The sequence below is a fragment of the Bacteroidota bacterium genome (assembly GCA_037133915.1).
In the GTDB taxonomy this organism is placed as follows: Bacteria; Bacteroidota; Bacteroidia; order Bacteroidales; family CAIWKO01; genus JBAXND01.
Genome location: JBAXND010000003.1, coordinates 1 through 57,671 on the forward strand (window position 1 = coordinate 1; position 57,671 = coordinate 57,671).

Genomic DNA, 57,671 nt, shown 5'->3' on the forward strand with positions numbered 1-57,671 from the left:
TCCACAACTCCACAATTCATTAATTTTCTTTGCGCCTTTGCGTCTTCGCGTGAAATTTAGTTTTATAATTATCAAACCTTCCGAGGAATAAATTGCGCCATCAATTGATTAATTCTAAAATTTCAGTTATAAATAATCAATTATTATTAATCGCAACTTCCATAAAATCAGCAATCAAAAAAATATTTTAAAAAATTCTTGCTTGATTCATTTTATTATTTGTACATTTGCGTATTCAAATACCGAAATGCTGTAATAGAAATGACAAAAGGATTCAACATATCAGAAGCAGCATCAATAGCCATCCATAGTATGGTGTTGATTGCTTCGGCCGATGAGCGGTTGAATTCAGAGCTTATAGCCGAAAAATTGCATTCTTCAAAAAACCATGTGGCCAAAGTGCTGCAGATTTTGGTAAAGAATTACTTTCTGTCATCGGTGCGCGGTCCCGGAGGTGGATTTGTGCTCGGCAGACCCTCAGAAAGCATCACGCTGATGGCGGTGTACGAGCTGTTCGACGGGAAATACACTGATAATACCTGTGGTATTGAATCGGGCGTTTGTCCTTTTGAAACCTGCATTTACGGAGGTTTGAACGACACCATCAACCGTGAGTTCAGAAATTATTTCGAGAATAAAAAAATATCTGACCTGGTGAAACAACGGTCAATAGTATAACAACCCAATCAAAAAAACGATAGAGCAATGAAACGTACCGTAATTAAAATTGATGAAGAAAAATGCACCGGATGTGGTCAATGCGTTACCGGATGCCACGAAGGTGCACTGCAAATGATTGATGGTAAAGCCCGTCTTATCAGCGAACTTTTTTGTGATGGACTCGGTGCCTGTATTGGTGAATGTCCCGAAGGCGCCATTGTACTGGAAGAACGCGATGCGGAACCTTACGATGAAAAGATGGTGATGGAGCGCATTTCAAAAAATGGTGAGAACACCATCGTGGCACACCTGAAACATTTGAACGAGCAGGGGCAGGGCGAATTCCTTACTCAGGGACTGGAGTATTTGAAAATGCATAACATCAGCATAAACCTCGATTTTCTTAATTCAAAAAATCAGAAAATGGAAAAATCACATCAGCACCAGCACCATGCAGGCTGCCCCGGCTCCATGGCAATGGATTTACGCGAAACAACAGCCGTTGATAAAAACAGCGCATCGGGTTCTGTCGCTTCTGAATTGCGTCAATGGCCGGTTCAGTTATTCCTGGTCAGCCCGTCGGCGTCCTATTTTCAAAATGCCGATGTAGTGCTTGCCGCCGACTGTGTGGCATTTACCCTGGGAAATTTTCATCAGGATTATCTCAAAGGAAAAAGCCTTGCCATTGCTTGCCCCAAGCTTGATTCGTATGGTGATGTTTATATCGAGAAGCTCACGGCACTCATGGATAACGCAAAAATCAATACCCTTACGGTGATGATTATGGAAGTACCATGCTGCGGCGGTTTGCTGCAAATGGCGCGCGCGGCCTCTGCAAAAGCTACACGCAAAGTCCCTGTTAAAGTTATTGTGGTGAGCATCCGGGGCACCATCCTTGAAGAAACCTGGATGTAATCAGAGCGACACTATGCATCCTTAGCCTGTCGAAGGGTGCATCCATAAAACAAGAGTAATATCAAATCAGAAATGAAATATTTCAATTTTATAAAACAAAACAGTTTTAATAACCCGAAAAACCATTAAAAGGAGATTTACTTATGAGTATGTTCTGTTATCAGTGCCAGGAAACGGCCAAAGGAAGCGGTTGCACAATTAAAGGAGTATGCGGAAAATCAGATGAGGTTGCCAATATGATGGACCTTATGATGTTCACATTGAAAGGAATTTCAATTGTTGCCAATCTGGCACGCAAACAGGGAATTGAAGACAATGAAGCCGACAGGCATGTGACGGATTGTCTTTTTATGACCATTACGAATGCCAATTTCGACAAAAGCCGCTTTGTTGAAAAAGTAGAAAAAGGAATCGTTTTAAGAGATTCTTTATTAAAGAAATTAGAACTCAAAGGAGTTCGCCCCGATGTTTCCACCATGCATGAGTCGGTGCGCTGGACTGGAACACCTGCTGAATTTGAAGCAAAAGCAGCCACTGTTGGCGTTCTTGCAACTGAAAATGAAGACGTGCGCTCATTGCGCGAATTGCTTATTTACGGGATTAAAGGCGTTGCCGCTTACGCGGAACATGCTCGCAATCTGGGCTACGAAGATTCCGGCATTTATGAATTCATGATGCGCGGCATGGCTGCAACTGCAGACGATACACTGTCTGCCGATGCTCTGGTCGCGCTTGTAATGGAATGCGGAAAAATTGGTGTGGATGTAATGGCCCTGCTCGACAAAGCAAACACAACTACTTACGGAAATCCTGAAATTACGAAGGTAAATATCGGCGTTCGTAAAAACCCAGCAATCCTCATCAGCGGTCACGACCTGCGCGATATGGAAGACCTGCTCAAACAAACCGATGGTACAGGTGTTGATGTTTATACACACAGCGAAATGCTTCCTGCAAATTATTATCCTGCATTCAAAAAATACACTCATTTTGTAGGAAACTACGGCAATGCATGGTGGAAACAAAAAGAAGAATTTGAATCATTCAACGGACCCATTCTGTTCACTTCAAACTGCCTTGTTCCGCCCCCTGTAAATGCTACTTATAAAGAGCGCGTATACACAACAGGCATCGTTGGTTTTGATAATTTCAAACATGTCCCCGACAGAACAAGTGGTCATGCAAAAGATTTTTCTGCCATTATTGAACAGGCTAAAACCTGCGCTGCACCTGTTGAAATTGAAACAGGTGAGATTATTGGCGGTTTTGCACATGCACAGGTTTTTGCGCTTGCCGACAAAGTAGTGGATGCCGTGAAAACGGGTGCCATCAGGAAGTTTATCGTAATGGCAGGTTGCGATGGTCGTATGAAAGACCGTAATTATTATACCGAATTTGCCGAAAAACTTCCTAAAGACACGGTAATTCTCACGGCAGGTTGTGCAAAGTATCGTTACAACAAACTGCCATTGGGCGATATCAACGGTATTCCGCGCGTGCTCGATGCCGGTCAGTGCAACGATTCCTATTCACTTGCCCTTATTGCACTTAAACTCAAAGAAGTTTTTCAGCTCAATGATATCAATGACCTGCCAATAGTATACAACGTGGCTTGGTATGAGCAGAAAGCCGTTCTCGTTCTGCTGGCACTGCTGCATCTGGGTGTGAAGAATATTCATCTTGGACCGACACTCCCGGGGTTCCTTTCACCCAATATTGCAAAGGTTCTGATTGATACCTTCGGACTTGGCAAGATTAGTACTGCCGACGAAGATCTGGTGAAGTTCATGAACTAATTAATTATTAAGTTTGAAGTGCCTGAAGTTTGGAGTTTCAATTCAGCAATTTGAAAATAGGCACTTCAAACTTTAGTCACTTTTTTTAAACTGTAGGCATTTTAGTCACTTTTTTAATCAAACACAGCATGGAAAATATTTTTGAAAAGGGTCATGTTCTTGCTTTCGCAGAACTGGCTGATTATTCGGAAAATGGTATCGTAAGCAAACGCGTCATTGATAAAAAAACCGGAAATATTACACTGTTTGCTTTTGACCGTGAGCAGCGCCTCAGCGAACACACGGCACCCTTTGATGCAATGGTACAAGTAATCGAGGGCGAAGCAGAAATTATTATTGATGGAAAATCAAACATGGTGAAAGCGGGCGAAGCCATCATCATGCCCGCCGGAATTCGGCATGCCGTTAATGCACCGGTGCGATTTAAAATGCTCCTTACGATGATTAAGGAATAAGGCGTTTCAGCATTCGGATGCATTGACTCTTGCAGTGACAAGCCAATTCCTTATCTTTATTCCCTATTTTTACAGGCATTTGCGTTCTTGCCTGCCACTGCCGGATACGCACCCATAATCTGTGGTTCAAAACGGATATCTCATAGCTCAGTTCCCCATCTTTGTATATATTTGTACTGAACCTCGGTTTTGTACAAATTCAAGTCTATGAAAAGAATCGCTGTTTTCCCCGGCTCTTTCGACCCCGTTACACGCGGGCACGAAGACATTATTCTGCGTGCATTACCGCTCTTTGACCATATCTATGTGGCCATCGGCAACAATGCGGAAAAAAAATACACTTTCACCATTAGTCAGCGCTTACAATGGATTGAAGAAGTTTTTGCAGGAATCAGCGCCATTGAGCCTGCCATTTATAATGGTCTTACGGTTGATTTCTGCCGAAGAGTAGATGCAAATTATATCATTCGCGGCTTGCGTACTTCGGCCGATTTTGAATTCGAGCGTGCCATAGGGCAGGTGAACAAGCAATTATACAACCACATCGAAACCGTTTTTATGCTTACCACACCTGAACTTTCAGCCATCAGCTCTTCAATAGTCAGAGACATCTGGAGAAATAAGGGAGATGTTACCACCTTTGTCCCCGATAAGATACGCATTCCCCATACGAAATAATATGACGATGCTTTCGTTACTTATAAAACACACCGGATGTCCGCGATAAAAATAAAAAACCTATCACTGCTGCTGTTGTTGCTGATGCCTTGCTTGGTATACTCGCAAAATGTCACCGTTAAAGGTATCGCGAAAGGCGGCGAAGGCAAGGTAGTGAGGCTGAAGACCTACTCCGACCTTATATCTATGCGCGAGCAGCTTGTTGCAACTGCGGTTATTGACAGCAACGGCTTATTTGAACTTCATGCAAAAATTTCAAATACGGTTATTGCTACGCTCTACATTGACTATTACGCAGGTGAACTCTATCTGGAACCCGGAAAAACACTGGAACTAAAAATCAATAATCTGGTCTTCAATGATAAAACCGATATGGTAAATCATAACCTGGATCCATTGAATTTTACTCCTGAAATACTGAATGCCGGCAGTAGTGAGCTAAATAATTCAATTCATAAATTGAATATTCAGTACAATCTTTTTCTGCGTAAAAACATGACGATTCTTAATTCTCGGGCAGTACAGACCAAAGTAGATAGTTTCGCGGTAAGCATGAAAGATACTTTTGCACTTGTTAAAAATGAATATTTTTCCGATTATCTTACATACCGACTGGCAACATTGGAACTGCTCACACACCGCACTGACAATGAAACACTGATGATGCGGTACGTTTTCGGAAAACCGGTACAGTACGATAACATTGAATACATGACATTTTTTAATCAGTATTTTGAAAGCTATTTCGCCGATCTCACACGTCCTGTTAACTATGCAACTTTCGATCGTCCGCTCAATCGGCAGAAAAGTTTCGCTGCCGTTCTCGATTCAATGGGAAAGGATACGCTTTTAAGAAATGAAATTCTTCGGGAAGCCGTGCTGTTACGAAGTCTGTCTTCATTTATGGGAATGTCGCAGTTTAACCGGTCTGCAATTCTGGAAGTGCTGAAACAAATTTCGGTTCAAAGTAAATTTGAACGTCATCGTAATGCGGCAGCGAATCTTTTATGGACATTTACGCATCTGGCGCAGGGAAGCCCAGCACCCTCATTCAACCTGAAAAGCAATGAGGATAAAATGATTCAGTTGGCAGATTTTAGAGGCAGAATTGTGCTGCTGAATTTTTTTACTACATGGAATACGTCTGCCCTCGAAGAACTGGAGGTAATGCGAAGTATTTATCCTAAATTCAGTGATAAGGTTGTATTCGTGAGCATTTGCTGCGACAGGGAATTCATGAAATTATTTTATTTTGTGAAGGATAACAAATACGAATGGAATATGGTGCACCTCAACAACGATTATGATTTGCTTGAGAGTTATGGTGTGCAAACGCTTCCTTACTTTGCCATTATAAATAAAGACGGAACCTTTTACAAATGCCCGGCACCAATGCCGAGCGAAAATCTTGAGATGGTTCTCAACGCTGCACTGAATAAAAAATAGTTCTGAAAGACTTTCTTCTATATGGCTGTCTTCCTTAAAATAGGAAACGGCATTTCTTGAGGCATTGTCTGCCGCCAACAGGTCAATACAACATTTACACATTATTTTTATACCTTCGCACGTAAAATGGCGTTTATGAAACAATACAAACTGCTAAATAACACATTCGGTTGGCTCATTTTTATTATTGCCTCGGCCGTTTATATCATCACTTCTGAGCCTACGGCCAGTTACTGGGATTGCGGCGAGTATATCGCTACTGCCTATAAATTGCAGGTTGGACATCCTCCCGGGGCACCTTTTTTCCAACTTCTGGGCAGGTTTTTCTCATTATTTGCCGGCGATAATGTAATGCTCGTCGGGCGAATGGTCAATACCATGTCTGCATTGGCCAGCGGCGCCACCATTTTGTTTCTTTTCTGGACCATCACCGCCCTTGCAAAAAAGATTATTATCAAAGCCGATGAGTTGAGTCTGGGTCAGAGCCTTGCGATTATCGGCAGCGGAATTGTGGGTGCACTTGCTTACACTTTTTCTGATTCATTCTGGTTCTCCGCAGTTGAGGGTGAAGTGTATGCAACCTCATCTTTTTTCACTGCGATAGTACTTTGGGCAATGCTCAAATGGGACGAAGATGCTGATGATCCGTACTCATACCGTTGGATTGTATTTATTGCCTTCCTGATGGGCCTTTCTGTGGGCGTTCACCTGCTTAATCTGCTTGCTATTCCTGCCATTTGCTTTGTATATTATTTTCGGAAATCTGAACCCTCTGCCAAAGGCATTTTATTCACTTTTGTTGTTTCCGTTGTGCTGCTGGCGGCGGTTATGTATGGTATCATTCCACAGGTAGTATCGCTGTTTGCAAAAGCCGAATTGGTTGCTGTAAATGGTGTCGGTCTGCCTTTCAATTCGGGAACACTGCTGTTTACTGTTCTTGTGGTTGTATTGTTGGTCTCCGGGTTGATGTACACCTACAAAAATAGCCGTGCTTATGCTGTTACCTCACTCGCATCAACCGGCATTTTACTTTTATTGGTTCTGTTTTCAAGTTCATCAATCGGCGATTTTTTTGTTCGCTTGTTGGTAAGTGGAGGCATTGTAGCTGTTGTGATTTTGGCGCGTTCAAAATACATTTTGCTTCGCACCGGAATCCTGAGCCTGATGTTTATTCTCATTGGCTATTCGTCTTTCCTGATGTTGGTGATTCGCTCCAATGCCGATACACCCATCAATGAGAACACACCCAAAGATGCCATCAGCTTGCTTTCTTACCTTAATCGTGAGCAATACGGCGACTGGCCTCTGTTTTACGGTCAGTATTTTAATGCGCCCCTCGACAGCAAGCAACCGTATCTCGACGGAAATCCGGTTTACAGCAAAGATCTGAAATCCGGGAAATATGTCATAATCGACGACCGTAAAAATACCATTGCCAATTATGATTCGCGCTTCTGCACCATTTTCCCGCGTATGTGGAGTAATTCGCAAACCCTTCACCCGCGAGGCTACCAGAGCTGGGGGCAGATTGAAGGAACGCCTATTACTGTTACAGGCGCCAACGGAAAAACTCAGACTATTTACAAACCTACATTTATTGAAAATCTCCGTTACTTTTTTGCCTACCAGCTCGGTCACATGTATTTCAGGTATTTCATGTGGAATTTTGCCGGGAAACAGAACGATAATCAGGGACACGGCGGTATTATTAATGGGAATTGGATCAGTGGTATTAACTGGCTTGATAGTATGAGGCTCGGTCCGCAGGAAAATTTGCCGGAGCCGATGGCGAAGAATAAAGGAACAAATAAATTTTATTTGCTTCCGCTGATACTCGGTTTGGGTGGGTTTATTTTTCAGCTTAACAAGCATTATAAAGGATTTATGATAGTCATGCTATTGTTTCTTTTTACCGGTATTGCTATCAATGTATATTTGAACCCCGTTCCCTATCAGCCTCGCGAACGTGATTATGCCTATGCCGCTTCGTTTTATGCCTATGCAATCTGGATTGGCCTGGGTGTACTTGGTCTGTACAGTCTGCTTAAGCGATTATTGAAGCCAATGCTGTCTGCCGGTATAGCTACAGTGCTGTGCCTGCTGCTGGTTCCGGTAATTATGGCGAAGGATGGATGGGATGACCACGACCGTTCTGGAAGAACTACCATGCGCGATATTGCTACCGATTACCTGAATTCATGCGCCCCCAATGCCATCATTTTTACCTTGGGCGATAATGATACGTTTCCCTTATGGAATGTACAGGAAGTTGAAGGTACACGAACCGATGTAAGAGTAATCAATCTCAGCCTGCTGAATACCGACTGGTACATAAATCAGGCACGCAAAAAAGCATACAACTCAGAACCATTGCCTTTTTCACTTCCGCGCGAAAAATATGCCGGCAGTAAAAGAGAATACACGTTTATTTATGAAGATACTACCCTGGTACCTCAAAATGCATGGGTGGATCTTGAACAATTAGTGCAGTTCGCAACAAGCGACGACCCACGCGCCATGCTCGAAACACAGCGCGAACGCTTGAACTATTTTCCCACCGCAAACTTTTCTATTCCTATTGATAAAGCACATGTTGTGAAAAACGGTACGGTGCCACCCCAATTTGCAGATTCACTCGGAGCATCGCTTAACTGGACCATTCGCGCTTCAGGCGTCGATAAAAGCGAACTGATGGTGCTTGACCTGCTGGCTCATTTCAAATGGAACAGACCCGTGTACTTTGCTATTACAACCGGCGACGATGCTTATCTCGGACTGGATGAATACCTGGAACTCGATGGTTTGGCGTACCGCCTCGTACCCTATAAATGCAATAGTATTGATGGTCAAATCGGAAGGGTGAATACGCAGGTTATGTACGATAATGTGATGAACAAATTCAAGTGGGGCAACATGGCCAATCCAAATGTTTACCTTGATGAAACGAACATGCGCATGTGCACGAACCTCAGGAATATTTTCTGTCGTCTGGCTTATACACTCGTATATGAAGGCAAGATAAAGGAAGCCGTAAAAGTGGCAGCAAAATGTACGGAAGTCATGCCCGACAATTGTGTTCCTTACAATGCAATGGTGTATCCTCTTGCCGACGTGTTTTATAAAGGTGGCGAAACAGCCAGGGCGAATGCCATACTCGACAGACTTATTACATACAGCGAGCAAGAACTGATTTACTACTCACAATTTACAGGAGGCAATGCCGCTTATCTTGAGGGTGATAAAAAAGAATCATTCGAAATGCTGAAACGCATTATCGCAATAACCGCGGCAAACAAGCAAACTGAATTATACAACAGGGCGGTTTCCATCGCCAATAATTATAAAATGTAATTGTAACGACAATTAATTTAAATTAACGCGTATTAATGATGCATTTCGCAAGAACACCTTTCCTTATCAAAAAGCTCTACCATTCGGGAGCGGTATGGACAATGCCTTGCGTTGATAAAAAAGTGTATCTCACATTCGACGATGGACCGGTACCTGAAGCAACACCTTTTGTGCTTGAAACGCTCGCGAAATTCAAGGCCAAAGCAACATTCTTTTGCGTAGGCGAAAATGTGTCAAAGCATCCGGAACTGTATAAGGAGATCATCGCTCAGGGCCACAGCGTGGGAAATCATACCTACAATCATCTGAAAGGATGGAAAACTTCCTGCGATGATTATCTGGAGAATGTTGCCCGTTGCAGAAATGCGGTCACGTCCGACCTTTTCAGACCTCCCTACGGTCGGATTACAAAACTGCAGGGACGACTGCTCGGGAAGAATTTTAAACTCATTTTCTGGACCATCCTTAGTGGTGATTATGATCCGGATGTTTCACCGGAGATGTGTTTTAATAATGTAGTGAATAACCTGGAACCGGGCGCTATCATTGTATTTCACGACAGTATAAAAGCATTCGGGAATATGTCGGCTTGTCTGCCGCGGGTCCTTAGCTTCTGTAATGAGCAAGGATATGAACTGGCTTCTATTCCTCAATCAGCAAGGTGCGAAGTAAAAAACGAATTGAACCTGAAACTTGTAAATGAATTATGAAGATCCAGACAGCAGAACGTAACTCCGGGCAGGAACTTTCAGATAATGTGATTCACCACCGTCATCTTATTGCTTACAACGAAGCTGAAAAACTGATACACGGAACTGTGCTCGAAATCGGCAGCGGCGAAGGCTATGGTATCCGGATATTATCGCCTAAAGCTCAGAAGTACTACGCGCTGGATAAGCACCCGACACCCATTGAAGATGAAAGCGGGAAGGTCATTTTTCGTCAGGCTGTGATACCGCCGCTTGCAGGTTTTGAAGATAATTATTTCGATTTTGTAGTCACATTTCAGGTAATCGAACACATCAAAAATGACGTACTTTTCCTGAGCGAGATTAATCGTGTTCTGAAACCCGGCGGGAAGCTTATCCTTACTACACCCAACAAAACAATGTCGCTTACACGCAATCCCTGGCACATCCGGGAATACACACCTGTGCAATTTACAAAACTGATTCATGACTGTTTCAGCGAAGCGGATATTAAAGGTGTTTATGGAAATGAAAAAGTGATGGCATATCATGAAGAAAACAGACGGTCGATACGTAAGTTCACCCGGTTTGATATTTTCAGAATGCAATACTGGCTGCCACGATTCCTGCTGCAAATTCCGTATGACATTGCCAATCGCATGAACCGCAATAAAATTTATAATGAAAGTGCCGGTCTTGTTAACGACGTGACCACTTCCGATTTCTTTGTAAAGGAAATGACAGCTTCCTGCTTCGATTATTTTTGCATCGCTACCAAAACAATCTAACGCCGTTTTTGTAATATTTCAATTCACAGCAAGGAAAAAAAATTTCCCTTACCTTCCCTTTTCCTGCCATTAACTGATTGATTCGTTCCATTCGCTGCTGCTCGCTTTGATTCCGGTAGGTGCGGTTATACTATTGTATCAACCAACCAAAAAATGCAAACCAGAAAAACTCAAAGCCATGAAAGCAATTGCAGTGAACCTCGACGACATCATTTTTGAGAACCGTAACAAAGAGTATGGTGCCTATGCACTCCGACGTGTTTACAGTAGAAATTTGATTAAAGCTGTTTCTATTGCGGTATTACTTTTTCTTGCTGCGGTTTCGGCTCCGATATTGGCGCGTTTGGTAAACGCTATTGTGTATACCAAACCCACCATCGAATCGGGTGTGATTATTGAAACGCCTCCGGAGATTAAACCCCCGGTTCTTCCTAAAAATACTCAACTTCCCAAGCCGAATGTTCCTGCCTTTGTTGCACCGGTCGTTGTCGTTGATACCAACGAAGTAAAAGGCGATATGATGGGTGATCAGGATAAAGTAAAAAACGACAGTCCGCTTGACACCTCGTCAATAATAGATATTGGAGGTGGAGAGGATGTAGACAAACCTGTAATTGAGAAACCAAAAGGCGATGATAAACCGTTCATCTGGGTGGAAGAAATGCCTAAGTTTCCGGGTGGTGACGAGGAACGTGTGAAATTTCTTTCGAATAATATTTCATACCCGAAAATCGCACGTGAGATGGGAATACAGGGCCCGGTATATCTTAATTTTGTGGTGAATGAAAATGGCAAAATCACTGATCTTAAGGTAATACGCGGTATTGGCGGCGGCTGTGACGAAGAAGCATTGCGTGTAATTAAAAATATGCCTGACTGGAGCCCGGGCCGTCAGAATGGTGTGGCTGTAAAAGTAATGCTTTCAATGGCTATTAATTTCAGGCTGGAGTCAAAATAATCGGTAGGTTCCTGGTTTATGGTTCTGTGAGGAAAGAGGCTGCCTGTAAAAGGGCAGCTTTTTTTTTACTAATGCTGCGCCGTTTTTTGAAGTAACAGCTTTTGTCCTTCTTTTGCCTGAGTACCGTATTTCATATGGTTCAGCCTGTAAAGACTTCGCAGGCGAACGGCATATTCCTGAGAAATCTGAAACATTGTTTCATTTTTTTTCACGATATGTGCACCGATATTTCCCTGATTTTTCTTGCGTTCAATATAAATACGCTCGCCTTCGGTAAGTTTGTAATTCGGGTTAACATCATTGAATCGTGCCACATCGGCAGGAAGCAAGTCTATATCGGATGCAATCCTTACAAAATTGTCATTTCTTTTTGCCTTTACTAATTTCACCCCGTTGTTTTCAGAAATTATCCGTGCGCCTTTCTGAATAGGAACTTCTTTGAAATCCTCGGTGTTTTTATGTTTGCCTGATGCGATATCTCCTTTATGTTTTATTTTAGGTACATTGTTAACATTGGAAGATGTGTCGCGTGGGTACTGACCGGCGAGGTCAAGCTGCGCAAGGTTGTTTCTTTCAATAATGCCTATGATCAGTTCCGCGTAATCTGATTTCGTGGCATAACCTGCATCTTTCAGACCTTTTGCCCATGCTTTGTAATCTGTGATATCTAGCTTGAACAGAAACGCGTAGCGGTCGCGTGTCGTCAGAAAAACCGTATGGTCCTTGTATGATGCGGTATCCGTTGGATATACCCTGAAACACTCACCTTTGGCATCGTCATCGTAGTAATACCTGCCTCCTGTCCATTCGGGTTTGCACTTAATGCCGAAATGATTGTTTGTATTTTTTGTCAGCACACTGTTTCCGTTGCCTGATTCCAGAATTCCCTGTGCCAGCGTAATACTTGCAGGGATATGACCTGCATACATTTCAGCAATCGCCAGCGGTTTGTATTTAGCAATGTAATCCTCCACAGACATCGTTTGCGCAGTACCGCGCAACGCGATTCCAAGCAACACTGCCAGTAAAAATATGCCGCGGGTTGTTTTCATGGGATTATTCATATCAAAAGTAATGAAACCCTTATTATTATACCGGTTCATTATTTTGTCTTTTGCACAAAAAAATGTTTATAAATTTGGAAACCCTTAATGATGGGGAAAATCGCACAAAACTATGCAACCAATCTTAAAGTACTTTCCGGAAATTAGCGAACAGCAAAAGCAGCAGTTTGGTATGCTTGATGAACTTTACAAACTCTGGAATGCCCGTATCAACGTCATTTCGAGGAAGGATATTGATAACCTTTTCACGCACCACGTGCTGCATTCGCTGGCTATTGCCAAAGTGGTGAGTTTTAACAATGGCACAACGGTCATGGATGTTGGCACGGGCGGAGGTTTTCCCGGAATACCGCTTGCCATCATGTTTCCCGATGTTCAGTTTACGTTGGTTGACAGTGTCGGAAAAAAAATAAAAGTGACCGAAGAAATTGCAAAAGAAGCCGGACTCAAGAATGTAAAAGCTGTGAAACTGCGCGCCGAAGAAATGACAGGCCGGTTTGATTTTGTCGTAAGTCGCGCTGTTACTGCCTTACCTGAAATCTACGCTATCATAAAAAACATGTTTGCAAAAACAGACAAGAACTCAATACCGAATGGGTTGTTATATCTTAAAGGGGGTGATCTTACCGATGAGCTTGCCCTGATGGTGGCAGAAACACAGGTGTATGATATCAGCAGCTATTTTGATGAAGAATATTTTCTCACAAAGAAGGTAGTACACGCCTGGAAGATTCGCCAGAGATAGGCGAAATACGGCTATTTTTTTTCTGTGGAATCCCGGATGATAAGGTAAATGGTTTCGTTCTTCTTTTTCATAAGGTAGGTTTCGCGGGCATATTTCTCAAGATTTTGAACATTTGAGGTGAGTTCAATCGTAAGCGCTTTATTCCGGTCAATTTCCTTTTGCAGGTATTGTTTCTGTTCCACCAAATCACCGAGTTGCCGACGATATTTCATTCGGGCAATCAGATTATTATTATCAAAAAATAACATCCATACCGCGAATACCACAGTAACTACGATGTAATAATTTTTGTAGATGAAGGACAATTTGCCCAATATTTTCTTTAACATACGTATACTTTATACTGTAAAAATAATCCAAATCAATAGGTTTGACTGTTAATGCTGAAAATATTTTTCACCGTTGGTGGTTTATATTGTTGCACTGTTATGGGGAATTGCCTGCTCTGATTATTTTTCAGTACCTCATGCCGGGATAAATTCCTGAATCTGTTTCTCGGTAAGTTTGCCGTTGAGCCAGGTTTCATCCATGCTTGCATTATATTTTTTATAAAAACCTATGGCCGGCTCATTCCAGTTCAAAACCTGCCATTGCAGCCTCTTTGCGCCAAATTCTTTGGCTTTCATCACAACGGCATCAAAAAGGGTTTTGCCGATATTATTGCCCCGGTATTTTTCTTTAACAATGATGTCTTCAAGGTAAATGCATTTTCCTTTCCAGGTGGAGTAGGAGATGAAGTAAAATGACATGCCCAACAGTTCTGTTCCACTCAGGGCCAGAATTATTTCATACAGCGGCCGTTCTCCAAACCCATCTTCCGCAAGCTCATTCAGTGTTACGGTTACTTCCTGGGGCGCGCGTTCATACAGCGCCAGTTCCTGTATGAGCTTTAGTACTTCAGGCAGGTCTTCTTTTGTTGCCGGTCTTAAGATGAATTCCATGTTTGAAACTTTATTTTGAAGAGAATTTTTTATAATCCAATTTCCGCAGCAATAACCGTCATTGCCGCGATAGCTATTTCTGCGAACTTTTCAACAGGTATTCCCAGCTGTTCGCATTCCATAATGGTATCACGGTTTACGGAGGCAGCAAAAGCTTTCTCTTTCATCCGCTTGGTCACCGATTTTGTTTTTATGGAAGCAATTTTTTTATCGGGATACACAAGCGTAGTGGCCACAATAAGCCCGGTGATGGTCTCTCCGGCAGCAAGCGCATGCTGAAACTCCGTTGTACGAGGCTGTCCTGTAGCCATTTCATTGTGCATTTTTATCGCATCAACAATATCCTTATGCACACCGTTCTGTTCAAGAATAGCTACGGCCTCAAGTCCGTGTTTGGTCGGTTCGGCATTGGTTATCTCTACATCTATATCATGAAGCAGACCGGCAATAGACCATAATTCTTCGTCCCGGCCCAAATGCCGGGCTAATGCGCCCAACACAGCTTCTGATGCAAGGCTGTGGTTAATCATGCCTTCTTTCTTTACATACTGGTGTAATAATTCAACTGCTTTTTCGTGTGTTATTCCGGCGGCCATGTGTGTTGTTTTAGAATCCAAAAGTAACTAAAAAACCCTGAACGTTTTCACGTTCAGGGTCGGGGGAAACCAGGATTCAAACCAAACCAAAAAAAGAGGGATATTTAGCAGATAAAACAAGATTTATTATTCAATACTACAAGCGGCGAAACATGAAAACCGGCGGGAAGATGCAGCAATTGGTCGATATAGCCAGTAAATGGATTGGGATAAAGATTGGGAGATTTACGAAAATCAGGGTTGGCTGCATTTCCCGCCGATATCTTTAATTCGGCACATATTTTTGTTTCTTTTTTGCCTGAGATTTTGTTTTTAATCTTCAGATACAATCTCGTGTGTGTTATATTTAAGTTACTGAAAATCATTGCTTAAAAAATGTTATTAAGAATAATTATACACAAAGGTAGCACAACGGGAGACCTGTGTCAAGTAAAATCGTTCACACCTGATTTTTATCACGGGGAAAAGCAAAGATGCCGGTCGTGAAACTCTATTGTAAGATTTCATGACCTTGCGCAATAGCAGTGCTTTGGACTATTCTTAGTGCGTGTCCAGTCCGGCTTTCATGTAAACCATATGTTCAAGCATAGGTAGTATCTCACCAAGGTATTCATCAACAGCTTTTAGGCTTCCGGGGAGGGTAAAGATAAATGTATCGCCAGCAAGTCCTGCCACACCACGGCTCAGCAATGCATTTGATTTAAGGCTGCCGTATTTTACACGGATCATTTCCATAATGCCCGGAATTTCTTTTGTGAGGAAGGGTTTTACTGTTTCCGGAGTAATGTCGCGTTCTGCAATTCCGGTGCCTCCGGTTGTGAAAATAAAATCTGTAACAGGGATTAGCTCATGCAAAAGATTGCGAAGGGTTTCAGCATTGTCTGGTATCACCGTGCGTTTTACTTCTGCATTTCTTTTTCTATCAACAAAATATTGTCCTGCTTTTGTTTCTATTGCAGGCCCGCTGCGGTCTTCATAAACACCCTTGTAAGCGCGGTCACTCAAAGTGATAACATGTATCTTAAATACTTTTGGTTCGTACTGCCCGGTATCGCCCGCTTTCAGTTCGCCACCATTTATAACACGGCAAAATATTCCTTCTTTTGGCATTACGCAATTACCCACTTCTCTAAAAATGGCGCAATTATCTCCATGGCATTTTTTACCGATTTGAGTAACTTCGAGTACTACTTCATTAAACTTAAAAATGTCTAATGGCGCGGTTTCTACAAGGTTCATACCGCGAACGGTTAAGTTTTCGGCAAACTCGCCAAAGCCAATTTCGCGCCCGGCCTGTTTGCTGAATTTTTCAACACTTTCGCAGGCAAGCATGCTTACTTGTCTGTGCCAATCGCCCGCATGAGCGTCATGAGCCACACCCATTGCATTAATGGTGATTTTATCTACAGGCTTTTTAACGGTGCCTTTTTGTTCTGAAATATTTACTGATTCGATTTTAATTATCATTGAATGAGTTTTAGAATTCTTCTGTTGTTGCTTGCGCCAGATACTCCGCTGCTGAAATCCCATCTTTTGGCATATTCATTTTTCCGAGTCGAACAATAACCGTATTACTTTCTGGTATTACAATAATAAATTGTCCACTTATCCCCTGAGCATAAATTACATCTTGCGAACCGATATGCGTGAGCCACCAGGAATAACCATAATAATGCGCATGTTCTCCATCTTCATCAATCAGGTTAGACGGTGTTTTCGATTGTTTCAGATATTCTTCGGACACGATTCTTTTACCATTGAACATTCCGTTATGCAGAATGAGCGTTCCAATGCGGGAAAAATCGCGGGCGTTGGAATTGAAGCAGCAATAGGCTTTTTCAAACCCATTTTTATGATCAAGACTCCATAATGCCTCATGCCGTGCACCCAGCGGTTTCCATAATTTTTCAGATGCATATTCACTCAAGGTTTTACCGCAGGTTTTTTCTATAATATATGCAAGAACCAGTTGATTGCAGCTTTGATAATGAAAATTAATTCCGGGTGTTTCAATAACTTTCAAATCAAACATTATTTTTTTCAGGTCACTTCCATAGTAAGCCTTTGTTGTCGGTGAAAACAGGCTGTTATAACTTTCATCCCAGTCAAATCCAGCGCTCATGGTAAGCAAATGCCTGATGGTTAATTGAGCATTCAGACCATTTGTGTATTCAGGAATAAAATCTGAAACTTTTTGGTCAACACTTTTTATATTGCCCTCATCAATGGCTATTCCGATTAGAATACTGACAATGCTTTTAGACACAGAAAATGAATTTGAAACAGCATCTTTATCGTATCCATCCCAATATTCTTCGTAGTAAACGGAATCATTTTTTAATACAAGAAAGGCCGTTGTTTGTGTCTCAAGAAGATAATTTTTCAATTCTTGTGAAGGGCTGGTCTTGTTATACGACGATGCTTCCGGAATAGGAATATAGGTGCCGGCCGCGACAGTCCGGTTTTCGAAAATAGTATAATCGTCAATGTCTGCGTACTGATAATAGAGCGTTTTGTATACGTATGAATTACCGCTTAAAACAATTGTAAGGTTTATCAATACAATCAGTACCAATAGCCAGAACAATATTTTTTTTATGATTTTCATTGCAATTATCTGATAGCTGTTTTTGTTTTACTTTTCAGCGTAATTTCTGATAGTACCATTTTTTTATCCACGGCTTTACACATATCATAGATGGTGAGAAGCGCCACAGATACCGCTGTGAGTGCCTCCATTTCAACACCGGTCTGTCCAATGCATTGTACGCTGCTTTCCGCTCTTACTCCTGATTTTTCAAGTTGGCAGCTTACTTCAACTTTCGTAAGCAACAGATTATGACAGAGTGGAATGAGCGACGACGTTTGCTTTGCAGCCTGTATTCCGGCAATTTCTGCCACGGTAAGTACATCTCCTTTTTTTATTTCATTATCGCGGATAAGCTTTACGGTATCTGATGCAAGCATAATAAAACCGCTGGCTGTGGCAATTCTTTTTTGCGGAGGTTTATCGCCGACATCCACCATATTTGCTTTGCCTTTGTTATCGGTATGTGAGAATTTTTTTTCTGCCATCACAATTTTTATTTGGTAAAAAATTATCCGCCAATATTATAAAATGCACCATTATTATTGATGGTACCGCATTCGGGCTTATGTTGAATTGCCTGTCTTATGGCCTCTGCAGCACCCAGTATTCTTACATCAAATTCAAGGTCGTTGAACAGACAGGGTTTTATCTTGCCGTTAGCTGTGAGACGCAGCCTGTTGCAGTTGACGCAATCACCGCCACTTCCACCCTGTACCACGCTGAAGGTTCCTTTGTGCAGGCTCATTCTGTGTATAAAACGAACCTCTAATCCCATGTTTTCACAAAAAGTGCGCACACCAAGCGCATCGGGTTCTTCGGATGTGCTGTCAATAACGCAGTTTATTTTGATGGGAGTTAATCCTGCTTTACGGGCGGCTGCAATGCCGCGTATCACATGGGTTATATCTCCGCCCCGCGTAATCACGCTGAATTTATCAGGGTCAACGGTATCCAGGCTTATATTAATTCTCTTCAAACCGGCTTTGGCAAGCTGTTCGGCAAACTGCTCGAGCAATGTGCCATTTGTAGTGAGAGCAAGGTCCTTAATTCCCGGAATGGCTGCAATATGTTCAACCAGATTGACTATACCTTTGCGAACGAGAGGTTCACCACCTGTTAAACGGACTTTATCTATTCCGCATGCAACGGCTGTTTTAACAACGTCTTCAATTTCTTCGAATGACAATATTTCTGAATGACTGAGCTGCCGTACGCCCTCTTCGGGCATGCAGTAGGTGCAGCGCAGGTTACAGCGGTCGGTTACCGAAATGCGCAAATAATTAATACTTCTGTTATAATGATCTAACATGAACCATTTCTCCTTTTGATATAAGCGCTGTGCCTGCAGGAACTATCATGAGACCGTTTGCATACGTCAGTGCATGTATATGCGCAGAACCGTGCATGCTTACAGGTTCAACAGATCCATCTTCAATAAACTTCACCGGTACAATGGCTTCCCGGCTTGTATTACGCCTCATGAAGTCGGCTGACAGTGGCGCGTTGAATTGCACCGGAATGTATTCTTTCCCAATCATGCGGCATATCGCTGGACGCACAATCAGCTCAAATGCAATGTATGACGATACCGGATTGCCGGGTAACCCAAAAACGAGTTTATTCCCTTTTCTCCCGAAAAGTGTCGGTTTCCCAGGTTGTATAGCGATGCTGTGAAAAATTATTTCAATGCCGGCGCGTTTCATTACATCGGGTACAAAATCATAATCGCCCATTGAAACACCACCGGTAAGAATTACAATATCGAATTCATTTACGGCTGATGATATTTTCTGAAACGTAACTTCAGCGTCGTCACTCACAATTCCTCCGTAAACGGCTTCTGCACCGGCTTGCACAACCTGTGCCATAAGCTGTGATGCATTGCTGTTCCGTATTTGTGAAAGACCCGGCTTGCAATCGGGCTCCACAAGTTCATCACCCGTAGAAAGCACCGTGATGTGTGGTTTTTTATAAACAACCGGTTCAGTGCAGCCAACGGCAGCCATTACGGCAATGTGCTGTGGCATAACTGTAATACCTTTTTCAAGAACGATATCTCCATTTTTAACATCTTCGGCAGTAAAGCAAATATTGATTCCTCCCGGAGCCGCGTCTAGTCTGATAGTCCCGTTATTCAAAGGTTGGCTGTTTTCTACCATGGCAACAAAATCAGCGCCTTCGGGGACCATCGCGCCGGTCATTATTTTTATACAAATGCCCGGGCTTACCTTGTTTTCGGGAATCTTTCCGGCAGGAACAGTTTCTATTACCTGTAGTTCTTTACCGATATCCGATTTAAGGCAGGCAAAACCGTCAACAGCCGATTTATTGAAAGGCGGCATATCAACGTCTGAAACAACATTTGCAGCAAGCACCCGACCGGCGCAGTTTTCAAGCCTTATTGATTCTGTTCCTGTAACAGGCACATTTGCTAAAACTCTGTCAAGAGCATCCTTCAGAGAAATCATTACGATAGTAATTGGACTGCAAAAATACAAATAGTTGATGAGCTATCCTTATTCAACAATGAACCTGTTGATTGCGGTATATTGTTCAGAACTTAATCTGATGGTATAGACTCCCGATTGCAATCCGCGAACATCAACTTCGAATGTGAAAAATGCTGAACGTTTTTCCACTTCCGCTGTGTGAACAATACAACCTATTGAACTGAAAATTTCTAAGCGGTAGCGACCTTGTTGCAGGTTGCCGGCATTAATATTGAGTGTTTCTTTTGCAGGATTTGGGAATAAGTAAATTTCTCTTTTAGCCGACGCATGTTCCTGGATGCCGGCACTAAAATCTTTGGTTACATTCCAGTGTGCGAAATGAATACTTGGCTTGCCTCCTGCTTGTACAAATGGTCCACCGGCCCACACATCATTTCCATTAACGCACAATGCGTAAGCTACGGTATCCAAACCACTGCCCAAAGGATCCCAGCAACAATCGTATTTTGTGATATTATAAGCACCTGCACCGGTAATGGACGAAAGAGCGAAAACATCGGTTTGGTTATAGCCGATACATGCAGGCGGATAGTCCAGTCCTGCGCCTATTGCGGACCAGGTTCCCGTTAAATATTTAGAAAAATAGTTAGTGGCAACACCGCCCGAGTGCAGAAAATATCCGCCGGAGTAAAGATCATTTCCTTTAAACGTAATTGAATTGATTGTTGAGTCAGTTCCGCTTCCTGCCGCTGACCATACTGAGCCATCCCAAAGTGCAATGTTTTGCGCGGTTGTTGCACCTGCGTAATCAAAATTTCCCGCAGCAGCGACTGTTGTCCCTTTTATAGCAATACTATTTACTGTACTTCCGCTGATGCCACCGCCAACATCTGTCCAGTCTGTGCCGTTCCATTGGGCAATATGCATTAACGGCATGGTTCCCGACGCTGTAAACAGACCTCCGGCGTATATTTCTCCCGCGCTTCCAACAGCCAGTGCTTTTACTTCAGCATTCATTCCTGAATCGAGTGAGGTCCAGCTGCTGCCATCCCACATGGCAATATTGGAGGCAAGCATACTTCCGGCTGAGATGAAATTACCTCCGGCAAAAACATGATTATTGTTATCAACGGTTATAGCATATACTGTCGGTGCTAAAGGACCGCTGCCTCCGCCAACGCCTTCGCCCAGAGCATACCACTGATGGCCGTCCCAGCGAGCAATGCTGTTAGCATTTATACTTCCGGCCATCGTAAAGCTGCCGCCGATATAGATACTGCTGTCTTTTACAAAAATGGCATACACCGGACCATTTGGACTGTTCGCCGCGCCAAAACTGTTGTCCCAGTGCTTGTCATCAGAAACTTTAGGGTTATTATCAAATAATCGTTGCGCATGACCATTTAAAATAGTCAACATTACAAGTGCCGCAGACATCATGACTGCAGTAAAGAGGCGTGAGCAACGGAAATTCATAGCTGTAAGCTTTTTTATTTTAAAGCAAGTTATGAAAAATAACAATGATGAGGACGCTATATCAATATTATTTCCGACTCTCGCAGCTGTCACGTATTATTCAACAATAAGTTTTTTCGTAATCACCCCGTCAATTCCACGTACTCGAAATTGTAAAAAATACAATCCGCTACTTCTTCCTTCAAGTGAGATGGTGGCATTGGTGAACTCATTAAATGAGCTGTACACGAGCATTCCGTGCATATCAAACAGCCTGATTTCTGAAACCGGATTTACACTATTTATGTTAACGGTCTCAGTTGCGGGATTTGGATATACAAGTAGATTTTCTGCGGATACATTCTGATTTATTGCTGAAAGGTCGGGTACTGCTTTGATGAAGATGTCATCTATTTTTGAGATACCGGTAGCCAGCACGAGATTACCGTCCGTTGCTGAATCTGTTGTCATTATCCATCTCAGATAAATCATATCAGTAAGATTATTCAATGCTGCCGGAAGACTAAAATCTGTTACTGTTCCCGGAGTCCAGGTTCCTGAGCCGGTATTAATGTCAAGACCTGATACATCTGTCCAGATGCCGCCGGAAGTTATCTTATACTGAACTTTGAAATCGCGCGGACCGGGGTTTGCGCCTCCTGATCTCTGGGCCGACGAAAGTGTGAGGTTCATAAAACCGATGCTCTTGAAATTTATTTCCCAGTATTTGGCATTGGCACCGTTATTCCAGTCTGTGGCTTGTGCACATTTGCCTGTTACGCCATTGGTGGTCCAGTTGATAGCAGAGGTTCCGTTACTGCGCAATACACTTGCGGCATTCATTGGCTTTGCGAAAGTGGCAACAGAATCAGTTTCATTCCCTGCACTGAACGTCCATGCTACAAGAGTATCTTGTGCAAACGAAAAATTTATTGATGCCACCAAAATAAATAGCAATGTAAAGAGTCTTCTCATTTTAATTACGGTTTTCGTTTATAATTACAAATTATTTATTAAAAATTGAATGTAATATCTGTTGTAATAATTCGGCCGGGACCCGGTAATCCTTTGCTGTCGGTGAAGATTTTATTCAGTACATTCTGAGTTGTTACTGATGCTGTGAGATGGCGGCTGAACCTTCCTGTAATCTTTGCATCAAACTGCGAACGGGGTGTCATTGAAAGTGTATTTTCGTCATCAATCCACACCTTACTACGGTATTTATAATTTACGGAAACGCTTATATAGCGATTACTCCAGTAGATTCCTGAAAAAATAATATGTTCGGGTGATTCAACGAGTATCTTACCGCTCAAATCCGACGGTGAAATACTGTCTGTTGTAAAATCTTTTATTTTGGCTGAGTTCCATGTATATGCCAGATATAATTCAATGTTTTTAATGAAAATATATCGCAGTGCGAGCTCTGCTCCGCTAATCACTGCCGTGTTGATATTCCTCCGCATAATCACAGGTTTTTCGGTTTCTCCTGTGGTTGCCATGGAATCTCCTGTTGCTACAAAATATTGAAAATCTTTACCAACCGAATAATATAGGGTGGGTTGCAGCGAAAGATTTTTGAGCAATATAAAATTTCCACCAAGCTCAATACTGTTTATTTTTTCGGGTATGAGACCGGTGTTGGCAATTTTAAATCCCTTTTCCACATCGCCCGTTTTACAAAGGTCGCTGAGTGTTGCAGGTCTGAAACCCTTGCTGTACGATAGATATACGTTATCTGATTTATTCAGAATGTATTTAACGGAAAGTTTTGGACTAACAGCCGTCCATTCTTTTTCGGAATATTGCTTGGCAAAAGGAGCAAGAAAAACGGTAGTAAGTGAGGGCGCTTTAATTAAAAAATCACCTGCATAAAATCTTACATAATCATAACGAAGTCCTGCCAAAAATTTCAATTTATTGTTAAACAGCCAACCCTCGTCCTGCATTAAAAATGCGGCATAATCTAACTTCCCCGAATAGCTGACCGTATCCGTTGAAGTTCGGTAAATATCGCTGCTTTTAACCGAACCCCGTTTAACATCAATACCTACTGTTAGCAGATTGTTTTTGAAAACTGGAATCCCTGCAGCCGTCCACAATCCGTAATCTTCTGAGGGCGATTCGGTATTTGAAAACGTATAGGCACCTGTTTTCTTTTTTACTCCTTCACTTTGTTTGTACGATTCTTCTTTTTTATAGAAAGCATTAGCGTCAAGTGAAATTTTCTTAATATTTCCGTGATATTTAATCCGTGCAACGTGGTCATAATAATTAGTAAATGAACCGTCAGGCTCATAATACCGGATGCCCGTACTGCGCCAGTCATAAGCATACGTGTATCCTGCCTCAATGTAAGAAGTTGAATTTATCCGGTATCCGGCGATTATCCCTGCATTGTATTCGTTAAATTTTGCTTTTATATCATACCACATTTCCGTTGAATCAGGTTTCATTAAATAGCCGTCTGATTTTCGGTAGAAGCCATCGGCCGACCAGTAAAAACCACGTATTTTTTTACCCGTTTTTCCCTGCAACGAGGCAAAACCGCCGATGGTGTTCCAGCTTCCGTAAAATGCCCGTGCCATGCCGGAAATTGGTTTTACCGGTCTTTTGGTGATGATGTTGATAACGCCTCCCATGGCATTGCTGCCATACATATACGAATCGGGTCCTTTCAATATTTCAATGCGCTCAATAGTTTCAGGATTGATGCGGTTCCATCCGGAAGCGCCGCCGTCAATAAGTGTGTATGGCACACCATCAACAAGAATAAGTGTCTGAACATTTCTATTGAGTCCGCGCATACTCACATTGCCCGATTTATTGGCGAGACCGTAATCGCGGCTTGAGTATACTCCCGGTATTGATGCAAGTATTTCATCAGCAGTAATACCTGCTGAGCGTTCAATTTGGCCCTTAGTTATCACATCCACGCGCGACGGAATATCGTTTTCATCGCGTTCACTTCGTGTTGCAGTCACAACTACGGTTGATATTTCTGAAACAGCAGGCAGCAGCGCAATGCTTAGAGTTCTCGGCTTATTTGCTTCAATCCGGATACTGCGAGTATACGTTAGATAGCCAACAAACGACATCGTTATATGGTATTTTCCCGGCACTATGTTGTGAAATGAAAAACTCCCTGATGAATCCGAAACCTGGCCTGTGTTCAGTTCGCGGATAATGATGTTGGCTCCGGCAAGTTTTTTTCCGGTGGAATAATCAGTAATGCGTCCCGATAATTGAGCATAAGTAATATTGGTAATTAACATAAACATGATAATCCAAGTAACTACGGTAAACAGTTTTATATACTGACTCTTGTTCATACTTAATCTTGAAATTTAATATCGACATCAATAGTCCCTGCATCCGTCCCGTTAACCACATTCACCATGAATAATCCATACTTACTGTCCGCTGTTTTGAACGAATAAATATCACCCGGCACCAGATTCTTTGCTTTGCGCTTGCCAAGCAGTTCGTTATAGGACGCCAGCAGCAAACTGTCATTGACAATAGTATTAAAATCGGTGGCGGCAAGACTTGTTTTGTAATATCGAGTTTCGTGTTTAACACCCCAATGAAATAATCCGTAGATTCCTCCAAAGGCATTTGAACTGTCAATGTTGGCATTGGGCGATGCTATAGTATTCCCGTCGCCGGCAGGGTCATAGAAATAAAGCATGTCAATGGAATCCTGAACAAGAAAAGCCTGGGGTAGCAGGTAAATATTTCCGTTTCCCGGGTTAAAGAAGCTCCCGGTTGTACTGTTATTCTGTGCGCCTAACGTTATATTCTGAAAAGTTTTTACCTGCCCAAAAACAGCAAATGGGTCTTTTGAAACAGTAAAACTGAGTGTGGAACTTAACCCGGCTTTGTCGCGGACTATAATAGTCCAGATGTCTTTCGCGGCGGCACTTTTGGTTATGAGCTTTTCAAAATAGAAATTTTTATTGTTGATTCCCGTGTCGGAATACACCTGTTCTGTGCCTGAGTTTATTTTAAGAATAATATTCGTCACATTTTCATCTCCGCCGTTCACGGAAATTCCAAATTTGAACTGAGCGCCGGGCGCCAGCAGCGTATCGCCCGACACATAGCCCATCCCTTTTTTCAAGTTGAAGGAAGGACCTGCACCGGGTGTATTTTCTTTTTTACAGCCGGCAATAAAAAGGAGTAATATAGTTACCGGAAGAAGTATTGTCGCTCTTTTCATAATAAATCGTTATGAATAATATTACATAACGGTGTGAATGGATTTGTACACCTGATGTTACTATTTACAACCTAATTTGTTTTCTTTTTCTGAGAAGCAAGTTTATATACACCGGCACCCAGACTTCCGCCAATAAATCCGAAAATAAAATGTGTGGCGGTAGGATATATAATCCCGCTCAGCAGCGAACCGTATGGAATTCCCAGCACAAGGCTTATGACTTCCCGGCACAGCGGAATGGATGCGTAGCTGATTCCTGCAATAAGCCCTGAGATTAAAATATTGGAGTTAATTCTTCTAAATGCCATGAATAAAAGATCAAGAAGAACGCCGGGGACAAAGAATACAAAGGCCATAAAAGGGTCTTTGAAACCAAGCACGGGAATCATCAGAATCATTCCGGCACCGAGTGATGACAGGCTCGTCGCCATATTGAAGCGTGATGCCTGCCTGCAAAACATAAAAATGGTCATGAATTCTATGCCGTGATGTCCCGGCAATCTGAGCGGAACGCGGAAGCGTGCGTGTATTACGGCCGCCAGTGCGCCAAAAAGCATCAGAAGCAAGGCCTCTGCAATTACTGTCAGTGTGCTATTCGCTGATACCTTTGATAAAGTCCTTGGAAGCAATCTGCCATTCATTTGTTCCATAATCCGTTTTCCTTTCTGCAAAAATAGTAATCTTATTGTGAACCATCACAGGCCGCATCCACTGGCCTGTGTCAATCGTAGCATCAGGGGGTAGTTCAACACCGTTTTTATCGGTAAGAGCGTCCAGACCAAGTTGTGTTATCAGGTCTTTTGCAGGAATTATTCCCCGCAGTTCTCTGAGATTTCTGAGCCAGAGCACACGCCCGTCGTTACCCCATTTGCGCAATCCTATTGCGGCAAGCGAGCCTATTACACCTATTTTCTCCCCTGTAAGTCCTTCAAGAAAAATGCCTGCATCATGAGCAATAGTGTGGGCATCTTTGCTAAAAAGGACTTCCTTTTTTGCACGCTGACCCCATTCAATAATTTTTTCGCTGATACTGCTTTCGGAAGCAATGCATAAACCTGCATCAGAGCCATCGGCGCTTTCGCGTAACAGAAAATTGCGGCAGTGTTCAATAAGTTCATCGGCAGGCGCTGCAGTTTCAATAAGCAAACTGGCACTGCTGTTGTGTGAAGTATAGGGAATTGCAGGGTTAACAAGCAGTTGATGCCGGGTAACACAAATCAATGTTCCCAGTCCCGCGGCCTCAATTGTTTCACCCAATTGGCGTGCGCGGAATCCGGTTCCCCTGCTTTCAAGATTGTCGGTATCGTCAATGCCAATGAAGGTGCGGATTTTCATCGAGTGGGAGAATTTGTTTTAAGCGATTTTTTAAAATGTATGATGCACTGGTGTACCGATTCCTGAAAATCTTTGCGGAACTGTTTGTATGAAAGTATCAGCAATTCTCCGTCGGGAGTGAGTGCTGTTGTACCGCCATCTTTCCCGCCCCGGTGTTTTTCAATAATCTGGAATCCGAGAAATGCTTCGGCTTTCTTGAGATCACCCCATGCTTTACGATAACTAATCTCACATTTGTTAGCAGCGGCCATCAATGAACCGTATTCCTGAATTGCTATCAGCAGGTTCCATTTGGCATCATCCATAATTTCAAGACCGTCGCACGACGACATCCAAATTTTATAATCGATCCGTATGTTTGAATACTTCGGGAATTTGTCGTCGCTCATCGTTAGGAAGCTATTTGCATATCTGTTACAAAAATATAAAAATTACCCAATTATTGGGGTCCCTGTCCGGTCTCCAATTCCTGTTTTTTTATTATTGGAGGAACAAAATCACCCCTTTTGTCATATATTTGCAAAAAAACTGCTATTTTTGGCAACTTATACGTATTATTTTCTGCTAATAAATTAATAATTGGCTCATGAGAAAAATTGTCCTTTCGGGTTTAGGAATACTTGCGTTGTTCTGCATCGGTCTTGTGTTTACATCGTGCAAGAAATATGCTGATGGACCTCTGATATCAATCCGTTCAGCCGAAAATCGTATCACCGGAAACTTCATTCTCAATAAATTTTATATTGATGGTTCAACGGAGAATCAGCTTTGGGCCGATTCTATTTGCAGTACACGGGTCAACTTTGAGCCGTCAACAGGCAAATTCGATGTGGCGCATACCCTCGGTTTACTTAGTGGTTCATTCAAACTGATTGACAGCAAGAAAACGCTTTCTCTGTATGATATTAAGGAAACGGATGAATATCCCGGTTATGGCCCTTTTAAAGCACTTGCCGTTTCAACCTGGACGATATTGAAACTGACCAACAACGAAACATGGATTGAAACCGAGTATGAAAACAAACATTATCAGGTTGAGTTAACCCGGCAGTAAAAATATTTTATGTGAAGTTGAGGCAGGACATGATGTTCTGCCTTTTTTTTACGTTCTATTTAGAACAATAACTGCTCACCGAATCAATAGAAGCCATATATCCTCTTTCCGCAGCTGTATGATAGAATTCACATGCCGAAGTTCTGTCGCCCAGCTTTTGATAGATGGTTGCAATATTAAATGGAATAATGGTGCTCTTCGGTTCATAGTAATATGCCAGAGAATAAAGTGCCACGGCGTCTGTGAGCTTTTCCATCCTGAAATAACAATAGGCTGCAGTAGTAATTGCGTCAATGAATCGCGCTTTTAAATCCATTGCTTTTTTAAAATCCGCTGCTGCGCCCTGAAAATCATTTAATGAAAGCCGGCTCATGCCGCGGTTAAAGTAAATGGTTGGCTGTGTTGAATCAATTTCAATCGCTTTTGAATAATCTATAATAGCGCCGGGAAAATCATGCACTGACAGTTTCAGCGACCCGCGGTTATTGTAAATATCTATTCCTGGTTTAATTTGTTCTGCTTTTTTGTATTCATCCATGGCACCCCTGAAGTCCCCGGAACTCCCCAGTGCATTGGCAACAGCAAAATGGCTAAATGCACGATCTGGATATTTTGCCGCAAAATCATTAAACAGCGTCTGGCTATTCTTCCAAACATACACTCTGGCCGTTGTCAGATAGATAAAAAAACCTGACACGAAAAATAAACAGGCAACTGATAATATAGCTGCGTTTTTTCTTTGGCTTTCGAATCTCTGTATGGCATCACCTGCAACAGTTATAAGAATATACAATAGTCCAATCATAGGAAGATAAGCATACCGTTCAGCAACTACAGCCTGTCCAAAGGGTACCAATTGCAGCACCATCAAAAGATTTACGATATAAAACATCAGGCCAAAAAGAAGTAGCTTTCTGTATTTTTTTAAAAACCATAAGCCAACGAACATTGCTAATACCAAGGGAACTGCGATATAATAAATAATAGGGAGGGTTGCGCCCTGCTCAGGATAAAAGTGTATGGCAGATAAATGAACCGGCGCAAAAAGTGCTGCTATATAATACCCTATACTGTAGAAGGCAAAGAAAACCCTGTTAAACCATGCAAATTCAGGTGTAAAGGAACTGTGTATCACAACCTGTTGAGATAGGATTGCAAGAATGCCAAAGAGCACTGAAATCAATAAGAACGGAAGCTTTTCAATAAAATATTTGGTAGATGTTTTTCGTCCCGTGTATATATCAACTGAGAACCAGGCAAGAGGAAGCACTACGGCGGCTGATTTTGAAAGTAATGACAACAGAAAGAATACTCCGGCAATTACCAGCGGGCGGACATTCTCCGGTTTGTTTGAGTATTTCGTGTAATAAATAAGTGAGAGCAGGGCAAAACAGGCAAACATTAAGTTTTTCAGCTCTGAGGCCCAGGCAACAGATTCTACATTGAGCGGGTGAATGGCAAAAAGCAGCGCAACGGCCAGTGATTTGTATTCACTGTTTGACAGCAGCCGTACAAAACGATATACGAGGTAGATATTCACTAAATGGAACAACAGGCTGACAAGGTGGTACGACTGTGGTGTTGCGGCTGAATACTTATATATAATAGCCCAAACCAGCGTAACCAGCGGGTGATAATTTGCCATATAAAATGAAGAAAATATATTCCCAATGCTGCTCCATGACAGATTTTTTATGGCGGGATTATTTATTATATAATCGGAGTCATCCATGGTTGTCAAACCATTTTTCAGCGAGCTCCAGTAGATAACAATTGTTATCAGCAACAGTGCACCTAACGCTAACATTGGCCATGTCTTTCGTTCTGGCTGCTGAGGTATTTCAGGATGATTTCTTTTTTTTGATTTATTTTTTGGTGGCATAACCGGGATTGAAGTTTTTACTACTCAAAGTTGAGCAACAAAGATATTAAAATACTATTAAAGGAGGGTTGTTGTTGTTTCTGAAGCCACTGATTTATTTGGTGAGTACTCAATAAGCTGACATTATTTATGGCCGCTCCCGAGTAAATCTGTATGAATGATTTGAAGTTTATTTTATAACGGAATAGAAAAGAAAATAATGATTCAACAATATCTGTAAGGCCTTATTTTACTGGCATTGTGAAGGTGTTTGATTCTAAATTACCGATTCAGGCCAATATTATGATATGAATCAACACCTTTTTTAAACTAATTTTTACCCAAATCTTACAGGCTTGGTGTATAAGGCAATTTTACGTATGATAATAGTTAATTATTTGTAATAAACAGACAATCATTTCAATAAATCACATAAAATAATTCTCATATAATAAAATATAGAATTTATTAATAGCACAAAATATGCATAATGCACTTAAAAACAAATTTATATAGCAAAATTCGATATTATACGACTTGCTGTTTTCTTTCTACAATGTTATTAAAAAAAATGACAAAGCAGGTAAATAAACGCATACGGAAAAAGTGATTTAATGTTTTTTTAATCCAAAACATGATTTATATTTGCAGTCTTATTAACATGCGATTGTTAAAAACATAAATAGTTATTTATTTTTTTTAGTGCGAAAATAGAATTTTAGAAACGATACAAACGGTATCATACTCTCCTTACTCATCGATTGACGTTATTATAGTGATTGTTTTTTCAGGCGGTTCATTTTTTATTAAACAATAAATATAACCCAAATCAATTAATTATTAACCAAATCTGCAATTTTATGAAAAGAAGTATGAACCTTTTTACGAAAATGTTTTTCGTAATGGCAGTTTGCCTGTTGTTCGTGGGTAAACTGAGCGCCAACAATGTCAGCATTTCTAATGTTACATTGGTGAGCGACACAATCAAATTCGACATCTCATGGGACAACAGCTGGAGAAATACGGGTACCGTGAACTCCACTGTGAACTACGACGGTGTTTGGGTATTTATCAAATACCGCGATGCTTGCGACCGTACATCATCGTATCCTTCAGCTTACAACCATGTACAACTTGACTCCGTTGTTGCAAATCATTATACCAACGGTTCAGGAAAACAAATGGGTTTCAGCTATGTTGGCTCTCCTTTGAAAAGACGCGCTGTTGGTATCTATCTTTACAGACCTACCGACGGTACCGGAACTTACACACTTACCGGTCTTAAACTTCATTGGGATCAGGTTGCTCAGGGAACCGTTGGTGGTAACTGGGACATCCGCGTGAACGCTATTGAAATGGTTTACATCCCCGGTGAATATCCTATCGGCTCAGGTACGGGTGGCATGAATTTCCGTCTTGGTTGCGGAAATCCTACTGTTAACAGTGCTACTTCATACAACTTCTGTAACAACTCAACCGGCCTCGTTCCTTATATTGTAACCGGCGAAAACGTTACAATTCCCCTGAACACAACCGGTGGATTATGGACATATTCCTATACTTCAGGTACTGCCACGATGCCAACAACCTGTCCTAAAGGTTATGGTGCCTTTTGGTGCATGAAATATGAAATTTCACAACAGCAATATTGCGACTTCCTGAATTCACTCGACCGTCAGAACCAAATCAACAATACTTATATTGGTACTGGCCTTGGTGGATCTACAGGTTTCAATGTTATTACTGCAACAACCTTATCAAGCACCTACAAATGGGCAATGTATACTACAAGTGTTAGTTCACCTTATACTGCCGTACAACGTCAGGAAATCGCCTGCCCCACAACTTTTGCGGCAAATATGCCTGTTACTTTCGGCTGCGATATGAATAACAATGGCACTTATGGTGAAGTTGATGATGGCGCCAATACTGCATGCAACTATTTGTATTATAGCAATCAGGTTTTCCTGCGTAATTATCTTGACTGGGCTTGCCTCAGGCCGATGAGCGAAATGGAATACGAAAAAACATGCCGTGGTCCTATTGCGAATGTTGCTTATCAGACATACGAAGCTGTTTGGGGTCAGGATGGCTCGAATGGTCTTTATCGTAATGCAAGTACCGGTATTTCTCCGGGTACCGGCGGTCGTGTTAACGAAATCATGACACCTGCTCCTAACAGTGGTAGTGGTTCATCAGTTTGGGCTAACAATACAGGCGGTCCGCTTAGGGTTGGACAAACCTATATGCCGGGTTCAAGCTCACCTGCACCTACCCGTTCAAATACAGGTTCATCTTACTACGGTGTAGCTGATATGTCAGGTAATGTTGCCGATTTTGTGTGGTCATATGGTAACAATCCTAACTATGGTAATAGTCAGGTTAGTACTTGGCTTAACAGAGTAACGGATATTGGCGACGGTGATGTAAACACAACACCTCCCACATCATGGTCAGTTGCTCCGAACTGCTATCGTGGCGGAGCATGGGATCTTGCTTCAGGTAGCTGGCAATATCTGCAGATATCTTACAGGTACTGCGATCAAGGATCAAATGCTAATGCTGGTGGACGTGGTGTTCGCACCGTGAATTACTAGAATTTTATTGTTTTTCCGGCTTGTCCCGTGTCAGCAATTTGCTGACACGGGTGCCTGCCCGGATTTTGATTATATTGATTTTAGCGAGTAGGTTCGGGATTGTCGCCGGGTTTATGTAGGTAGTGTGGTTTGGATAACATGACAAATTATACAATTTGAAAATTTTTATACAATATATATTAAGTAAGAGATTACTTTTTGTTGTGCTTTGCCTGTTCTCGCCCTTACTGCTTTTAGCGCAGTACAGTGGTGGTGATGGTCAGGGTACGGCAAGCTATCTCGCCCAGAGCAGCCAGTCCTGTATTCCGGTGCCGGTTACTTCCGACATCTACAGCGGCGGTAATGGGGGAGGTTATTTTTCTGTCCTGAAACAAAGTGCTCAGAGCTGTGCTCCTACAGTTCTGACTTCAGATATATATAAAGGTGGCAGCGGTAGCGGAAGCATTTTCTCAGAGCTGTTACGGGCATGCGCCACTTATACTTCAACTTCATTTATTTATGCCGGGGGTTCCGGTTCCGGTTCCATGCTGTTTGAGAAACAGGGAAACTGCTCGGTTAATTTTACGGCATCCAATATTTATAATGGTGGTGATGCCGACGGCTCAGCCAATATTGAAAAGCAAGGCAACTGCTCGTCAAATTTCGTTTCAACAATAATGTTTAACGGTGGCAACGGCGGAGGTTATCTGTCGCTCGAAAAACAGGGTTCCTGTCCGACCGCAGTATTTGTTGCAACAAACATGTTTGCAGGAGGCGATGCTGACGGCTCCGGTATTGCTGAGGCAATTCGGAATTGCACCGGCAGTATTTCTTTGTCTCTGATTTATTCGGGCGGCAATGGCGGTGGCGGCTCTCTGTTTGAAAAATTGGGGACTTGTATCACAAATGTTTTAGCATCGGCTATTTATACAGGTGGTAATGGGGGCGGTGGTGCAATCCTTGAAAAGCAGGGTACATGCCCGTCTTCAGTTACGGTTGTTTCCGGTATCTATTTAGGCGGAAATTCAGGTGGTGGTGTACTAGCTGAATTGCTTCGTCTATGCGGTCCTGTTGTCCCATCAAGTGCGATATATGCCGGTGGTAATGGTTCAGGTTCAAAAATGGTCGAAAAGCAAGGGAACTGTTCGGTTAATTTCGTTGCTACAACCATGTTTAACGGGGGTGATGCCGACGGTTCTGCCAGTTTAGAAAAACAGGGAACGTGCAGCAATCCCTTCGTAGTAACTGCAATTTTCAATGGCGGCGACGGCAGAGGAAATATAATGATTGAAAAACAGGGTAGCTGTCCGGCAGCTCAATATGTTGCAACAACCATGTTTAATGGTGGGAACGGTCCCTTAAATTATTATGGTGAAAAGATTAGTAATTGCGGTTCCGTGTCTCCTTCGGCGATGGCCTATTATGGTGGCAATGGCGGTGGTAGTCTGATGGTGGAAAAACAGGGTAACTGCACAACAAATTCTGTTGCCTCTCTGATTTACAACGGTGGAAATGGGGGTGGCTATCTGATGCTTGAAAAGCAGGGAAGCTGCCCGGCGGCACAGACACTCACCTCGGCAATTTATGCCGGCGGTAATAGTGGCGGTGCGATGCAGGTCACCTATCAGAGTGTTTGTGGGGCGCTTTCAGCCATTTCATATATTTATAACGGTGGAAATTCTGGCGGTGGTTCCATGCTTGATTATCTTGGCAATTGTGTAATAAATAGTGTTATTTCTGCCATATATAAAGGAGGCAATGGTTCAGGAACTTTTGTTTCTGAAAAACTGAATGCCTGCGGATCTCAGATTTCCGGACCCGGATACTATTCCGGTGGTAATGGCGACGGCCATGTACTTACAGAATTGCTCTCTAACTGTGTTACTTCGGGGACACTTTCTTATATTTATTCAGGCGGTAACGCCGGCGGAAGCAGCGTTGCTTCGAGCCCGAATGCTACCTGTCCTTCTTCACAAACAGCCCTTTCTTATATTTACTCGGGTGGAAACGGTGACGGACATGCTGTTACTGACTGGCTGGGTACATGCAGCGCCTTAGTTGCATCTGATATTTATGACGGTGGTAATGGCGGTGGCGGATATTGTTTTGATAAATTACATCCCGTTGGTTGCGCCCCGGTATTATCGGCAGTTTCATATATCTACAGTGGCGGAAACTCTTCATTAATGCAGGTTTTTGAGGTTTTGGGTACCTGCCCTTCAGCTTTCAGTGCCGGGAACTATGCCGGAGGAAATGGTGGCGGCGGAGCTGTTAATGAACGACTGAATCAGTGCGGTAACGGTAGTACGCAGAGTTATGCTTATCTGGGAGGCAGTGGCGGTGGAAGCGCGTCTTATGATAGAATTAGTCCAACGCCTTGTGCAGCATCTGTTTCTGTTTTTTCGGATATTTATGACGGTGGTAACAGCGGTGGCAGCACCTTTGCACAAATATTGGGTGTTTGCGGCTCATTGCTTTCTGCAAATGCCGTTTATTATGGAGGCAACGGTGGCGGCAGTGCTGTGGTTGATTTTCTCGGAGTCTGCGGAACTGTTTTTGCCACTTCAAATATTTATGCGGGAGGAAATGCTTCAGGTAGTTTCGTTTTTGAGAAATTGAATGCCTGCGGTTCGCAAATTTCCGGTCCTGGTTATTATGCCGGAGGCAACGGTGGTGGTGGTGCTATTATTCAGCTGTTAGGTGTATGCAGCAGCCAAAATGTTATTTCATATATCTATAATGGTGGTAATGCAGGTGGTAGCTCTGTTGCTGCAAGCCCGAATGCAACCTGCCCATCTTCTCAAACGGCTGTATCATATATTTATTCTGGTGGAAACGGTGATGGTCATGCTGTTCTTGATTGGTTAGGAACATGCGGCGCTTTAATTACTTCAAATATTTATTCAGGAGGCAACAGTGGTGGTGGTTATACATACGACAAACTGAATCCTGCCGGGTGTGCTCCTTCTCCGTCATCAGTTTCATACATTTATTCAGGAGGCAATTCGTCCTTGCTTCAGATTTCAGAATATTTAGGACTTTGCCCGTTAACTGTTGGTCCCGGTTATTATGCGGGCGGTAATAGTGGTGGAAGCAGTGTTGCCGAGAAATTGAATCTTTGCGGTACTCTTTCCCAGCAGGGAGCGGCATACAAAGGTGGTAATGGAGGCGGTGGCGTTTGTTATGATTTGGTAAGCCCGGTACCCTGTCCTTTGGCCGTTTCGGTAACATCTTACATATATGCTGGCAATACGGGCGGCGGAAGCAGTAACATTGAGAAACTTGGCAATTGCGGCAATCAGATTTCCGGTCCGGGATATTATGCGGGTGGCAGTGGAAGCGGAAGTTATACCCTCGACTTTTTAGGGACTTGTCCGGCAGTTTCAGTACCTTCCCTTATTTACGCGGGTGGCAGCGCCCCCGGAACCTTTATGTTTGAAAAATTGGGCGCCTGCGGTGCTCAGATAGCCGGACCGGGATATTATGCCGGCGGAAACAGCGGTGGTGGATTCATGAAAGAGCTTTTAGGTAGCTGCGTTTCTACAAACGCACTATCATATATTTATAATGGCGGTAATGCCGGTGGCAGCTCAATGGCAGCCAGCCCGAATGCAACGTGTCCTTCGTCACAAACAGCCACCTCCTATATTTATACCGGCGGAAACGGTGACGGTCATGCTGTATTGGATTGGCTGGGAACCTGCAGCGCGCTTGTAACTTCTTACATTTACAGCGGTGGTAACAGCGGTGGCAGTATATGCTATGATAAGCTGCATCCGGTGGGTTGCGCTCCAGTACTATCTGTGAATTCACTGATTTACTCCGGTGGAAATTCGTCAAATTTACAGATGGCTGAACGTCTTGGAACCTGCCCGACGAGTCTTGGTCCGGGATATTATGCCGGCGGCAATGGCGGTGGTGGGTATCTAGCCGAAAAATTGCGGTCTTGTGCAGCCCCGGTATATCAGACAAGTTTTATATACAAAGGCGGCAACAGCGGTGGAAGTATGATGTACGACATGATCAGTCCAACGCCGTGTGCACCATCCATCTCAGTACAATCAAATGTTTATTCCGGGGGTAATTCATCTCTGGTTCAATTTGCCGAGTTACTCCGTGCCTGTTTCAGCACTTCACCCGGTCCCGGTTATTATGCCGGTGGTATCAGCGGTGGAAGCGCCGTGATTAATTTTTATGGTATTTGTTCAAGTACGTCAGTGTTATCGGCCATTTACTCGGGAGGTAATGCAGGTGGTACTAATGTTGCTGAAAAACTCGGTGCATGCGGTTCTCAAATTTCAGGACCCGGGTATTACGCCGGCGGCAACAGCGGTGGTGGTATTATGAAAGAACTTCTGGGTAACTGCGTTTCTACAAATGCAATATCATATATTTATAATGGTGGTAATGCCGGTGGCAGCAATTTTGCGGCAAGCCCGAATGCAAGCTGTCCTTCATCACAAACTGCGGTATCATACATATTTGCGGGTGGCAATGGCGATGGTCATGCCATAGCAGACTGGCTGGGAACCTGCAGTGCACTTGTTACTTCTTATATTTATTCAGGAGGAAGCAGTGGAGGCGAATTTGCTTATGATAAACTGCATCCTGTGGGTTGTGCACCTGTAGTTTCTGCCAATTCCTTGATTTATACGGGAGGAAATTCTTCTAATATTCAGATGGCTGAGGCATTGGGTAGTTGTCCCTCCAGTCTTGGTCCCGGTTATTATGCCGGTGGCAACAGCGGTGGTGGTGACATGGAAGAAAAGCTTAAAACCTGCGGTAATCAGCTTCCTTCTGTTGCTGTGTATTTCGGTGGAAATGGTGGCGGCGCGATAACTTATGACATGATTAGCCCAACACCATGTGCACCCGCACTATCGGTAGTTTCTGCAATCTATGCAGGCGGCAATTCCTCATTGGTTCAGATTGCGGAAGCTCTTCGTGCCTGCATTACAACACCAAGCGGTCCGGGTTATTATGCGGGTGGTAACGGCGATGGTCATGCAAGTATAGATCTATTTGGAAACTGTATTGTGAATATATTGGCATCCAACATTTATGCGGGAGGAAATGCAGGAGGCTCAGTATACAATGAGAAACTTGGAGCCTGTGGTATTCAGATTTCGGGACCGGGCTATTATGCCGGTGGCAATGGCGATGGTCATGTCATGTTTGATTTGCTTGGTTCATGTGTTACATCATCTCTTACATCCTATATTTATTCAGGTGGTAACGCCGGTGGCAGTGCCGTAGCGGCAAGTCCGAATGCGAACTGTCCGTCTTCACAAACAGCCATCTCTTATATTTACTCGGGTGGAAACGGTGACGGACATGCCGTTATTGACTGGCTGGGTACCTGCGGCGCATTGGTTGCATCTGATATTTATGACGGTGGTAATGGCGGCGGCGGATACACATACGATAAGCTGCATCCGGTAGGTTGTGCTCCGGTGCTATCAACAACTTCGTATATCTATGCGGGTGGAAATTCATCGCTGATGCAGATGAAAGAGGCGTTAGGCAACTGCTCGAACAGCATGATGGCTAATTTCTATGCCGGTGGTAATGGCGGTGGCGGCGATATGGAAGAAAAACTGAATTTATGCGGATCACAACAGCCATCTGTTGCTGTATATTATGGTGGTAATGGTGGTGGTGCAGTTTCGTATGATCTCATAAGTCCATCACCTTGTGCACCATCTGTGTCTGTAACTTCTTATATTTATGCCGGCGGCAATTCATCAATTATTCAAATGGCGGAACGCCTGGGTAATTGTATGACACAATCAGTGATTTCGGCAATTTATGCAGGTGGCAATGGCGGAGGATATCTAAGTGTTGAGAAACAAGGTAACTGCGGTGTGAATTTTACAGCGTCCAATATTTACAATGGTGGCAATTCTAGCCTTATTCAGTCTTTTGAAAAGCTGGGTACCTGCGGTTCTAATTTCGTGTTGACTGCAATATTTGCCGGAGGCAACGGTGGTGGGGCTCTCATGAAGGAACTTCAAGCAACATGTCTCGCAGCGCAGAATGTTGTCAGCTACATCTATTCGGGCGGCGATGCCGATGGTAGCGCTCTAACCGAACGTCTCAGCCAGTGCGGTGCAATGCTTTCTTCAGGACCATATCTCGGTGGTAACGCAGGCGGCTCCGTAATGGTAGAAAAACAGGGAAGCTGTCCTTCGCCCTTTGTTTCCACTCCAATATTTGCGGGCGGTAACGGTGGTGGACAACTTATGAAAGAACTACTCGGTACATGTCCTGCCGCGCAAATACTTACATCTGCAATTTATGCCGGTGGTAATGCCGGTGGTTCAATATTTAATCAGGTTTTAGGTGTTTGTAGTTCTGGGTTAGCTAATGCAATCTATAACGGTGGTAACGGTGGTGGCGAGTTGATGGTTGAGAAACAGGGAAATTGTTCTGCAGTTTCAGTTCTTTCAGCTATTTACAGCGGTGGTGATGCCGATGGCAGCGCTATGATTGAAAAACAGGGAACGTGTAACAATCCATTCGTTGCAACCGCAATATTTAATGGCGGTAATGGTGGTGGTTCGCTGATGAAAGAATTACTTGGAACCTGCCCTGCTGCCCAAACGGTAACTTCTTCCATATATGCCGGTGGGAATGAAGATGGCTCTTCTATTGGTGAGAAGCTTGGTCAGTGTGGTACACAGCAACTTGCTTCTATTTATGCCGGTGGAAACGGAGGCGGTCAGCTTATGGTTGAAAAGCAAGGAAATTGCAGTTCATCGTTTGTATTTACTCAGATATTTTCAGGCGGTAATGGTGGCGGTGAAACTATGGGCATTCTGCTAGGAACGTGTCCGTTGGCACAAACGGTGGTTTCTTCCATTTACGCTGGAGGTAACGCCGGTGGCTCGTCCTTCTACCAATTGCTTGGTGCTTGTAGTAATGGCATTGCAAATGCAATGTATAATGGCGGCAGCGGCGGTGGCAGTAAAATGTATGAATTGCTTCAGACAGTCAACTGTATTGTGAATACTGCAACTTCATACATCTACTCCGGCGGTGGCGGAAATGGGTCTTGGATGTCTGATCTTCTTAAGCCTTGCACAAGCAATAATATTATTTCCTACATCTATTCCGGTGGAAGCGGCAGGGGCAATATTATGGTTGAAAAACTTGGAACTTGTGCCGGACAAACACCAGTTTTCGTTGCAACGCTCATGTTTGCCGGCGGACAGGGTGCCGTTTCACCGTCCGGTGCATTTAATAACCCGTGTCCCCCAATGGCTCCGCTACCGATACAGCTAATTTCATTTACGGCTATGCCCAATGTGGATGTTGTTGACCTGTTCTGGGTAACCGCTACTGAAACAAATAACGATTACTTTACCGTTGAAAAAACCAAAGATGGTAATACCTTCTCATTTGTATTGCAGCAGGCGGGAGCCGGAAACAGCAATAATACGCTGTACTATAATGGCATTGATTATCAACCATACGAAGGTTTATCGTACTACCGCCTGAAACAAACGGATTACGATGGCAGCTTTACGTATTCACCACTTGTTCCGGTTGAGTTCAATAAAGAAAGTGACGAAACAGTTACGGTGTATCCGAACCCGGTTATGGATGATGGTATGATTGTGTTCAATGCAAACTCAAATAAATCTGTAGTGCTCAGGGTATATGATGTAGCAGGAAAGTTGGTAGAATACCATGAACTTAATTTGATTCAGGGCACCAATGCCATAGTGCTGAAAACGGCCAGTTATGCCGAAGGTGTTTACCATATTGTAATCGATGATAACAACCGACAATTCAAGACGAAGTTCGTACGTCAACGATAATTTTCTGAAAACTTTTTAGAATGCGCCGGCCCAAGAAGTCGGCGTTTTTTTATTCATCAAAATCCGGCGTTTCGATCCGCCCATTAAGCTTCGGTCACTGAGCTTCGGTCGCTGAGCTTGTCGAAGCGCCGAAGCGCCGAAGCGCTTGCGATGTACCCTTCGACAGGCTCAGGGTACGGATTCTTCGGTCGCTGAACTTCGGTCACTAAACTTCGGTCGCTGAGCTTGTCGAAGCGCCGAAGCGCCGAAGCGCTTGCCATGTAATGTTTATTCAATTCTGCCAAATTGCGTGTAATTTTTGGAAAGTTCAGGCAGCCTGTTATTTTCGCTGTTTATCAATGCTTCTTTTTTCCTACGAGACCAACCTTGCACCTGTTTTTCTCTATAAAAAGCATCATCTATTCTTTGAAATATTTCAATATATACTAATTCAACCGGGAGATGCTTTTTTGTAAAATTTGAACCTTCTCCTTTTTGATGTTCTTCCAATCTGCGTTCTATGTCTTTTGTACTGCCGGTATAGTATTTACCGTTTGAACATAGTAATATGTACATGAATCCCTTCATCTCTTTTTTGTTTTCGTTTTTTTTTTAACTTTAAAAATCCGGCGTTTCGATCCGCCCACTAAACTTTGGTCGCTGAGCTTCGGTCGCTGAGCTTGTCGAAGCGCCGAAGCGCTTGCGATGTACCCTTCGACAGGCTCAGGGTACGGATTCTTCGGTCGCTGAACTTCGGTCGCTGAGCTTGTCGAAGCGCCGAAGCGCCGAAGCGCCCTCTTAAAGCTGTGTTTTGAACTTGATTTTGTTGCGGTGGCAGATTACCTGTGCAACATCACGAGCAGATTTTATCGCCACAGGAAGCCCGCCACCAACCTGTGTCCAGTGACCGGCGTAATAGAAATTCTTCAGCCCGGGAAGTTCCATCTCCACCTGCGACATTTCTACGATGTTCTTGCCCGGTAACCAACCCTGTACGCTGCCCAACCTGTTTCCAGTATATCGGTGGTAGGTGGCGGGAGTGGCTACGTCGCATTCTTCAACATGGGCTGTTATGTCGCCCATTTTTTTATCAAGCAATGCGGTTACTTCGCGTGCAAACGCTTCTTTAACCTCTTTATATTTTTCGCGGTCAGTTTCGCGGAGGTTTATCCAGTAAGCTGCGTTGGTAGTATAAAAACTTGCCGCCACCACCGTTTTGCCTTCAGGCGCAAGGGTAGGGTCATAGTTATAAATGTGTGCCTCCAGCCGCTCATATACTGTGCCATCGGGCGATACCAGATTTTTTTCAAGCGGAAAGCGGAAAAAATGCGGCAGGTTATTTATTGAGCGGTTGATACCCAGGGAAACTAACAGAACAGAGTAGTAAATTTTATATTTTTCAAGATTATCAAGCTGCAATATTTTTTTATTTACAAACTTTCCTTCGAGTGCCTTGAATAACGTAAAATGCCAGTCGGCAGCGGAAATCACAATGTCCGCCCTGGTTTGTGTGCCATCGGTGAGCAGCAATCCTTGTGCTGTGCCGTTATCGGTAATTATTTTTTGTACGGCCTTTCCGTAATGAATTTTTCCGCCAAGAGCCAGATATTTCTCTTCAATTTTTTTTGCAAAAGCGAATGAGCCGCCAAGCGGGTATCCTGCCCCATTACGATCATAAAAAGCAAGAGGCATGGTCATCACAAGCAAATGTGTATTCTCCGCATCAAACAAGAGCCGGAAACTCTCTTTCAGAAATGGATTTTGTAATTCTTCGGCAAACGAAAAATTTGTAATCTTATTCCATCGCATCAAAAAAAACAACATCGGCAGGAATTTAATCATGCCTATTTTTTTATACCAGGGCTGTATCTGAAGAGCCGTAGTTATTGCCGGTGGTACCTCATATTTTTGAATAGTGCGGATTGATGAAATGAATTTTTTGATGGAGCGTTTATCCTCGGGTGCAATATCCAGCATATACGCTTCAAGCCGTTTAACGTTGGTATAAAGATGAAATACCCTGTCGCCGTATTTATCTGCATGGTCGCGTGTGCCGATATCGACACGAAGGTCGTGATTTACAAAACGGATGCTGTCCATATCGAGCAATTCCGACCATAATTTATAGAATGGACTGGCGCTGCCCGAACCCAGCAACCAGTGCAGACAGCCATCGAAGGTGTATTCGCCGCGCGTCCAGCTGGTGCATAATCCACCGGGACGATGCTGGGTTTCGTAAATTGTTGTTCCGATGCCGTTCATCTGCAGGTAACAACCTGCCGACAAACCTGCAACGCCTGCACCAATAATATCAACCTTCATAATTTACGAATGTGTGGAATTTCAAATTCACCGTAGAACTGTTCGCAAAAATACGAATTGAATGGCTACAGACAATATTATTCGTGAGACTCGAAATTTTTGGACAGCCTGTTACGATTATAGGGAACATGAATGAAAATTTGTTTGACAGAAAAAATGATTGAATTTCCGAAATAATGCTTCTCTTTGTACCCTGAAACTCCCTAAATATGCAAATTTCATGATAAATGAACATATAATTCCCATAGTGAAAGCCAATGCACAAAAATATGGTAATCGGGACGTCTTTCGTTACCGTAATAAAAATACGGGCGAGGTTAATAGTATTGGTTGGACAGCTATGATGCAGCAGTGTGAGCTCACTTCCATGGCGCTTTTAGACGCCGGTTTCGGTTTTGAATCGAACATCGGAATATACAGTCATAACTGCCCCGACTGGACAACCACCGACCTTGCCATATTTGGTATTCGAGGTGTTGTTGTCCCCATTATGGCTACATCAGCAAGGCAGCAAATAAAATATATTATTGATGAAACAGGCATGCAGCTTCTGTTTGCGGGCAATGAAGAACAACTTGAAATTTCGCTTTGGTTGCTCGATCATTGTGTTTCACTTAACAAAGTAATCGTATTTGATGGCGGTGTTGAAATAAAAGATGAACGCATTATTACGCTTAAAACGTATATCAATATTTCCGCAACATCTGATTTGAAAAATCAACTGAAAAAAATTCAGGAAGATTTCCGTGCTGATGATATGGCAACTATCGTTTACACTTCTGGTACAACAGGCGAAGGCAAAGGGGTAATGCTTGGCATGGAATCTTTCGTAAGCTGTTTCGGATACCACGACCAACGCCTGCACTTATACGAAACAGATGTGTCTATTGCTTTTCTTCCACTGAGTCATATTTTTGAACGTACATGGACGCTCTATCTGCTTAGCAAAGGAGTTATAAACTTTTTTCTTGAAAATCCGCGTCACGTAATTGATGTTTTGCCTATTGTGAAACCTACACTGATGTGTACTGTGCCTCGCTTTTTTGAAAAGACATACGAAGGCATTGAAGCCGAAATGCTGAAATGGCCGGCATTCAAAAGAACGATATTTCATTGGGCTACAAAAACAGGAATGCGTCATGCCATGCTGCTGAGTAAAAAGGAACCTATTCCTGCCGGCCTGAAGATGAAGAATTCCATTGCGGATAAGCTCGTACTTAAAAAACTTCGCTCGGTTTTTGGCGGAAATATCCGGATTATGCCCTGCGCGGGTGCTGCTATCAGACCGGGTTTACTGCACTTTTTTCATGGCACAGGATTGTTTGTTAACTACGGATATGGTTGTACCGAAACCACGGCAACTGTTGCCTGTTTCAGAGAAGATATCTATGATTTTAATGCTGTGGGAAGTGTTATGCCCGGGGTGTCTGTTAAAATTGGTGCAGGTGATGAAATAATGATTTCGGGGAAAACCGTTTTCAGAGGCTATTACAAGAAACCTGAAGAAACAGCGGCTTCACTGCGCGATGGATGGTTTATGAGTGGCGATAAAGGACGGGTTACCGAAGATGGATTTCTGTATATGGACGACAGAATTAAAGATTTATTCAAGACCTCAACAGGCAAATATGTTTCACCACAAAAAATTGAATTATTGCTTGGGCAGGATGCATTTGTTGAACAGATAGTGGCCATTGGAGATAAACGTAAATTTGTGAGTGCTGTTATTGTGCCTTCATTTGAAAAATTAAAAATAAAGGCTGCAGAATTGGGATTGTCAGTTTCCGATATTCCTGAACTTATTAAGTCAAAGGAACTGTATGCGGTAATGGCCGAACGTTTCAATTTGCTGCAGCAGGAGCTTGCTCCCCATGAGCGGGTAGTTAAGTTTATTTTACTGCCTGAGCTGTTCTCTATTGAGAACGGCATTCTTACGAGCACATTGAAAATCAAACGAAAAATGGTGAATGAAAAATACGCTGATCTGATAGAGGAAATGTACAGAACGGTTTAGCGTTTCATCTTCCAACGACGGTGTGACCATAACCAGTTCTCCGGTTTTTTTTGAATCACCGATTCGAGTTTTTTTGCATACAAGGCTGTAAGTTCACCTTCTTTGAGTATTGACGGATCTTCGCAGAGTACTGAAAGATAGATTTCGTAAAACCCGCGTTTTGCGCGCTGTACATCAATATAAATAACCGGATAATTATAGGTGCGGGCGTAATTTTCCGGTCCATGCAAAAATGCAGTGTCTCTGCCCAGAAATTCTACCCAGTATGATTTTGTCCGATTGGTGGGGCTTTGGTCTGCAGCCATCAGGTATACCACGTTTTCGTCCCGGTAACGGCGAAACACAGCTGCCGTTTCGTAAATAGAAACCAGCGTTGTCCCTGATTTTGATCTGCTGTTGCGAACAAAACGATCGATATATTTATTGGTGAGTGGCTTGTAAAAACCCAGAACGCGCTGACGCATCTGGAGACTTGCCGAAATGCTTCCCCACTCCCAGTTGCCGTAATGACCGGTCACACCAATAATACTTTGTCCTTTTTCAAAATACGGTTGTAGTAACTCCGGATTCATGAGCCGGTGCCTGCGTATTATCTGCTTTTTCGTCATCATAAATGCTTTGATGCCCTCAACAAGAATGTCGGTAAGGTTTACGTAAGAAGCGCGCAGCATCTGATTAATCTCAGCATCATTTGCTGTAGGGAAGCACTTACGCAGGTTGTCGCGCATCACATCACGACGGTAACCGAAAACCCTTGAAAGAAGCAGCCTTATGATATCAGAAAACAGGTATAGCAGCGGAAAAGGAATGATGCCCACCAGAAAAATAAAAAACAAAAAGAAAAATGTCAGGATTAGATTCAAAATATATAGTGATTGTAATGTGTTGCAAATTTATACCTTTTCTTACATTCATTAGGAATATTAGCGGCAGATGTTTAATTTTGAAACCCAAATACTGCAATATCAAACAGAAACATTCAGTCTATATTCGGTTTCTGCAAAGGTTGAAACGATAGTGCCAATGACAAAAAACAATATATATCGTCTACGGGCGGTACTTCTTCTGATTGTATTAATACTTTTCCCTGTTCTTATTAAAGGGCAAACGGTCACAGGTTTTTCTGCCGCTTCCGATTTTGGTCAGGTGCGCCTTTACTGGGATAAATATACCGGCGGTGTTGTAACCAATTATGAAATCTATTGGCAAACCTCTCCCGGCGTTAGTCTTTCGAGCAATGTAATAAGCACGCCCGATGCCGGTGTATTATATGTGCATACAGGACTCACTCCGGGGACTACCTATTATTATGCTATCAGAGCGATGATTAGCGGTGGCCAGTATACCTTGCTTTGTGCCGAGCAGTCGGTTACTCCTATGGCGCTTACAAATTTGTTTGCAGGGAGTAACGGCGACGGCTACAGTGCGCAGCAAAGTTGCTTTATGAATATGAACGGAACCGGCTTTATTCCGTCACCAACCAATCTGAATGTTGCGGCCTCATTATCAAAAAATGTACTTTATTGGGATCCTATGTTGGGCGGATTAACTTATACGGTTCGCTGGAGTAATGATCCTTCATTTTCAACGTATACCGACCGAAGCGGTATCACCAATATGAGTTGGGTGCATGATAGTCTGACGCCCGGTGTCAATTATTATTATAAAGTTACTGCCATTATAACAGGTGCCTGCCCGGTTGGATATACCAATTCTGATACGGCATCTCCGGTTTCAATGTCGCATCTCATCGGGGCAAATGGCGACGGGCATGCCGTAAATCTGTCCTGCATGTCTGACCTTCAGGGAAACGCCGTTATTCCTGCTCCTGTGAATTTAAACGTTGCTGCTTCCCTTTCCGGGAACGTTCTTTACTGGGATTTTATGCAGGGTGCAACAACTTATACTGTGAGGTGGAGCAACGATCCCGGTTTTGGCAGTTATACGGATATTACCGGTCTGACTACGCTTAGCTGGGTGCACACAGGACTGACTCCGGGCTCAACATATTATTATAAAGTTACAGCAGTAGTACCCGGAGGATGTCCTGTGGGATTTTCTCCATCGGTTTCAGCAGTGCCGGTAACAGAGGCTCATCTGACAGGTGCAAACGGTGACGGACATGCATCTTATCTCTCGTGCATGATAGACCTTAACGGCACAGGCATTACACCTGCCCCCACCAATCTGGTTGTTGCAGCATCACTCGTAAAAAATATGCTATACTGGGATCAGATGAATGGTGCGACTTCATATACTGTTCGCTGGAGTACCAATTCAGGGTTCTCTCCTTTTACTGACCGTACAGGTATTACAAATATTAGCTGGGCGCATGATAGTCTTACACCCGGCACCACGTATTATTACAAAGTTACGGCTGCAGTGCCGGGCGCTTGTCCTGTGGGTTATACCAGTCCAGTTTCAGCTGTTCCGGTAACACAGGCACATCTCACGGGTGCAAATGGCGATGGTCATGCAGCGAATCTTTCATGCCTCATTGATTTGAACGGGGTAAGTCTTACTCCCGGTCCTACCGGTCTGGTAACGGCAGCTTCTCTAAATTCTAATGTGCTGTACTGGGACCAGTTTTCAGGTGCTACTTCATATACTGTTCGCTGGAGTACTAACTCCGGATTTTCACCCTATACGGATGCAACGGGACTGACCACTCTTAGTTGGGTTCACACCCCCATTACAGCCGGAACAACCTATTATTACAAAGTTACTGCAGTTGCTCCGGGCGGTTGCCCGGTTGGTTTCTCAAACAGTACCTCGGCGGTGCCTGTGGGCGAATCGCATCTGGCAGGGGCGAATGGCGACGGCCACTCAAACTATAAAAGCTGTACGATTGATTTAAATGGTGGTTCTGTGACACTTACTCCTACGGGGCTTACAGTTGCGGCATCACAACTATCCAATGTTGTTTTCTGGGATCAAAATACTGATTTTACTTCCTATACTTTACGATGGAGCACTGATCCCGGTTTTTCGCCCTATACCGATGTAAGCGGATTGACAACCATTAGCTATGCTCATACAGGAATTAATCAAGGTACAACTTATTATTATAAAGTCGCAGGTGTTGCCGGAGGCGGATGCCCTGTGAATTTCACGTCCGGCGGAAATGCTGTTCCGGTTACGGCAGCATACAATACAGGGGGTGCCGGTGACGGATGGGCCTCTCACGCGAGTTGTTTTACAATGCCTTTGAGTGGAATTGATCCAGTGATATCACCTTCTGGACCTGTTTCTATTTGCGGCGGACAGTCAGTTACACTTCAGTCAACAGCAGGTGTTACGTATCAGTGGATACAGAATGGCAGCAATATTTCAGGTGCAAACGCTTCAACTTACACTGTGACATCTTCAGGTACATATGTCGTTCAGATTACAAATCTGAATGGATGTTCTGCCTGGTCGTTCCCTGTAGTTGTGAATACCGGCGGTTTAAATGTGCTGTCGCAACCGTCGAATGTTACAAGTTGTGTGAATCAAACTGCCACATTTACTTTCAGCGTAAGCGGTGGCGGATTAACCTATCAGTGGGCTGAAAGTACAAACGGCGGCAGCACATGGAATAATCTGAGCAATACTTCGCCATACTCCGGAGTCAATACCGCAACGCTTACGATTTCACCCGTCAGTCCCGGTATGACCAATAACCAGTATAAGTGTTTTATTTTAACGCCCTGTGCGATGTCGTCGAATGCGGCAACACTCACGGCTGGAACACTGGCTGGCGTATCACTGAGCAATTTGCCGTCACGATGCATTAATTCGGCACCATTTACGTTAACCGGCGGATCGCCTGCTGGAGGCACATACGCTGGTGCCGGAGTTGTTGCAGGCGTTTTTTCCCCTGCTGTTGCCGGACTGGGTCAGCATTCAATAATTTATACCTATACCGATGGCTTCGGCTGTTCTGGCAGTGATACCAACACTATAACTGTGAATGCCCAGCCTGTCGTAACATTGTCATCATTCCCCGCTGTATGCGATAATGGAACACCCTTGCATCTTACGCAAGGATCGCCTGCCGGCGGCAACTATGGCGGTTTAGGTGTTCTGTTTGGATATTTTTATCCCAGCCTTGCGCATGCAGGGCAGCACCAGATAATTTACACCTATATCGATGGAAACGGATGCAGTGCTAAAGATACCAACATTGTTACGGTTCATACACTACCAAATGTTACCCTTTCGGCTCTTTCACCGCTTTGCGAAAGCGCCGCTCCCGTTAACCTCACGGGTGGCTCGCCTTCAGGCGGAACATACAGCGGTACCGGAGTGAATACAGGTGTTTTCTATCCTGCCATTGCACAGGCCGGAACGCATAACATCATCTATTCATACACTGACGGAAATACATGCACATCAGCAGATACAAGCAGCATTACCGTATATGCCCTTCCGGTTGTCAATATGCCAGTGATTGGACCATTCTGCCTCAATGCCGCCCCTGTAACTCTTACCGGTGCAACTCCCGGCGGCGGTGTGTACAGCGGAACAGGCGTAAATACAGGCGTTTTTTATCCTGCCATTGCACAGTCAGGACAACATAATATTATCTATTCTTATACCGATGGCAATGGATGCGCTGCTTCCGATACTTCACTGGTAACGGTCAATACGCTTCCTGTAGTAAACATTCCTGTTTACCCCGATGTTTGCATAACAGCCGCTCCGTATGCACTTACAGGTGCGACACCCTCTGGAGGGACCTATAGTGGTACCGGTGTTGGCGGAGGTAATTTTTCTCCGGGTCTAGCAGGTGCGGGAACGCATAATATCTACTATCATTATACGGATGGCAATGGCTGTTCCGGAAATGATACTTCGACGATAAATGTGCTGAGTCAACCCATTGTCAGCATTGCGCCAATGACTGCTGTCTGCCTGAACGCGGCACCTTTTATTCTTAACTCAGGCAGTCCGTCAGGTGGAACTTATTCAGGTGCCGGTATTGTGGGCGGTACTTTCTACCCCGCCGTGGCACAAGCGGGGGTACATCAAATTATCTATTCCTATACAAATGGTTTGGGCTGTCAGGGAAGTGATACCGGCAGTATCACCGTGAATGCTCTTCCTGTTGTAAGTCTGGCCGCCTTATCATCAGTTTGTGTAAGCGCTTCGCCGTTTGCACTTACCGGTGGGCAGCCTTCGGGCGGAACTTACAGTGGACCGGGTGTTGTTGGAGGTGTCTTCTATCCGGCAATCGCGAATTCAGGAACGCACGCCATTATTTATTCTTTTACAAATGGAAGCAATTGTTCCGCATCTGACACAGCAACCATAACGGTGAATCCGCTGCCGGTTGTGAATATTCCGGTTTTCGCGGATGTTTGTATTTCAGCAACACCATTTGCACTGACAGGCGCAACTCCCTTAGGTGGAGTCTACACGGGCACAGGTGTTATCGGAGGAAATTTCAACCCATCCGTTGCAGGTGCCGGCACTCATAATATTTATTACAATTATACAGATGGTAACGGTTGTTCCGGCAATGATACTTCAACAATCACAGTTCATTTGCAACCTACGGTTTCGATTACCTCGATGGCGCCTGTTTGTTTGAATGCAACACCGTTTGCACTAACTTCAGGTAACCCGTCGGGAGGTAATTATTCCGGAACAGGTGTAAGCAATAATATTTTCAATCCTTCGGTGGCACAAGTCGGCACGCATCAGATTATCTATAATTTTACGGATAGCTATGGTTGCTCAGGAAGCAGCAGCGGTAGTATTACCGTGAATAGTTTGCCCGTGGTAACAATGGGCTTATTATCCTCTGTTTGCACCGGAGCATCACCATTTGCGCTAAGCGGCGGGCAACCGATTGGCGGTACGTACAGCGGGCCGGGTGTGGTTGGAGGATATTTTTATCCTGCAATTGCTCAGGCCGGTACTCATGCCATTACCTATTCCTACACCGATAACAATGGCTGCACGGGGCAGGCAACCAGCTTCATCACGGTAAATGCGCAGTCAACAGTTACCGTGTCGGCATTGCCGACTGTTTGCATAACAGCAGCGCCATTTACACTCAGTGGCGGACTGCCTTCGGGTGGTTATTACAGTGGTCCGGGTATTGTTGCCAATGTATTCAGCCCGGCAGTTGCACAGGCAGGTACGCATCAGGTAATCTATACCTATACCAATGGGTTCGGTTGCACAGGTAAAGATACGACAACCATTACCGTAAATCCGCTTCCCAATGTGAACTTGACAACAATTTCGCAGATATGCGTTAACGCTGCGCCGGTTCCGTTGAACGGCGGTTCGCCTGCGGGAGGGACATACAGTGGCAACGGAGTTAACTCAGGCGTTTTCTATCCGTTTTTGGCGCCTTTGGGTGTCAATACCATTTATTACTCATATACCGATGGAAATGGTTGTGCCAGCTCCGACAGCAGCACGCTGACGGTTACATCTCAAATTGTGGTTAATCTTGCCGCATTTACTCCGGTATGCATTGATGCTGCACCATTCGCATTAAGCGGAGGCTCTCCTGCTGGTGGCACGTATTCCGGTTATGGAGTTGTCAACGATTCACTTTTTCCGGGTATTGCTCAAACGGGAACACATACAATTATTTATTCTTATAATGATGGTTACGGATGTTTGGGCAGCGACACTGCCACTGTCACAATCAATGGTTTGCCGGTTGTAACTATGGGGACCTTCAATCCGGTTTGTAAAAATCAAATCCCGTTTTCGCTTACAGGTGGCAGCCCTCCGGGCGGAACTTACAGTGGAACGGGCATTGTGGGTGGATTGTTTTATCCGGCAAATGCAAATTTTGGAATAAACACGGTTTACTATGTTTACACTGATGGTAATGGCTGCAGCGCAAACGACACAGGAAGCATTTTTGTAAACACAATTCCTGTTGTGAGTTTTTCGGGACTCGACTCTTTATATTGCTCCGGTAGTTTGCCGAGCATCCTTACAGGAAATCCGGTCGGCGGCGTTTTTAGTGGTGTTGGTATCACAGGCAGTTCCTTTAATCCGGTAAGCGCCGGACTTGGTACTTTTAATATTGTTTATACTTATACGGACACGAATAGCTGCACTGTTGCCGATACTTTGATTACAATTGTTGATGCCTGCACAGGAATGGAATCTTCGGACGGACACCGTACAATACAGGTATATCCGAATCCCGGAAACGGCTTGTTTAATTTTATATTGCCGGCGAATACAGCATATCATATCAGCCTGTTCAACGAATTGGGTGAACTGATTTTTGAAGATAATATCAGCAATTTGGAATTTTATACACTTGATCAGACAGGTCTTGCCCGAGGAATTTATCTCGTTAGGTTTGTTACATCAGGCAGCATAGAAAGCATGTATCTGGTGATACATTAATTGAATGGAAATTAATTTAATAATCATAAATAAGTCTTGAAGATGAAAAAGTTTGGTTTTTTAGCAGTGATCCTGATGCTTGCACTGCAGGTAAACGCGAATAACATCATTGTGAGCAATGCTACCTGTACGGGGCAAAATACAGGTGCTTCGCCAAAATACACGGGTGTAAAGTTCAATCTTACGTGGGATAACTCATGGCGCATGAGTGCGGGACCGGCGAACTGGGATGCCGCCTGGATTTTTGTGAAATACAAAGTACAGGGCGGAAACTGGGCACATGCGACACTTTCAACCACTTCAACAGACCATTCTATTGGTAATAACAATGGAACAAACATGACTTTTTCACCAACCTCTGATGGTAAAGGAGTTTTTCTGTACCGCTCAGCCGACGGTACCGGCAATATTAATTTATCTGATGTAATACTCAGATGGAATTACGGAACCGATGGTGTTGCTGATGCCGCGAACCTTCAGGTTCAGGTATTTGCCGTTGAAATGGTTTATATCCCGGCAGGTCCGTTTTTTATCGGTGATGGTAATGTGAGTCTGGCACCTTCAGGATACGGCTATAAAATTAACAACACCGGGAATAATCTGCCTTATAAAGTAATTAGTGAAGCGGCCATAACGGTTTGCAGCAGCACCTATGGTAACTCTGATCAGGTATATGACCCCAATTATTCGGGCGGCTATACAATACCATCAAGCTTTCCAAAAGGATACGCGGCTTTTTATCTGATGAAATATGAGGTTTCTCAAAAACAGTACGTTGATTTTTTCAATACGCTTCCAAAAAATCTCACGATTTTAAATAATCGGAATTTAGGAAATACCGGAAGTTACAGGAATAGCTTCAGCTGGAGTGGACAGGTGAATGACGATGCTGTTTTATATGGCGGCATAAGTGGCGATCGTGCACAAAGCTACCTGAATGGAGCAGATGCCGCGGCTTACGCCGACTGGGCGGCGCTCAGGCCTATGACAGAGCTGGAATACGAAAAAGCAAGCAGGGGATGCGATAATACAGGAACTCCAATTCCTATCTTCCCGGTGAATCTGGAATATGCCTGGGGCAATACTACTATCAACTACGTTTCAACTGCGCTTACGAACGACGGCACGGTTTCCGAAGGAATTGCAAACCCATTAAGCAGCACGGCTAATTGCCAATATGGTTCACCCTATAACAGCGGCCCTTTGCGTTGCGGAATATTTGCTGCCAAAGGATGGGCCTCCAACCAACGGACACAATCAGGCGCATCCTATTATGGTGTAATGGAGCTGTCCGGTAATTTGGCTGAATTACTCATGGTTAGCTACAATTTTTATAGTGGATATCCGACACTTTTTAATGGTTCTAATGGTGATGGCGCATTGAACAGTAACGGAAACTGTGACATTGCCTCATGGTCGCAAACATCCAACTATTCAAACTCAGAAGTTACAACAACTTATGTGAGGCATTGGGGAATGCGTGGTGGAAGCTGGATTGACGGCACCTCATATTGCCGCACTTCCGACCGCTCGCAGGTTACCTCTAATCCTACCAGCCGGTCATATAACATGGGCTTCAGAGCTTGCCGTAAGCCATAAAAATGGTTAATGTTTTTTTAGAAGGCACTTCCCGAAAAGGAAGTGCCTTTTTTTTGTAACCGTTATGCAACGCGCTACATATCAACATTTTTTTAATAGCTGCCTTTAGAGTTAAGGTTCTTTGTTATAACTTTGCCGTCAAAGCAAAAACTAAACAAACTGTTATATGGATATCAGCGAATTCAGGAAAAAACATGCACTGCTGCACTCTTGGAGTTATGTCCCGGCTCCGATTGATAAAGGTTATAACAATCGTACACTCTATGTGAATGTTGGCGATGGTACTATCAAGGAAAAGCCCGTCAACAAAGAGATGAAAGATAAATTTGTGGGAGGAAAAGGATTCGGACTCAAACTGCTTTGGGATGCAACAAAACCTGATACCAAATGGACTGATCCTGAAAATGAAATCGTGATAAATACCGGTCCGGTTTGCGGAATTACACAGTATTCCGGAACAGGAAAATCAATAGTGGTAGCCATTTCACCGCAAACAGATATCGTTGTCGATTCAAATGTTGGCGGCTTTTTCGGACCCTTCCTTAAATTTGCCGGCTTTGACAGCATGGAACTGCAGGGGAAATCCGATAAGGAAATAATGATTTTTGTAGATGGTAACAACCATACCATCGAAATTTATGATGCTACCAATATGCCTTCCGATAGTCATGTGCTTGCTGAAGTTCTTACAGACGAGCTGGCAATTGATGATAATGGCCGCAAATACGTTTCTGTTGTATCTGCCGGTACGGCTGCCGACCACTCGCTGATTGGGATGCTTAACTTTAGTTTCTTTGATTCAAAACGTAAACTGGTCAGGCTGAAACAGGCTGGACGCGGCGGTATTGGAACAGTACTGCGCGATAAAAAAATTAAAGCCATCGTGGGTCGTGTTGATTCTGTTAAAGGAAATGCAAATAACGTGGTCAACCTCGAAGCCATCATGGAGCGCGGAAAACGTTTCAACAAAGAGATGCGCGAACTCGACGACAAACAGTGCGAAATGCGTTCCAAAGGAACAGCCCATCTTACCAACGTAATGAACGACTATGACCTGCTGCCCGTTCATAATTTCAAATTCGGAAGTCATCCCGATTACATGAAGATTCACGGTGAAGTTTGGAAATCATTCTTTACTCAAAATATGCCCGACGGTTGCTGGATTGGATGTAACATGGCTTGTGCAAAGGCCGTTGATAATTTCCCGCTGAAAACCGGACCTTACAAAGGACAGAAAGTTATTGTCGACGGACCGGAATATGAAACAACTTCTTCATTGGGCTCTATTGCAGGCATCTTTGATCCCGAATGGACCATCGAAGCAAACTTCTATTGCGATACCTATGGCGTATGCACTATCAGCTGGGGCACCATCCTTGGCTTTGTGATGGAATGCTACGAAAACGGCATATTGAACAAAGAACGCACCGGCGGTCTTGACCTCAGCTTTGGAAGTAAAGATGATGCCATGGAATTACTCCACCAATGTTCGCGTGGTGAAGGCTTTGGCGTGATTGCCGGACAAGGTGTGCTGAAGATGAAACAACTGTTTGCCAAAAACGGTTGGGGCGATCCACAGTTTATGCAGGATATCGGTATGGAAAACAAAGGACTTGAATATTCGCAGTATGTGTCAAAGGAATCCTTGGCACAGCAGGGTGGATATGCCATGACTAACAAAGGTCCGCAACACGACGAAGCATGGCTGATATTTATGGATATGGTGAATAACCAAATCCCCACCTTTGAAGCAAAAGCAGAAGCGCTGCATTATTTCCCGATGTTCCGCACATGGTTTGGATTACAAGGTTTGTGTAAACTCCCTTGGAATGATGTGGAACCCGAAAGCAACAAAGAAGCAAAAGAACCCGCCAAGGTTCCCGAACACGTTGACAATTACCTGGCAATCTATAAAGCCGTTACCGGCAATGATCTCGACAATAAAGAACTGGTGCTGCAGAGCGAGCGCGTCTATAATTTCCAGCGCATCTTCAATATCCGTCGCGGATACGGTCTGCGTAAGCATGATGCACAGCCTTATCGTGCTTGCGGTCCTGTTACCAAAGAGGAATACGAATCGCGCGCCGAACGCTACGACAAACAAATGAAAGAGCTGATCGGCATTGATCCCGAAGGAAAGTCAACGGAAGAAAAAATGGCAATCACGCGTAATTATCGCGAAGATCGTTATGAGCAACTGCTGGATGCCGTATATTTCCGCCGCGGATGGACTAAAAACGGAGTTCCCAAAATCGACCATCTCAAAAAGATTGGAATGGACTTGCCCGAGGTGCTTTCAATCGTTGAAAACAAACAGGATTAACGTATCTTAACGTAAATTAACGCTTCCTTCGGGAGGCGTTTTTTTTACACCATATTTTTTGGTATTTTTGGCTGTGCGTTTTATTGACGCTCACAGTTCATACTATTAATTCTTCAAACAGATAATTATGTTTAAAACAAACGAATATTTCGACGGGAAAGTTAAATCCATTGCTTTTTCAATGCCCGAAGGTCCGGCAACCATTGGCGTTATGGCCGCAGGCGATTATGAATTCGGCACTTCATCGGTTGAATACATGACGGTAACAAGCGGTGCTCTCACCGTAAAATTGCCCGGTGCTGCTGAATGGAAAGTATTCAGCGCAGGCGAAACGTTTATTGTAGAGACCAACACAAAATTTCAGTTAAAGGTTGCAACCGATACATCCTATCTGTGCCTTTACAGGTAATTGCTTTTTGCGTTAATTAACGATTATGGGAATTGAAGTCAGACGTGTCAGTTCAAAAAGTGAACTGAGACAATTTATTTACCTGCCCGAAAAGATACATGGCGGCCACGAAAACTGGCTTCCACCTTTGTATGTTGATGAATGGAATTTCTTTGATCCGAAAAAGAATAAATCTTTCGGCTACTCAGAAACAATACTTGTAATTGCATACCGCGAAGGTAGGGCAGTGGGGCGCATTATGGGTATCATCAACAAAAGATACAATGAGCTGAAAGGGGAGAACAATGCCCGTTTCGGATACCTTGAATGCTATAACGACCCGGAAATTTCTCATGTATTGCTACATTTCATTGAACGCTGGGCAAAAGAATACAAATGCAACAGAATTGTCGGTCCTTACGGTTTTTCCGATAAAGACCCTCAGGGTTTTATGGTTGAGGGTTTTGAACATCCGCCTTTGATAGCTGCCGCATGCAACTGGCCGTGGATAGTGCCTTTGCTTGAGGCCGAAGGCTATACAAAAGAAGTAGATTGCCTGGTGTTCATGTTTCGTATTCATGACAATCTGCCTCCCCTTTACGGTCGCATCAATGAAAGAGTGGAGAAGCGCGAAGGCATCAGTCTTGTTGAGTTCTCGTCAAAGAAGCAGATGAAACCATACATCATTCCTATCTTCAGGCTGATGAATGAAACCTATAGCGAGCTCTATGGATTTGTTCCCCTCGAAGAACAGGAAATGAAGGACTTTGCTGCCCGTTATATGCCCATTCTGGATCCGCGTTTTATTAAAGCGGTTGAGTATAAAGGCGAAATGGCTGCTTTCATCATAGGCATTCCAAGCATGACTAAAGGTATTCAGAAATCAAAAGGACGACTCTTGCCGTTTGGATTATTCCATATATTGTCTGCAGCCAGAAAAACAAAACAGATAGACCTGATGTTAGGCGCCGTGAAGAATTCTTTGCAGGGACAGGGTTTGGAAATCCTGATGGCACTGAAACTGATGGAATCCATGAAAACGGCGGGATTTGAGCAAATAGAGATTCATCTTGTGCTCGAAACCAATCATCGTATGATAGCCGAAATGAATCGCATAGGAGCAAGTATTCATAAGCGTTTCAGAGTGTTTGGCAAAGACCTTTGAAATATTTTCCCCGGAAAATCATCACAACAAATATGCCGCTCAAACGGTGGATAAATGTATAT

General features: G+C 43.6%; 42 protein-coding genes (1 of these 42 running past the window's edge). 21 read left to right on the plus strand and 21 right to left on the minus strand.

The window, feature by feature from the left end; translation table 11 throughout:
- Positions 1–261: 261 nt before the first annotated feature.
- The 10 genes from WCM76_01730 to WCM76_01775 all read left to right on the plus strand — a co-directional run bounded on the left by WCM76_01730 (position 262) and on the right by WCM76_01775 (position 11,736).
- A complete protein-coding gene (locus tag WCM76_01730) occupies positions 262–678 on the plus strand; it encodes an Rrf2 family transcriptional regulator (protein ID MEI6764328.1) in 417 nt (138 codons plus the stop codon).
- A gap of 27 nt (positions 679–705) precedes the next feature.
- Positions 706–1,575, plus strand: coding sequence for a 4Fe-4S binding protein (locus WCM76_01735; GenBank protein MEI6764329.1), 870 nt, complete (start codon positions 706–708; stop codon positions 1,573–1,575).
- 143 nt (positions 1,576–1,718) lie between these two features.
- Complete coding sequence (gene hcp / locus WCM76_01740) at positions 1,719–3,371, plus strand: hydroxylamine reductase (GenBank protein ID MEI6764330.1); 1,653 nt, start codon at positions 1,719–1,721, stop codon at positions 3,369–3,371.
- Between the two features lie 128 nt (positions 3,372–3,499).
- On the plus strand, positions 3,500–3,826 hold the full coding sequence (locus tag WCM76_01745) for a cupin domain-containing protein (protein ID MEI6764331.1): 327 nt from the start codon (positions 3,500–3,502) through the stop codon (positions 3,824–3,826).
- Positions 3,827–4,033: 207 nt separating this feature from the next.
- Positions 4,034–4,504 (plus strand): pantetheine-phosphate adenylyltransferase, encoded by a 471-nt coding sequence (coaD, locus tag WCM76_01750; protein ID MEI6764332.1) that lies wholly within the window; start codon positions 4,034–4,036, stop codon positions 4,502–4,504.
- Positions 4,505–4,540: 36 nt separating this feature from the next.
- The gene (locus tag WCM76_01755) at positions 4,541–5,950 is read left to right on the plus strand and encodes a TlpA disulfide reductase family protein (protein MEI6764333.1); all 1,410 of its coding nucleotides are present in this window, start codon (positions 4,541–4,543) and stop codon (positions 5,948–5,950) included.
- 135 nt (positions 5,951–6,085) lie between these two features.
- Entirely contained in the window at positions 6,086–9,301 is a 3,216-nt protein-coding gene (locus tag WCM76_01760; protein ID MEI6764334.1) for a DUF2723 domain-containing protein, read from the plus strand.
- Between the two features lie 35 nt (positions 9,302–9,336).
- Positions 9,337–10,011 (plus strand): polysaccharide deacetylase family protein, encoded by a 675-nt coding sequence (locus WCM76_01765; GenBank protein MEI6764335.1) that lies wholly within the window; start codon positions 9,337–9,339, stop codon positions 10,009–10,011.
- Positions 10,008–10,778, plus strand: a complete 771-nt coding sequence (locus WCM76_01770) for a class I SAM-dependent methyltransferase (protein ID MEI6764336.1) — start codon at positions 10,008–10,010, stop codon at positions 10,776–10,778. The genes WCM76_01765 and WCM76_01770 overlap by 4 nt, the downstream gene beginning before the upstream one ends.
- Positions 10,779–10,956: 178 nt before the next feature.
- On the plus strand, positions 10,957–11,736 hold the full coding sequence (locus WCM76_01775; GenBank protein MEI6764337.1) for a TonB family protein: 780 nt from the start codon (positions 10,957–10,959) through the stop codon (positions 11,734–11,736).
- A 68-nt stretch (positions 11,737–11,804) separates the two neighbouring features.
- Here the strand turns inward: WCM76_01775 and WCM76_01780 are convergent, their stop codons facing one another.
- Complete coding sequence (locus WCM76_01780; protein ID MEI6764338.1) at positions 11,805–12,788, minus strand: glucosaminidase domain-containing protein; 984 nt, start codon at positions 12,786–12,788, stop codon at positions 11,805–11,807.
- A gap of 124 nt (positions 12,789–12,912) precedes the next feature.
- On the opposite strand from WCM76_01780, the gene rsmG reads away from it, so the two are divergent.
- Complete coding sequence (gene rsmG / locus WCM76_01785; GenBank protein ID MEI6764339.1) at positions 12,913–13,545, plus strand: 16S rRNA (guanine(527)-N(7))-methyltransferase RsmG; 633 nt, start codon at positions 12,913–12,915, stop codon at positions 13,543–13,545.
- A gap of 11 nt (positions 13,546–13,556) precedes the next feature.
- On the opposite strand, the gene WCM76_01790 is transcribed toward rsmG, so the two are convergent.
- The 16 genes from WCM76_01790 to WCM76_01865 form a co-directional block, all read right to left on the minus strand.
- Entirely contained in the window at positions 13,557–13,874 is a 318-nt protein-coding gene (locus tag WCM76_01790; GenBank protein ID MEI6764340.1) for a septum formation initiator family protein, read from the minus strand.
- Positions 13,875–14,009: 135 nt separating this feature from the next.
- Positions 14,010–14,486 (minus strand): GNAT family N-acetyltransferase, encoded by a 477-nt coding sequence (locus WCM76_01795; protein ID MEI6764341.1) that lies wholly within the window; start codon positions 14,484–14,486, stop codon positions 14,010–14,012.
- Positions 14,487–14,515: 29 nt separating this feature from the next.
- On the minus strand, positions 14,516–15,082 hold the full coding sequence (locus tag WCM76_01800) for an HDIG domain-containing metalloprotein (GenBank protein MEI6764342.1): 567 nt from the start codon (positions 15,080–15,082) through the stop codon (positions 14,516–14,518).
- Positions 15,083–15,186: 104 nt separating this feature from the next.
- Entirely contained in the window at positions 15,187–15,411 is a 225-nt protein-coding gene (locus WCM76_01805; protein MEI6764343.1) for a hypothetical protein, read from the minus strand.
- Between the two features lie 211 nt (positions 15,412–15,622).
- Entirely contained in the window at positions 15,623–16,549 is a 927-nt protein-coding gene (locus WCM76_01810; GenBank protein MEI6764344.1) for a molybdenum cofactor synthesis domain-containing protein, read from the minus strand.
- Positions 16,550–16,559: 10 nt separating this feature from the next.
- Positions 16,560–17,690 (minus strand): serine hydrolase, encoded by a 1,131-nt coding sequence (locus WCM76_01815; GenBank protein ID MEI6764345.1) that lies wholly within the window; start codon positions 17,688–17,690, stop codon positions 16,560–16,562.
- A 5-nt stretch (positions 17,691–17,695) separates the two neighbouring features.
- Positions 17,696–18,157 carry a cyclic pyranopterin monophosphate synthase MoaC gene (moaC, locus tag WCM76_01820; protein MEI6764346.1) on the minus strand — a complete coding sequence of 154 codons (462 nt, stop codon included), beginning with the start codon at positions 18,155–18,157 and terminating at the stop codon, positions 17,696–17,698.
- A gap of 23 nt (positions 18,158–18,180) precedes the next feature.
- The gene (locus WCM76_01825) at positions 18,181–18,981 is read right to left on the minus strand and encodes a radical SAM protein (protein ID MEI6764347.1); all 801 of its coding nucleotides are present in this window, start codon (positions 18,979–18,981) and stop codon (positions 18,181–18,183) included.
- Positions 18,965–20,140, minus strand: coding sequence for a gephyrin-like molybdotransferase Glp (glp, locus tag WCM76_01830; GenBank protein ID MEI6764348.1), 1,176 nt, complete (start codon positions 20,138–20,140; stop codon positions 18,965–18,967). Before glp ends, WCM76_01825 begins: the two co-directional genes overlap by 17 nt.
- A 48-nt stretch (positions 20,141–20,188) precedes the next feature.
- Complete coding sequence (locus WCM76_01835) at positions 20,189–21,598, minus strand: T9SS type A sorting domain-containing protein (GenBank protein MEI6764349.1); 1,410 nt, start codon at positions 21,596–21,598, stop codon at positions 20,189–20,191.
- A gap of 96 nt (positions 21,599–21,694) precedes the next feature.
- The gene (locus WCM76_01840; protein ID MEI6764350.1) at positions 21,695–22,552 is read right to left on the minus strand and encodes a T9SS type A sorting domain-containing protein; all 858 of its coding nucleotides are present in this window, start codon (positions 22,550–22,552) and stop codon (positions 21,695–21,697) included.
- A gap of 38 nt (positions 22,553–22,590) precedes the next feature.
- A complete protein-coding gene (locus WCM76_01845; GenBank protein MEI6764351.1) occupies positions 22,591–24,909 on the minus strand; it encodes a TonB-dependent receptor in 2,319 nt (772 codons plus the stop codon).
- A 2-nt stretch (positions 24,910–24,911) separates the two neighbouring features.
- Positions 24,912–25,799: a hypothetical protein gene (locus tag WCM76_01850; protein ID MEI6764352.1), complete on the minus strand. Its 888-nt coding sequence runs from the start codon at positions 25,797–25,799 to the stop codon at positions 24,912–24,914.
- 71 nt (positions 25,800–25,870) lie between these two features.
- On the minus strand, positions 25,871–26,449 hold the full coding sequence (locus WCM76_01855; GenBank protein MEI6764353.1) for a hypothetical protein: 579 nt from the start codon (positions 26,447–26,449) through the stop codon (positions 25,871–25,873).
- Positions 26,391–27,134 carry an ABC transporter substrate-binding protein gene (locus tag WCM76_01860; protein ID MEI6764354.1) on the minus strand — a complete coding sequence of 248 codons (744 nt, stop codon included), beginning with the start codon at positions 27,132–27,134 and terminating at the stop codon, positions 26,391–26,393. Before WCM76_01860 ends, WCM76_01855 begins: the two co-directional genes overlap by 59 nt.
- The gene (locus WCM76_01865) at positions 27,131–27,523 is read right to left on the minus strand and encodes a LysR family transcriptional regulator (GenBank protein ID MEI6764355.1); all 393 of its coding nucleotides are present in this window, start codon (positions 27,521–27,523) and stop codon (positions 27,131–27,133) included. The genes WCM76_01860 and WCM76_01865 overlap by 4 nt, the downstream gene beginning before the upstream one ends.
- A 197-nt stretch (positions 27,524–27,720) precedes the next feature.
- Between WCM76_01865 and WCM76_01870 the strand changes: the two genes are divergently transcribed.
- Complete coding sequence (locus WCM76_01870; GenBank protein ID MEI6764356.1) at positions 27,721–28,188, plus strand: hypothetical protein; 468 nt, start codon at positions 27,721–27,723, stop codon at positions 28,186–28,188.
- Positions 28,189–28,243: 55 nt separating this feature from the next.
- On the opposite strand, the gene WCM76_01875 is transcribed toward WCM76_01870, so the two are convergent.
- The gene (locus WCM76_01875; GenBank protein ID MEI6764357.1) at positions 28,244–29,995 is read right to left on the minus strand and encodes a glycosyltransferase family 39 protein; all 1,752 of its coding nucleotides are present in this window, start codon (positions 29,993–29,995) and stop codon (positions 28,244–28,246) included.
- A 914-nt stretch (positions 29,996–30,909) separates the two neighbouring features.
- On the opposite strand from WCM76_01875, the gene WCM76_01880 reads away from it, so the two are divergent.
- On the plus strand, positions 30,910–32,646 hold the full coding sequence (locus WCM76_01880) for a hypothetical protein (GenBank protein MEI6764358.1): 1,737 nt from the start codon (positions 30,910–30,912) through the stop codon (positions 32,644–32,646).
- Positions 32,647–32,801: 155 nt separating this feature from the next.
- Positions 32,802–40,448 carry a T9SS type A sorting domain-containing protein gene (locus tag WCM76_01885; GenBank protein ID MEI6764359.1) on the plus strand — a complete coding sequence of 2,549 codons (7,647 nt, stop codon included), beginning with the start codon at positions 32,802–32,804 and terminating at the stop codon, positions 40,446–40,448.
- Between the two features lie 267 nt (positions 40,449–40,715).
- Here the strand turns inward: WCM76_01885 and WCM76_01890 are convergent, their stop codons facing one another.
- Both WCM76_01890 and WCM76_01895 read right to left on the minus strand, forming a co-directional pair.
- Positions 40,716–41,015 (minus strand): GIY-YIG nuclease family protein, encoded by a 300-nt coding sequence (locus WCM76_01890; protein MEI6764360.1) that lies wholly within the window; start codon positions 41,013–41,015, stop codon positions 40,716–40,718.
- 210 nt (positions 41,016–41,225) lie between these two features.
- Complete coding sequence (locus WCM76_01895; GenBank protein ID MEI6764361.1) at positions 41,226–42,749, minus strand: NAD(P)/FAD-dependent oxidoreductase; 1,524 nt, start codon at positions 42,747–42,749, stop codon at positions 41,226–41,228.
- A 220-nt stretch (positions 42,750–42,969) separates the two neighbouring features.
- Here WCM76_01895 and WCM76_01900 point away from each other — a divergent pair, with 220 nt between their 5' ends.
- On the plus strand, positions 42,970–44,763 hold the full coding sequence (locus tag WCM76_01900) for a long-chain fatty acid--CoA ligase (GenBank protein MEI6764362.1): 1,794 nt from the start codon (positions 42,970–42,972) through the stop codon (positions 44,761–44,763).
- Here WCM76_01900 and WCM76_01905 read toward each other — a convergent pair.
- Positions 44,760–45,656 (minus strand): lysophospholipid acyltransferase family protein, encoded by an 897-nt coding sequence (locus WCM76_01905; protein ID MEI6764363.1) that lies wholly within the window; start codon positions 45,654–45,656, stop codon positions 44,760–44,762. The two genes, WCM76_01900 and WCM76_01905, sit on opposite strands and share 4 nt — an antisense overlap.
- Positions 45,657–45,786: 130 nt before the next feature.
- On the opposite strand from WCM76_01905, the gene WCM76_01910 reads away from it, so the two are divergent.
- The 6 genes from WCM76_01910 to WCM76_01935 all read left to right on the plus strand — a co-directional run.
- Complete coding sequence (locus WCM76_01910) at positions 45,787–52,134, plus strand: T9SS type A sorting domain-containing protein (protein ID MEI6764364.1); 6,348 nt, start codon at positions 45,787–45,789, stop codon at positions 52,132–52,134.
- A 42-nt stretch (positions 52,135–52,176) separates the two neighbouring features.
- On the plus strand, positions 52,177–53,733 hold the full coding sequence (locus WCM76_01915; GenBank protein MEI6764365.1) for an SUMF1/EgtB/PvdO family nonheme iron enzyme: 1,557 nt from the start codon (positions 52,177–52,179) through the stop codon (positions 53,731–53,733).
- Between the two features lie 166 nt (positions 53,734–53,899).
- On the plus strand, positions 53,900–56,056 hold the full coding sequence (locus WCM76_01920; GenBank protein MEI6764366.1) for an aldehyde ferredoxin oxidoreductase C-terminal domain-containing protein: 2,157 nt from the start codon (positions 53,900–53,902) through the stop codon (positions 56,054–56,056).
- Positions 56,057–56,183: 127 nt separating this feature from the next.
- The gene (locus tag WCM76_01925) at positions 56,184–56,465 is read left to right on the plus strand and encodes a pyrimidine/purine nucleoside phosphorylase (protein ID MEI6764367.1); all 282 of its coding nucleotides are present in this window, start codon (positions 56,184–56,186) and stop codon (positions 56,463–56,465) included.
- 25 nt (positions 56,466–56,490) lie between these two features.
- Complete coding sequence (locus tag WCM76_01930) at positions 56,491–57,609, plus strand: hypothetical protein (protein MEI6764368.1); 1,119 nt, start codon at positions 56,491–56,493, stop codon at positions 57,607–57,609.
- A 46-nt stretch (positions 57,610–57,655) separates the two neighbouring features.
- A protein-coding gene (locus WCM76_01935; GenBank protein ID MEI6764369.1) for an endonuclease/exonuclease/phosphatase family protein crosses the window boundary here: on the plus strand, positions 57,656–57,671 show its start. The gene runs 899 nt beyond the window's last position; 16 of the gene's 915 nt are visible here — the first part of the coding sequence; it begins with the start codon at positions 57,656–57,658; its stop codon lies off the right edge, out of view.

Coding starts and splice junctions, on each gene's coding strand:
- WCM76_01850 (MEI6764352.1), bottom strand. CDS start 25,799: ATGAAAAGAGCGACAATACTTCTTCCGGTAACTATATTACTCCTTTTT.
- WCM76_01835 (MEI6764349.1), bottom strand. CDS start 21,598: ATGAATTTCCGTTGCTCACGCCTCTTTACTGCAGTCATGATGTCTGCG.
- WCM76_01845 (MEI6764351.1), bottom strand. CDS start 24,909: ATGAACAAGAGTCAGTATATAAAACTGTTTACCGTAGTTACTTGGATT.
- WCM76_01895 (MEI6764361.1), bottom strand. CDS start 42,749: ATGAAGGTTGATATTATTGGTGCAGGCGTTGCAGGTTTGTCGGCAGGT.
- WCM76_01760 (MEI6764334.1), top strand. CDS start 6,086: ATGAAACAATACAAACTGCTAAATAACACATTCGGTTGGCTCATTTTT.
- WCM76_01910 (MEI6764364.1), top strand. CDS start 45,787: ATGACAAAAAACAATATATATCGTCTACGGGCGGTACTTCTTCTGATT.
- WCM76_01870 (MEI6764356.1), top strand. CDS start 27,721: ATGAGAAAAATTGTCCTTTCGGGTTTAGGAATACTTGCGTTGTTCTGC.
- WCM76_01765 (MEI6764335.1), top strand. CDS start 9,337: ATGATGCATTTCGCAAGAACACCTTTCCTTATCAAAAAGCTCTACCAT.
- WCM76_01780 (MEI6764338.1), bottom strand. CDS start 12,788: ATGAAAACAACCCGCGGCATATTTTTACTGGCAGTGTTGCTTGGAATC.
- WCM76_01755 (MEI6764333.1), top strand. CDS start 4,541: ATGTCCGCGATAAAAATAAAAAACCTATCACTGCTGCTGTTGTTGCTG.
- WCM76_01890 (MEI6764360.1), bottom strand. CDS start 41,015: ATGAAGGGATTCATGTACATATTACTATGTTCAAACGGTAAATACTAT.
- WCM76_01810 (MEI6764344.1), bottom strand. CDS start 16,549: ATGATAATTAAAATCGAATCAGTAAATATTTCAGAACAAAAAGGCACC.
- WCM76_01745 (MEI6764331.1), top strand. CDS start 3,500: ATGGAAAATATTTTTGAAAAGGGTCATGTTCTTGCTTTCGCAGAACTG.
- WCM76_01825 (MEI6764347.1), bottom strand. CDS start 18,981: ATGTTAGATCATTATAACAGAAGTATTAATTATTTGCGCATTTCGGTA.
- WCM76_01770 (MEI6764336.1), top strand. CDS start 10,008: ATGAAGATCCAGACAGCAGAACGTAACTCCGGGCAGGAACTTTCAGAT.
- rsmG (MEI6764339.1), top strand. CDS start 12,913: ATGCAACCAATCTTAAAGTACTTTCCGGAAATTAGCGAACAGCAAAAG.
- WCM76_01730 (MEI6764328.1), top strand. CDS start 262: ATGACAAAAGGATTCAACATATCAGAAGCAGCATCAATAGCCATCCAT.
- WCM76_01855 (MEI6764353.1), bottom strand. CDS start 26,449: ATGGAACAAATGAATGGCAGATTGCTTCCAAGGACTTTATCAAAGGTA.
- WCM76_01735 (MEI6764329.1), top strand. CDS start 706: ATGAAACGTACCGTAATTAAAATTGATGAAGAAAAATGCACCGGATGT.
- WCM76_01840 (MEI6764350.1), bottom strand. CDS start 22,552: ATGAGAAGACTCTTTACATTGCTATTTATTTTGGTGGCATCAATAAAT.
- WCM76_01930 (MEI6764368.1), top strand. CDS start 56,491: ATGGGAATTGAAGTCAGACGTGTCAGTTCAAAAAGTGAACTGAGACAA.
- WCM76_01815 (MEI6764345.1), bottom strand. CDS start 17,690: ATGAAAATCATAAAAAAAATATTGTTCTGGCTATTGGTACTGATTGTA.
- hcp (MEI6764330.1), top strand. CDS start 1,719: ATGAGTATGTTCTGTTATCAGTGCCAGGAAACGGCCAAAGGAAGCGGT.
- WCM76_01900 (MEI6764362.1), top strand. CDS start 42,970: ATGATAAATGAACATATAATTCCCATAGTGAAAGCCAATGCACAAAAA.
- WCM76_01915 (MEI6764365.1), top strand. CDS start 52,177: ATGAAAAAGTTTGGTTTTTTAGCAGTGATCCTGATGCTTGCACTGCAG.
- moaC (MEI6764346.1), bottom strand. CDS start 18,157: ATGGCAGAAAAAAAATTCTCACATACCGATAACAAAGGCAAAGCAAAT.
- WCM76_01790 (MEI6764340.1), bottom strand. CDS start 13,874: ATGTTAAAGAAAATATTGGGCAAATTGTCCTTCATCTACAAAAATTAT.
- coaD (MEI6764332.1), top strand. CDS start 4,034: ATGAAAAGAATCGCTGTTTTCCCCGGCTCTTTCGACCCCGTTACACGC.
- WCM76_01865 (MEI6764355.1), bottom strand. CDS start 27,523: ATGAGCGACGACAAATTCCCGAAGTATTCAAACATACGGATCGATTAT.
- glp (MEI6764348.1), bottom strand. CDS start 20,140: ATGATTTCTCTGAAGGATGCTCTTGACAGAGTTTTAGCAAATGTGCCT.
- WCM76_01775 (MEI6764337.1), top strand. CDS start 10,957: ATGAAAGCAATTGCAGTGAACCTCGACGACATCATTTTTGAGAACCGT.
- WCM76_01920 (MEI6764366.1), top strand. CDS start 53,900: ATGGATATCAGCGAATTCAGGAAAAAACATGCACTGCTGCACTCTTGG.
- WCM76_01795 (MEI6764341.1), bottom strand. CDS start 14,486: ATGGAATTCATCTTAAGACCGGCAACAAAAGAAGACCTGCCTGAAGTA.
- WCM76_01875 (MEI6764357.1), bottom strand. CDS start 29,995: ATGTTAGCGTTAGGTGCACTGTTGCTGATAACAATTGTTATCTACTGG.
- WCM76_01800 (MEI6764342.1), bottom strand. CDS start 15,082: ATGGCCGCCGGAATAACACACGAAAAAGCAGTTGAATTATTACACCAG.
- WCM76_01860 (MEI6764354.1), bottom strand. CDS start 27,134: ATGAAAATCCGCACCTTCATTGGCATTGACGATACCGACAATCTTGAA.
- WCM76_01925 (MEI6764367.1), top strand. CDS start 56,184: ATGTTTAAAACAAACGAATATTTCGACGGGAAAGTTAAATCCATTGCT.
- WCM76_01880 (MEI6764358.1), top strand. CDS start 30,910: ATGAAAAGAAGTATGAACCTTTTTACGAAAATGTTTTTCGTAATGGCA.